Here is a 57671-nt window from a genome sequence, read left to right as displayed (position 1 = left end):
TGTCCGGACGGCCGGCGCTCGCCGCATTCCTCACCGCGGGTTATCCGGGCCGGGAGTCCTTCCGCCGGCACCTCGACGAGGTCGCCGGCGTCGCGGACGTCGTCGAGATCGGCGTGCCGTTCACCGATCCGATGGCCGACGGCGTGACGATCCAGCGCGCGAGCCGCGCGGCGCTCGAGGCAGGGGTCACGATCGCCTCGATCCTGGAGGCGGTGCGCGGTGCGACGGTGCCGATCCTGCTCATGAGCTATCTGAACCCGCTGCTCGCGCACGGCGTCGACCGCCTCGACGGGATCGACGGGGTGATCGTCCCCGATCTTCCGCGCGAGGAGCGGGACCTCCTCGCCGGGCCCCTCGCCGAGCGAGGGATCGCCCTGATCTCGTTCGTGTCTCCGGCCACCGACCCCGAGCGCGCGGCGGCGATCGCCGCCGAAGCCGAGGGGTTCGTATACGCGGTCGCGATCAACGGCACGACGGGGCGCGGCGATGCCGATCTCTCCGGCGCGCGGGGCTATCTGGCCCGCGTCCGCGCGGCGGCGCGGTGCCCGGTCCTCGCCGGGTTCGGCGTCCGCACGCGCGAGGACGTCCACGCGGTCGCTCCGCCGGCCGACGGCGTCGTCGTCGGCTCGGCGCTCATCGAGGCGATCGAGCGCGGCGACGAGCCGGCGGCGTTCCTCCGGGGGGTCCTCGCATGATCGCGATCCTCGCGCGCGGCGTGTCGCTCAAGGAGAAGGCCGACATCGTCCGCTTCCTCGAGTCCGAAGGGCACCGCGTGAGCGTCGGCACGCTCGACGGCGAGACGATCGTCGGCGTGCTCGGCCCGTGCGACGACGATCTCGCGTCGCGCCTGGCGTCGTGGCCCGGCGTGCGCGAGACGCGGCGCGACGTCCCGCCGTACGCGCTCGTCTCCCGCGAGCACCACCCGGAGACCTCGACCGTGAAAGTGGCGGGGGTCACGATCGGCGGCGACGAGGTCGTCGTCATCGCGGGCCCTTGCTCGGTCGAGTCCGAGGAGCAGATCGTCGCCGCGGCCCGCGGCGTCCGCGCGGCGGGTGCGCGCCTGCTCCGCGGCGGCGCCTTCAAGCCGCGCACCTCGCCCTACGGCTTTCAGGGGCTCGGCGAGACGGCACTCCGCCTGCTCGCCGTCGCGCGCGAGGAGACCGGCCTGCCCGTGGTCAGCGAAGTCGTCGCCACCGAGGATGTCGAGCTCGTCGCGCGCTGGGCCGACATGCTCCAGATCGGCGCGCGCAACATGCAGAACTTCCGCCTGCTCGCGGCATGCGGCCGCCAGCCGCGGCCGGTCCTCCTCAAGCGCTCCCACATGGGCACGCTCGACGAGCTGCTCCTCGCGGCGGAGTACGTGGTCGCGAACGGCAACCCGCGCGTCGTGCTCTGCGAGCGCGGCATCCGGACCTTCGAGACCGCGACGCGCAACACGCTCGACGTCAGCGCGGTGCCGGTGCTCCGCGCGCGCTCGCACCTTCCCGTGATCGTCGACCCGTCTCACGCCGCCGGGCGGCGCGAGCTGGTCGATGCGCTCGCTCGCGCCGCGATCGCGGCGGGAAGCGACGGGCTCCTCGTCGAGGTCCACCCCGATCCGGACCGGGCGCTTTCGGACGGCCGTCAGAGCCTCACGCTCCCGTGTTTCGCCGGCGCTGTCCCGACCTGGCGGCGCATCGCCGAGGCGGTGGGACGGCGACTGGGGACGGAATCGACCGCGTTCCTGTCCGCAAGGACTTGACGGAGCGATCCGGCCGCCGTACGACAAGGGGTCGGTGCCGGTGGGGGTGGATCCATGCATGTCGCGCGCGTGTGCCTCGCTGCGGCCCTGGCCGTCTTTCCGGCCGCGGCGCTCGCCCAGACCTGCGACCAGCTTCCGAAGGGTGCGGTGGGCTGGTGGCCGGGCGAGGGGGACGGCAACGACCTGACGTCGAACGCCAACAACGGCGCCCTCATGAACGGGATCGCGTTCGGGCCGGGGGTCGACGGGCAGGCGTTCGTCCTCGACGGGGTCAACGACCGCGTCGACATCGCGGACGCTCCCAGCCTGCGCCCTCAACACTTCACCTTGGCGGCGTGGATCCAGATGGACACGCTCCCCTCAGAAGACGCCGTCATTTGCAAGCAGGACGGGACCGGGACCGTGGATTCCTACTGCCTGTGGCTCTCCGGAGGGGTGTTGCACGGCGGCAGCTTCGGCATCGCCGAGGCGGTCGCGCCGACGGCGCTGCCCACCGGACGCTTCTTTCATACGGCGGTCACGTGGGACGGCAACCTCATCCGCCTCTACGTCGACGGCGCGATCGTCGCGACCGCGAACGGGCCGGTGAACCCGATCCCTTACGACTCGAACCCCCTCATCATCGGCGCCGACGACAACGGCATCAATGCGTTCCAGGGGTACTTCGACGGCACGATCGACGAGCCGATCGTCTTCGGGCGGGCGCTCACGAGCTGCGAGATCCGCCAGCTCGTCAGCGCGCGGGGTCATAGATTGTGCAAGGGAGACTCCGACGGCGACGGCCGCAAGGATTTCGAAGACAACTGCCCGTTCGTCGCCAACGGCTCGCAGTTAGACACAGATGCCGACGGGATCGGAGACGCGTGCGATTGCGCCCCCGCCGACGCGCAGACGTTCGCGAAGCCCGGGGACTATCCCGGGCTCGTGTTCGATTCGAAGCATCGGATGGACTGGTGCGCGGAGGAGGGGATCGACGGGCCGGCGACAACCTACGACATCATCCGAGGGAACTTGAACGAGCTTCCCGTTCCATCGGGCATCCAGCAATGCTTCGCGCGCTGCACGCCGCCTCCCTCCGGCCTGATCGACTGGTGGCCCGGTGACGGCAACGCGAACGCGCTCGTCGGCGGCGTCAACGGGGTGCTCGAGAACGGTGCCACCGTGGGTCCCGGCGCCGTCCTTCAGGGGTTCCACCTCGACGGCGTCGCCGCCCGCGTGCGGACCCCGTCGGGCGTCGCGGTGCCGACCACCTTCAGCGTCGCGGCGTGGGTGGTGTCGGACGTCGTCATTCAAGGCGCTTACCGCCGCATCGTCGAGAACAACTTCGGCTCGTCGTTCGAGCTCGGGGCGGACAGCACCGGCACCGAATACAAGTTCATCGTTCACAACGCCGTCGCGCCGTACGGGGCCGCGCAGGGGGGAACGATCGTCCCCGACCGCTGGCAATTCGTCGTCGGCACGTATGACGGCACGACCGGCACCCTGTACGTCGACGGCAGCCCGGTCGCCTCCGACGCGTTCACGGCGCCGGGGGCGGTGAGCCTCCCGGTCTACATCGGCCAGTACGTCGGGGGCGGGTCCAACTGGAGAGGGCAGATCGACGAGGTCCAGATCTGGAACCGTGCCCTCACCGCGGCGGAGGTACGGGATCTCTACGGCGCGGGGAGCGCGGGGCAGTGCAAGGCCGCGCTCGGCGGCACCGACTCGCTCGCGGAGCTGCCCTGGGGGCCGGATGCGAACGTCCCCGCAGCGGGGCACGGGTTTTACTATCTCTTCCACGGGAACAACTCGTGCGGCGCGGGAAGCTACGGCTTCCAAACCGGGGGAACCGAGAGAACGAGCAGCGCCTGTCCGTGACATGATCGTCGGCATGCGCAGCGGGATGCGGATCGCCCTCGTCCTCGCCCTGACGCTCGCGGTCCGAGCCGCGGCCCCGGGCGAGCTGCGGACGCGCAATTTCACCTTCCACTACTTCGCGATCGACGCGGAGTCGATCTACGACACGGCACGCAATCTCGAGCGAGGGCGCCTCACGGTCCTCGACTCCCTTGACGTTCACGACATGCCGCGCGTCGACGTCACCTTCTATCTCGATCACGCTTCGATGGAAGACGCGGCGCGCCCGATCATCGGCTTCGTCCCGGCGTGGGCGTACGGCCTCGTGACCTCGGAGAGGGCGATCCACTGCATGTCACCGAACCTCGCCGAGTGGGGGCCTTACAACCGCCGGATGAAGGACGTCGTCCACGAGTTCGTCCACACGGTCACCCTGCACATGAATCCCGACTTCGCGAATCACCCGCGTTGGCTCTGGGAGGCGGTCTCCGTCTACGAAGCGGGGCAGAACGCCGACCTCTCGAGCATCCCCTATCTCATGGACCGGAAGCCGCCGTCGCTCGCCGAGCTGAACCGCTTGAACGACACGCGGATCTACGAGGTCGGCTACACGATCGGCGACTACATCGTGAAGCATTGGGGCATCCGCGCCCTGCGCGACCTCATCCGGAAAAATGGCGACACGAGCGCCGTTCTTCACGTGACTCCCGAAGAGTTCGAGCGTGGATGGCAGGCGTTCCTTCTGAAGTCGGCCGGCGCATAGCTTCTGCTAGTCTCACGAGCGCATGAGCCGCGCGCGATGGATGTTCGAGAGCGTCCGCCACACGCGCGCGAGGCAGCTCGTCAGGCGGCTCGGTCTCACGGCGAAGCGCCGCGTCGCCGAGCGCCTTCCGCTCGGCGGCCGGCTCGCCGAGGCTCCTGCGCTGGCACCCGACCTTCCAACGCCCGTCTTCCCGGCGCGCACGGAGCTGGCGACCCGCGAGAACGGCCGCTGGCAGGCGCGCTTCCTGAGCCATGCGCACGCGTTGACGCCGCCGATCGTCTGGCGCGACTTCGATTGGCCTCACGGCACGCCTCTCGCCCGGCTCACGCTGCACTACATGGAGTTCCTCGAAGCGGTCGACGACGCGGCGTTCGCGGCGATCGTCGACGACTGGATCGAGCGCAACCCGCCGTACGGCCCGCGCTACTGGACGTCGGACTGGAACTCGTTCGCGGTCTCGATCCGGTCGGTCGTCTGGATGCAGCAGTGGGCCGCACGACGCCCCGATGCCGCATCGCCGTTCGGGAGGCGCCTCATCGGGTCGCTCGCACGGCAGCTCGCGTTCCTCGAGCGGAACCTCGAGACCGACATCGGCGGCAACCATCTCCTGAAGAACGTGAAAGCGCTCCTCTGGGCGGGACGGTTCTTCACGGGCGAGGCCGCGGTGCGCTGGAGTGCCTTGGGCATGAAGGTGCTCGCGCGTGAGCTTCCCGAGCAGTTGCTGCCGGACGGGCTCCACTTCGAGCGAAGCCCCGCCTACCACGCGCAGGTCACGGCCGACCTCGTCGAGTGCTGGACCGTGCATCCGGAAGGGCTCGGGAAGGACTCGCTCGCCGCGGCGCTCGGGCGCGCGGGGCAGGCGCTCGCCGACACGACGCATCCCGACGGCCTGTCGAGCCTCTTCAACGACGGCGGCCTGCACATGGCCTACGCGCCGTCCACCGTTCTGGATGCGATCGCGCGGCAGCTCGGCACGGCGATCGTGGCGAGGCCGCTCTTCGATCTTCCGGCGGCGGGATACTTTGGCCTCCGCGGCGCGGGCGAGCTTGCGCTCGTCGATTGCGGTCCGATCGGTCCCGACCATCTGCCCGCGCACGCGCACGGCGACGTGCTCTCGTTCGAATGGTCGGTGGGTGGACGGCGCGTCGTCGTGGATACGGGCGTCTTGGAATATGCGGTGGGGCCCGATCGGGCGAGATCGAGGAGCACCGCCGCGCACAACACGGTGACGCTCGACGGCGGCGACCAGGCCGAGTTCTGGAGCGCGTTCCGCGTGGCGCGGCGGCCGCGCGTCACCGTCGGGCTCTACGAGCGTCGAGCCCTGGGGTTCGTGCTCGAAGGATCGCATGATGGCTACGCCGAGCTCGCCGGCGGCCCCCGCCATGTCCGCCGTTTCGACGTGCGGTCGCACGTGATCGCGGTCGAGGACCGCGTGGCGGGCGGAGCGGGGCAGGCTGCGGTCGCGCGCCTGCTCCTCGCCCCGGGGCTCGACCTCGCTCGAGCCGGCGGCGACCATCTCATCGTGGGAGACGGAGTGCGCGTGCGCCTCAGGACCGCCGCGGCCGTGACGGTCGTCGATGCGCCGTACTGGCCCGACTTCGGGGTCGAGCAGCGGGCGCGGCAGATCGTGCTCGACTACGGGGCGGCCCCGTGCAGCGGCGGGTTCGTCCTCGAGGCCGAATGATCCCGCGCTCGCGCGCGTCGAGCGGTTGAAATAAGGGGACAGGCACCGATTTCAGAGGGGACAGCTTCCGAAACTCTGAAGTGCGAGTTTCGGAAGCTGTCCCCTCTGAAAATCAGCCGCCGGCGATGGCGCCGACGACGAGGTAGGGCTCGTCGCCGCGCGCGACGGCGTCGGGGAGCGGCGCGTCGATCGCTTCGTTCGAGAGGTCCTCGCCGCACGCGAAGAAGCGGATGAACGCGCGGCGCTTCTTCGTGACATGGTCGCGCGTCGTGCCCTTGAGCGAGGGGTAGCGCGCCTCGAGCGCGTCGAGCACGGTGCATTGGGTCACCGGGCCCGCCACCTCGAGCACGATCTCGCCTTCGATGCGCGCGAGCCGGCGCAGCGGCGCCGGCACCACGACGTGAATCATGAGAGGGTCTGCACCTCGACCGACAGGACGGCGGGAAGGTCGCGCACGATCGGGGCCCAGCTGTCGCCGGCGTCGGCGGAGACGTAGACCTGTCCGCCGGTCGTGCCGAAGTAGACGCCGCACGGGTCGAGGCCGTCGATCGCCATCGCGTCGCGCAGGACGTTCACGTAGCAGTTCTTCTGCGGCAGGCCCTTGGTCAACGCTTGCCACTCGTTCCCGCCGGTCTTGCTGCGGTAGACCTGGAGCTTCCCGTCGAGCGGGAAGTGCTCCCCGTCGCTCTTGATCGGGACGACGTAGATCGTCTCGGGCTCGTGCGCGTGGACGTCGACGACGAAGCCGAAGTCGGTCGGCAGGTTGCCGCTGACCTCGTGCCACTGGTTGCCGCCGTCGTCGCTGCGCATCACGTCCCAGTGCTTCTGCATGTAGAGCGTGTCGGGCCGCTTCGGGTGGAGCGCGATCCGGTGGACGCAGTGGCCGACCTCGGCGGTCGGGTTCGGCATGAAGTTCGACACGAGCCCCTTGTTGATCGGACGCCAGGAGCTTCCGGCGTCGTCGCTGCGGAACGCTCCCGCCGCGGAGATCGCGATGAAGATGCGGTTCGGATTCCCCGGATCGAGCAGGATCGTATGAAGGCCCATGCCGCCGGCGCCGGGCATCCACTGCGAGCCGGTGCCGTGACCTCTCAAGCCCGGCAGCTCCTTCCACGTCTTCCCCGCGTCGGTCGACTTGAAGATCGCGGCGTCCTCGACGCCGGCGAGGACGGTGTCCGGGTCCGTGAGCGAAGGCTCGAGGTGCCAGACGCGCTTGAACTCCCACGGGTGCGGCGTGCCGTCGTACCACTGGTGCGTGCCCGTCGTGCCCTCGTAGGTGAACTGGTTCCCGACCGGCTCCCAGTTCTTCCCGCCGTCGTCCGACCGCTGCACTTGCTGTCCGAACCAGCCGCTCGTCTGCGACGCGTAGATGCGGTTCGGATCGGCGGGCGAGCCCTTCAGGTGGTACATCTCCCATCCCGCGAAGAAAGGGCCCTGCACGTCCCACTTGTCGCGCTTGCCGTCGCCCGTGATGATGAACGCACCCTTCCGTGTGCCGACCAACACGCGAATACCGCTCATGTGATCTGTCCTCCCGTGGACCGCTGAGTATAAGCGGTGAAGGCTTCGAGCGCGGCGCTTGCTGTTTGGATCTAACTATTGTCGGAGCCGTCGAACCGCATCCGAACGGATGGCGAGGCCTCGCCGATTCACGATGGAACCGGCATCCCGAAAAGCGTAGAACTCGCCCGTCGGTCCGCACGGACCCGAGCCAACAACGACTGTGGGGGGTCGCTGGCAGCGTCATTGCCGGCGTACCGCGGCGAGAGGCTGCTTGCGCTCCCGAGGGAGGCATCCATGCAGCGAAGACTCGTCCGCGTCTCGATCCTTCTCGTGTTCACTGTCCTCACAGGGGCTGCCCTCGCCGCGGAAGGGAGGATCCCGGTCTGGGCCCCCGGGACCGTTCTCGCGGCCGACGGAAAGTACATCGTGACCCGGAACATCGCGGGTGGTGGCGGAGCCGTCATCGTCATAGGCGCGCCGAACGTCGATCTCGATCTCAACGGCTTCACGATCACCGGCGCCGCGGGGTCGCCGGTCATCAGCGTCGCCGGGGGCAGCGATCACACCTCGATCCGGAACGGCGTGCTCATGGGCGGAGCCGTCGGCATCGACGTCCCGGGCCCGACGCGCAAGGTCGACATCGAAGGCGTCAAGATCCACGATCCGGCCGGGGCGGGCATTCACCTCGGCGATGTCGAGGGCGCGGCGCTCCGCTGGAACGAGATCACCGACACCGCGGCCGAGGGCATCTCGTGGGACGGGCCGGCGTTCACCAAGCACGGATCGATCGAGAGCAACCTCTTGCGCAAGACCTCGGCGGCGATCGTCGTCACGACCAATTGCTCGAGCGTCGCGATCACGAACAATCGCATCGAAGAGCCCGGCACGGGGGCGGGCGGCGCGTTTCCCGGAACGGGGATCGCGCTCGCCTCCTGCGGCGGCTCGCTGCTCTCCGAGAACACGATCGAGAAGTCGAAGTCCGATGGGATCAACCTCATCGCCTCCAAGGGGAACAAGCTCCTCGACAACGTGATCCGGACGGCGGGAGGGAACGGGATCCACCTGGATCCGGGGAGCAGCGACAACTTCCTGCTCCACAACGTCGCGACGGGGTCGGGCACCGGCGCGCTCCCCAGCGGCGGCAGCGGGATCATGATCGAGAGCCCGGAGAACGTCGCCGAGACGAACGTGACGAACGCGAACTCCGGGATCGGGATCCACTACTGCGGCCCCGCGGCGTGCTCGAACACCTTCGGGCGCAACACGGCGCGCGGGAACACAGGGGCCGTCTTCCCGGCGTTCTGCGGCGCCTGCGCCGTCTTCGGTGCAGGCGCCTCCGGCCCGAACTCGTGCAACACCGCGGCCGCCTGCGGCACGCCGAACACCAGTTCGAGCGGCAACCTGATTCCCGGACCTCCGATCTTCTGAGCGGAGGCGCCATGCTCAAACACCTTGCGGTTTCAGCGGCCGTCGTCGCGGCGTTCTCCGCGGCCGCGGCCGCCGTCCCCATCGGGTTCGTGCCCGATGTGCCGACGAACAATCCTGGAGGAGGGCCCGCGGTGTTCACCGCCGCGGACGTCATTCACTACGGGGCCGGGCTCTACACGCCGGCACCGGTCTTCACGATCCCGGGGAATCCGATGGTCGACGCCCTCGAGAAGATGGACAAGCCGGGGAACTGGCTCTTCTCGGTCGAGGCACACAATAACCTCGGGGGCGCCCTTGCCACGCCCGCGGACCCGCGGGACGTCATCCGCCGCGACAGCGCGGCGACGTACTCGTTCTTCTTCTGCGGCGCGTCGGTGGGGATCCCCGACGGATCGAACGTCGACGCGATCTATCTCGAGGGGGGCGACACCGGCAACCTCGTCGTCAGCTTCGACGTCCCGACGACGATCGGCGCCACCACGTTTGGCCCGGGCGATCTCGTCCGCTTCAAACCGACCGGCGTGCCCGGCTGCGCCGCGTGGGCGCTCGGCGCTCCGGTCCTGGCGTTCGACGCCTCGGCGGCGGGACTTCCTGCATCCACGAACGTCGTGGGTGCCGACCGGATCGGCGGGAAGATCGTCCTCGCCTTCGACGTCCCGACGACGATCGGCGCGGCGACGTACCTCCGCGGGACCCTCGTGTCCTGGGATGGCGTCTCCTTCGCCCCGTTCGACACGCTCGTCTCGTGGCCCGCATCGAGCGTCGTCGACGACTTCGCCGCGGCGGCGAACCCCGGCCGCATCCCGCCGACGCTCCACGTCGACAAGTCGACGATCACGCCCGGCGACCTCACGCTCACTTGGACGGGAAGCTGCTCCGACGGCGCGACGGATTACGGGATCTACGAGGGCACGATCGGCTCGTTCTTCAGCCACACCGCGAAGAAGTGCCATGACAGCCCGCCGGCGCTCACCGAGGAGGTGACGCCCGCGGCGGGGAGCGACTACTACCTCGTCGTTCCGATGAACGACGCCGAGGAGGGGAGCTACGGCTTCGCGACGAGCGGCGAGCGTCCGCCGGGCGCGACCGTCTGCCAGCCTGTGCAGACGATCACCCCTTGTCCGCCGTAATGGGGACATCCTGCTTTTTCTTCTAAAAGCAAAGGGGCCGCTTGCCGCGGCCCCTTTGCTTTTAGAAGAAAAAGCAGAATGTCCCCACGCGACTACTGGGTCCCGGTTCCCTTCATCTCGGGAACGTCGGTCTTGATGTTGGGGTTCTCGCGCTCGAACGCCTTGCGGCTCCGGTCGCGGATCGGGTCGAACTTGGGTTTGACCGGCGGATGCGCGTCGCGGAGCTTCATGACCTCCGCGATCGCCCGGTCGAGCTGCGTGTCGATTCCCTTCGCGAGGTCTTGCGGCAGGTTCTGCACCTCGATGTCGGGGATCACGCCGCGATTCTCGAGCCCCCACCCCTGCTTCGGATCCCACCACGCGAACTCGGGCTGGGTGAGCATGCCGCCGTCCACGGTCGGCTTGTCGCCGCGGATGCCGACGACGCCGCCCCACGACCGCATCCCGATGACCGGGGCGAGGTGCTCGAGCTGGACCGCCGCCGGGAAGATGTCGCCGTCGGAGCCGGCGTGCTCGTTCGTGAGGACGACGAACGGCCCGTTGAGAACGCGCTGCGGGTAGGTCTCGACACCGCCGCCGCGCGAGCGGTCGAAGCTGATGAGGTCGCGGCGCATGCGCTCGACGACGAGCTGGCTCACGAAGCCTCCGCCGTTCCAGCGGACGTCGACGACCATCCCCTCCTTCTTGAGCTGCGGGTAGAACCAGGTCTCGAAGGCGACGAGGCCGTCCCGTCCCATGTCGGGAAGGTGGATGTAGCCGATCTTGCCGTCGGTCTTCTTCGCGACGTACTCGCGGTTCATGCGCACCCAGTCGCAGTAGCGGAGGCGCTTGTCGCTGTCCATGGCCTTCACGACGACGTCGCGCGAGCCTTCCTTCGAAGCGGAGGAGCCGACGGTGAGGACGACTTCCTTGCCCGCGCGCCCTTCGAGCGCGGCGTAGAACGACTTGCCCTTCTCGAACGGGCGGTGGTCGATGGCCAGGATGTAGTCGCCCTCCTTGACGCCGACTCCGGGCTCTTCGAGCGAGGAGCGCACGTTGTCCGCGGGGTCGGCCCGGTAGATGCGGTTGATCTTGTAGACGTCGCCCTCACGCGTGAAATCCCCGCCGAGGAGCCCCGTCCCGACCTGCTTCGCCTGCGAGCCGGGATCGCCGCCGGAGACGTAGGTGTGCGACGTCCCGAGCTCTCCGATCAGCTCGCCGATGAGATCGCGGAGGTCGGAGCGCGTCGCCACGCGGGGGAGCAGGGTCTGGTACTTGTCCCGCATCGCCTTCCAGTCGAGACCGCCCATCCCGTTGTCCCAGTAGAAGTCGCGCTCGAACCGGTAGGCTTCCTGATAGATCTGCTTCCATTCCTCGCGCGGATCGAGGTTGATGACGCAGTCGGACAGGTCGACCTTGCCCTTGCCCAGCTCGCCTCCGGGGGGCGAGCCCGCATCGACGACGAAGATCTCGCCGCGCTTCTTCTGGATCGCGAGCTTTCCGTCCTTCGCGAGGACGTAGCCGCCGATACCCTCGACGAACGTCTTGCTGTCCTTCTTGTCGAGGTCGAACGCCATGAGCGTTCCGTCCGGGCTGTCGTCGCCACCGTCCTCGACCATTCCCTGCACGGGGTGCGAGACGTAGAACAGCGTCTTGTCGGTGGCCGCGAGGTTCGAGTAGTTCCCGACCGGCACCTTCAGCTCGACGACGCGCGAGAAGACGCCCGCCACGTCGATATCCACCGGCTCGGCCTTCTTCTCGTCCTTCTTGTCGGCGTCCTTCTTGTCGCCGCCCTTCTTCTCGTCGGCCTTCGCTTCGTCCTTCTTGTCGTCTTTCTTCGCCTCGTCCGGCGGCATCCCCTCGAGGTTCGCCATCGGGTCGTTGCCGTCCTTCTTCAGGATGGCGAGGTAGAGCTTGCTGTTCTTCGCCTCGATGACGTCGAAGTCGCGCTGCCCGAGGAGCGGATTCGTCGTCCGCTCGCTGACGAAGTAGAGCCAGCGGCCTTTCGGGTCCCATGCCGGCGAGTTGTCGTTCGTCGTTCCGTTCCCGAGCGTCGTCGCGACGCCCGAGACCGTGTCGTACACGTTGATCGCCGTGTAGCCGTTGTCCATCACCTTCGTGTAGGCGAGCCAGCGGCCGTCGGCGCTCCAGGTGTAATCGTTGATCTCGGCGAGCGGGCTCTTGTCGACGACCTTGCGCTCGCCGCCTTCCGCCGGCATGACGTAGAGCGATTGGGTCTGGTCGCCGTAGGCGAGCCACTTGCCGTCGGGGGACGCCTTCGGCCCGAAGTGCCAGCCGGTGGCGCGCGCCGGCTCGACCGTCTTCGCCGGCTCGCGGTCCCACGCGTCGATGCTGCGGATCTCTTCTTCGCCCGTGGCGTCGGTGACGTAGATGATCTTCTTGCCGTCGCCGGAGAACCGCCCGTAGCTCTCTCGCGCTCCGCTGCCGCGCGTGATCGGGATCGTGACGCCCGGCTTCGCCGGCACCGAGAAGATCTCGCCGCGCGCCGTGATCGCGAGGCGGCTCCCGTCAGGGGAAAGATCGAACGACGTCACGTACTGGCCGGCGTCGGGATAGCGCTGACGGGTGAGCACGCGGTCGCTGGGGACGTCGACGTCGACCTTCTTCACGGTGCCCGACTTCGGATCGAAGATGTGGAGATCGGCCTGGAGCGTGAACACGATCCGGCCGTCGGGAGCGATCGCCGGCTGCCGCGCGTCCCAGTCCTTGAAATCGGTCTCACGCTTCCGGTCGGAGCCGTCGGCCTTGATCGACCAGAGGTTCATCGTGCCGCCGGGATCGGAGAGGAAGTAGATCCGGCCGCCGTGCCACATCGGGTACGCGTTCACACCGTCGAAGCTCGTCACCTTCTTGAAGTCGGCCTTCGCCGGGTCGCCGACCCAGATGTCGGGCGCGGTCCCGCCGCGATACCGCTTCCACGTCGCGTTCTCCCAGCTCTTGCGCGAGAATGCGTACTTCCCGGTCGCCGGATCGATCGCGATCCGCTCGGCGTAGCCGAGCGGCAGCATCGTGGGGTCGCCGCCGTCGCGCGAGATCGCGTAGATCGCGGACGACCGGTAGGGAGTCTCGCCGGTGCTCCGGTAGAGGATCTTGCTGCCGTCCGGGGTCCACCCCAGCACGATCTCGGCTCCGGGGTGCCACGTGAGGCGGCGCGGCTCGCCGCCTTCGGCCGGGATCAGGTAGACGTCGGAGTTGCCGTCGTACTCGCCGGTGAAGGCGATCCACTTCCCGTCCGGCGACCAGTGCGGGTAGAACTCGTTCCCCACGTGGTTCGTCAAGCGTCTGGCGACACCGCCGCTGTCCGAGACCGACCAGAGGTCGCCCTCGGCGCAGAAGACGACGCGGTTGCCGTTGAGATCCGGGAACCGGATGTACGCCGCCTCCGCATGGGCGACGGTCACACCCAAAACGGCGACGAGCGTGAGCAGGATGATCGAACGCAATGCGAAAGTCCTCACGAGAACCTCCTCGGTCGATGGGCCGCGCGCAGTTGCCCCTGCGGCCCAGGGATACTCTTACGCATAACGGTGCTCGAAGGTTGGAGTCACCGAAGAGGAATGGTGAGCCCGAGCCTTCACACGGTCCTGTCGATCGTCGTCGCGTCGGCGGCCATCATCGTCGTCGCGAGCCAGTGCCGGCGGCCGTGGTCGCCGCTCGGCCGGATGATCGCGAACAGCATGAACGTCCGCCACGCGGGCGTGACACGCTGGGGCCTGAGCCACGTCACGATCGGCCCCGCGTTCACGATCCTCGACGTCGGATGCGGCGGAGGCCGGACCGTCCGGACGCTCGCGGGGATGGCGCCGCAGGGTCACGTCGATGGGATCGACTACTCCGCCGCGAGCGTCGCGACGGCGAGAACCGAGAACGCCGAGCTGATCGGCAATGGGCGAGTCGAGATCCAATCGGGCACCGTGTCGAAGCTGCCGTTTCCAGACGCGACGTTCGACCTCGTGACCGCGGTCGAGACCCACTACTATTGGCCCGACCTCGTCCGGGATCTTGGCGAGATCCGGCGGGTTCTGAAGCCCGGGGGCACCCTCGTCGTGATCGCGGAGACATTCCGGGGGCAGACGCTCAGCTTTCTCGTCGCGATTCCGATGAAGCTACTGGGAGCCAAGTACATGACCCTCGAGAGGCACCGCGAGCTGCTGAGCCAGGCGGGGTTCGAGAAGATCGAGATCGATCACCACAAACTGAAGGGATGGATGTGCGCGGTGGGGCGCGCGCCCGCGCGATGAGCCGGTTCCGCGACATCGCCGCCGACGCGTTGCGGTACTGGGAGCCTCGCCGGCTCGTTTACAACGCGGTTCTGCTCGCCGTCGTCGCGGTGCACTTCGTGATCGGCCTGCCCGCGTCCAAGAGCCTCCTGGCCACCGACAACCTGCTCGGCGCGTTCATCCTCGCCGTTCTGGCCAACGTCGCCTATTGCGCGGCGTATGCCGTCGACCTGTTCGTCCAGTTCTCGGGTCTCCAGACCTCGTGGCCGCGGCGCCGCTGGATCGTCCTCGTCGTCGGCACCGCGTTCGCTGCGGCACTGACCCATTTCTTCGCGCAAGGGCTGACGGGAAGCTCTTTGGACCCCCGGGACCTGCACGCGTTTGCCACCCGTTACACCGCTGCATGGTGCAGTCAGGACCCGGCGCAGGTGGCCTCGTTTTTCGCGAACGACGGATCGCTCACGATCAACGGCGGCAAGCCTGCCGTCGGCCGGGCGGCGATCACGGAGGCCGCGCGGGGCTTCATGACCGCGTTTCCCGACATGGCCGTCCGGATGGATCGCCTCGAGCGTCACGGCCCCACGGCCGAGTACCGCTGGACCTTGACCGGGACGAACACCGGACCGGGGGGAACGGGCCGGAGCGTGAAGATCAGCGGCTACGAGGAGTGGACGATCGGTCCGGACGGTCTCATCGCCGACTCGCAAGGGCACTTCGACGCGGCCGATTACGACCGCCAGCTCCACGGACGTTGAGCCTCGACCTCGCCGTCCTCCCTGGCCTCTACGCGGTCTGCCGCCTGGATCCGGACGCGCCGGTGCCGCCGTCTCTTCTCTCCACGGCGTTCGTCGCGATCGTGCGGACCGCCGACGAGCTGTCGATCGTCTGCCCCGGCTCCGTCGCGCCGGAGACCGGTCGATGCGAGCGCGGATGGTGCTGCATCAAGGTGAACGGCAATCTTCCGTTCGACGCGACCGGAATCCTCGCGTCGTTGGCGTCGCCGCTCGCGGAGGCGAACATCCCGATCTTCGCGATCTCGACGTTCGACACCGACTACCTCCTTGTCAGGGGCGTCCGGTTGGAGCACGCTCTTCGCGTGCTCGAGGGTGCAGGGCACACCATCCATCGCGGAGGACGCGCGTGATCTCGAGAGACCGAGGGCGGAGGATCCTGACCGCGCTCCAGGCCGCCCTCGGCGACGTGCTCGCCGGATCGCCGGCGTCGACGAAGGCCGCGGTGCTCGAGCGTCTCGAAGCGGTCGTCGAAGCGGAGGTCGCGCGGGAGCGGCGGCGATGCGTCGGGCTCTGCGAGCAGCGGGCCACGCTCTGGCAGAAGACCTCGGCGACGTCGTCGAACGTCGCTGCGGCGCGCGACGAGGCGCGTTCGCGAAGCAACGAAGCGGAGTATCTGGCCGACGTCCTCGCCGTACGCCCGGAGCCCGACGCCGTCGACGCATGATCACGCTCGCGCTCGTCGTCGCCTTCCTCGCCGCCGTGCTCTACGGGGCTCACCGCCTCCTCGAGCGATCGGAGGGGCGCGGCGAGCGGCATCGCGGCGGGTCGGGCGCCCTCGGCACCGCGTTCCTGGAGATCCAGGCGATGGTCGAGCCGTCGAAGAGGGTCGTCCTCGAGGAGCGGCGGAAGGAGCCGAGCGAAGGGCTGGAGAACGGCGATCCGCCGGAGCCGGCGGCCCGCCGCTGATTTGACGCGGTGACGGTGCGCCTTTAAGCTCGAAGAGCCGCACGACCCTGGGGAGGATCTCCGATGCCGATGCCGTCCATTCGCCTGATCTCCGTCACTCTGCTGGCCGTCGCCGCGCTCGTCCCTGTGGCCCCGGCCGGCGCGCAGGATTCCAGCGATCCCGCCGCACGGGACATCTTGAGCCGAGTCCAGAAGACGTACGCCGACGCCCGCTCGTACGAGGATGACGGCACCATCGCCATCACGTACACCCTCCACGAGCGCACGGTCCTGACCACGTCCAAAACTTTCTCGACGGCGTACGAGCGCCCCGGGCGGTTCCGCTTCATCTGCCAGGGTGATCCGCGGCAGCAGGACGAGCGCTACCTCATCTGGCGCGACGGCGAGAAGATGGGGCACTGGTCGAGCCGTCAGCCGATCTTCGTGACCGACCAATCGTTCAACTACGCGGTGACGCTCGCGGCCCGGCCCGCGATCTCCGACCGCGCGTCGCACACCGTGGCGTCGCTGCTCATGCCGACGGAGGTGTTCGGCTACGGGCTCGACACCATGACGGAGCTGAAGCGGCTCGACGACGGGACGCTGGACGGGGACGTCTGCTACCGGATCGAAGGCGAGGCGCCCGGCATCGACCGGATCATCTGGGTCGCGCAGTCGACGCAGCTCATCCGGCGCATCGAGGAGCGGTCGCACAATAGCCAGACCGAGACCGAGCGGATCACGACGTACCATCCGGTTCTCGGCGGCGACGTCGAGGAGACGCGCCTCGCGCTTCCGGAGTTCGCGGCCCGGTGATCGCCTCCATCCTGATGCTGGTCGCCGCGGCCACGGCGGAGCCGAAGACCGCCCAAGACGTTCTCGAGGCGACCGCCCACGCTTACGCGGGGTGCGCCACCTACCACGACTCGGGGAAGATCACGGTCGCGTTCGAGGGCGAATCGGGCTCGATCGCCACCACGACGTCGTTCACGACCGAGTTCGTCCGGCCGGACAGGTTTCGTTTCGAGTGCGCCGGGTCCAGCCTCAAGGGTAGCCCGTTCCATTTCATCGTCTGGCGCGACGGGCATGGGACGCATCACTGGTCGAGCCGCGTCCCCGGCGTCCGATCCGACGTGACCTTCGAAGCCGGGGTCGAATCGGCCGCCACGCCGTCGGTGTCGAACGGTGCCTCGGCGATGATCCCGTCGCTCCTCCTCTCCGGCGAGGTCGAGAGCTGGGGGCTCGCGAAGATGGAATCGATGTCGCTCGGCGCCGAAGCGGCCTTTGGCCACGAGTGCTTCAAGGTGTCCGGCAAGTTCGCGACGAACGAGCGTACGTTGTGGATCGACAAGAAATCGCTCCTCATCCGTCGTGTCGAGGAGCTGATCGTGAGCGAAACCACGCGCACGCGCAGGACGGTCGACTTCGAGCCGGCGTTCAACGAGAAGATCGACGACGCCAAGCTCGCGCCGGGAGTTCCGGAAGCGAAGTAGCTCCTTCGATGTCATCCCTCACCCGCGACGAGTTCCTCCGCTACAGCCGGCATCTGGTGATGCCGGAGGTGACGCTCGAAGGACAGCTCAAGCTGAAGGACGCGAAGGTGCTCTGCGTCGGCGCGGGCGGGCTCGGGTCGCCGCTGACGCTCTACCTCGCGGCCGCGGGGGTCGGGACGATCGGCCTCGTCGAGTTCGATGCCGTCGATCTCACGAACATCCAGCGGCAGATCCTCTATGCGACCGCGGACGTCGGCCGGCCGAAGCTCGAGGCGGCGACGGAGCGCCTCCGCGGCCTGAACCCGTCGATCACGATCGTGCCGCACCCGGTGCGCCTCTCGAGCGCGAACGTCATGGAGATCGTGCGTCCGTACGACGTCGTCGCGGACGGCACCGACAACTTCCCGACGCGGTACCTCGTCAACGACGCGTGCGTCTTCGCGGGGAAGCCGAACGTCTACGCGAGCATCTTCCGCTTCGAGGGGCAGGTCAGCATTTTCGACGCGAAGCGCGGGCCCTGCTACCGCTGCCTCTTCCCCGAGCCCCCGCCGCCGGGGATGGTGCCTTCGTGCGCCGAAGGCGGCGTGCTCGGCGTGCTCCCCGGGATCGTCGGATCGTTCCAGGCGCTCGAGGTCATCAAGCTCATCCTCGGGAACGGCGACCCGCTCGTCGGCCGGCTCGTGCTCTTCGACGCGCTCGCGTTCGAATTCCGCGAGCTTTCGGTGAAGAAGGACCCTGCCTGCGTCGTCTGCGGCGCGTCGCCCTCCATCACGTCGCCGATCGACTACGAGGAATTCTGCGGGATCCGCGGCGAGGAGATCGAGCCGGAGCTGACGGGGCTGCCGACCCTCTCGGTCGACGAGCTGCGCGCGCGCCGCGAGGCGGGGGAGAGGTTCCAGCTCCTGGACGTGCGCGAGCCCCACGAGTGGCAGATCGCTCGGATTCCCGGCGCGACGCTCTTTCCCCTGAGCGAGCTGCCGGCGCGGATGCACGAGCTGGACATGACGGAGACCTACACGCTCTCCTGCCACCACGGCATCCGGAGCGTGCAGGCGTACCAGATCCTCCGGCAGGCCGGGTTCAAGCGCCTCCAGGTGCTCTCGGGCGGACAGGACGCGTGGGCGGCGCGGATCGATCCGACGATGCCGCGCTACTGAGCTACGGGCACGCCGCCGTGCCCAAGGTTCGCGTCGGTGTTCCTCCCGGGCTCGACTGCACGGCGCCGTTCATCGCCGTGACCAAGTAGGCAAAGTAGCCGCCCGGGGCCGGCGTCATCGTGTCGCCCCCGGCGGGCCACGTCGTCCCCGTCGTCTGGAAGACGCATTCGAACACCTCGCCCGCGTGGAAGACACCGTCGGAGACGTTCGCGCGGTAGACGTGGTACGACGTCGTCGGCTGGCGATTCGCGTAGGTGACGTTCTCCCAGCTCCACGCCCCCGTCTTGTCGAGCAAGAACGGAGCCCCCGCGCCGTCTCCCGAGACCTCCGTGTCGGTGAGCGGCGGCAGGAGCATGTAGACGGTGCCCGCACGGTCGCAGAAGTACAGCTCCCCTTGACCGTCGGTGCCGAAGCTCGTGATCGCCCCGCCGCCCACCTGCGACGACCAGTCCTGGAACGTGTTCGGCACCCCGCCGTTCGGCACGAAGCTCAGGATCGTGCCGGCGCAGTAGTCGCCATAGAAGTACTTCCCCTCAAAGTTCGTCATCCGGCATCCGCGGTAGACGTAGCCGCCGGTGATCGCGCACTGCGGGTTGACGCTCGAGGAATAGTCGTAGATCGGAAGCGTCGTGCCGTTCGGAATCGGATGCCCGCCCGGCGCAGGATCGCTGCAAGTCGGTGCACACGCATCCGCGGAGCTCGTCGCGTTGCACCCCGCCGCCGAGTCGTAACAGTGGAGTCCCTCGAAGTTCCGCCAGCCGAAGTTCTGGCCGTTCGTCCCCGCGGGGATCCAGTCGACCTCTTCCCAGCAGTTCTGACCGACGTCGCCGACGAAGAGGTCGCCGTTCGCCGGGTCGAACGAATCGCGCCATGGGTTTCTCAAACCGTACGCGAAGATCTCGTCGCAGTTGCCGCCGGAGCCGTCGGCGAAGGGATTGCCGGGAGGGATGGTGTACGGCCCCGGGTCGAGACCGCAGTCCGGGGGAGTGCCGACCCTGCCCGTCGGGTCGATGCGCAGGAGCTTGCCCTTGATCGTCGTCTTGCTCTGAGCGTTGCCGCAGGCGCCGTGCTGGTCGCCGCCGCCGCCCCCATCACCGACCGAGATGTAGAGGAAGCCGTCCGGACCGAAGCTCAGCCAGCCGCCGTTGTGATTGTCCTCGGTGTCGTCGATGCGCAAGAGGACGGTCTCGCTCGCCGGATCGCCGGCGGTGTTCGGCGTGCCGTCGAGCGTGCGGAATCGAGACAGGATCTCGTGGCCGTCGACGGCGCGCGTGTAGTAGACGTAGAAGAAGGCGTTGGCCGCGAAGTTCGGATCGAACGCGAGCCCGAGAAGCCCCTGTTCGTCACCAACGTGCGTGAGGCGCGCGCCGATGTCGAGGAAGAGGGTGGAAGCGGTGGGCGCCGCCCCGCGTGCGAGCTGACGGATCGTGCCGCCCTGCAGCACGATGAAGATCCGGCCGGTGTCGTCCGGTGGCGCCGTAACGAAGAGCGGCCCGCTCGTACCGGATCCGAGCCCTGTCGCGACTGCGACGCGGCTCAAATTTGTGTTGGCGACTTTCGCCACACCCGAGCAGTTTTGCGCATCGGCGCTGCGAACAAGAATGAAGGCGAACGAAACCGCGAGCACCAAACGGGTGGGATGATTCATCGCCTCACCTCTTGTCTCGCGGTCAGAGCAAGAAGCGGACCGACGAGGCTTCCGCGATTCAAAGAACGGGAACGGACCCCATCACGGGCACGAGGCGGCGCCGAGCGTGCGCACGGGTGTTCCGCCGGGGCTCGATTGTGTGGCGCCGTTCAATGCCGTCACGACGTAGGCGAAGAAGCTGTTGGGGGCGGGCGACGCCGGATCGCCTCCCGCGGGCCACGTCGTGCCCGTCGTCTGGAAGACGCAGTCGAACACCTCGCCCGCGTTGAAGACGTCGTCCGCAACGTTCGCGCGATAGACGTGGTAGGAGGTGGTCAGTTGGCGGCTCGTGAAGTTGATGTCCTCCCAGGTCCAGGCGCCGCTCTTGTCGAGCCGGAGCTGGTCGGCCGCCCCTTCTCCGGAAACCTCCACGTCGGTGAGCGGCGGCAGGATCATGTAGACGGTCCCTTTGCGGTCGCAGAAGTAGATCTCGCCCTGAGCGTCGGTGCCGAAGCTCGTCAAGCTGTTCGACATTCCCGAGCTGATCCCGGCCCACGTCTCGAACGTGTTCGGGACGCCGCTCCCCGGGATGAAGCTCTGGACGATTCCGGCGCAGTAGTCGCCGTAGAAGTACTTGCCCTGGAAGTTCGTCATGCGGCAGCCGCGGTAGACGTAGCCGCCGGTGATCGCGCACTGCGGGTTCACGCTCGACGAGTAGTTGTAGATGGGAAGGTGCGTGCCGTTCGGGATCGGATCTCCGGAGGGAGCGGGATCGTTGCAGGCGGGGGCGCAGCCGTCGGCGGCCGAGCTGGTGGCCGAGCACCCCTGCGACGGGTTGTAGCAGTGCGACCCTTCGAAGTTCCTCCATCCGAAGTTCTGTCCGCTGGTTCCCACGGGGATCCAGTCGACTTCTTCCCAGCACCCCTGCCCGACGTCGGCGACGTAGATGTCGCCGTTCGATGCGTCGAACGAGTTGCGCCACGGGTTCCTGAGGCCGTACGCGAAGATCTCGTCGCAGTTGCCGCCGTGGCCGTCCGCGAGCGGATTGCTCGCCGGAATCGTGTAGGGCCCCGCGTCGAGCCCGCAGTCGGGTGGGTTCCCGGCGATTCCGTTCGGATCGATGCGAAGGATCTTGCCGAGCATCGTGGAGGTGTTCTGGCCGTTCCCGCAGGTGCCGTGCTGGTCGCCGCCGCCGCCGCCGTCCCCCTCACCGATGTACAGGAAGCCGTCGGGACCGAAGCTGAGCCAGCCGCCGTTGTGATTGTCCTCGGTGTCGACGATGCGGTAGAGGACCGTCTCGCTCGCCGGGTCGCCGACGGTGTTTGGCGTGCCGTCGAGCGTCCGGAAGCGCGAGAGCATGTCGTTTCCGTCGGAGAGGCGCGTGTAATAAACGTAGAAAAAACCGTTCGTCGCGAAGTTCGGATCGAACGCGAGACCGAGGAGACCCTGCTCATCGCCGGCGTGCGTGAGGCGCGCGCTGATGTCGAGGAAGACGGTCCAGGCGGTGGGCGCCGCGCCGCGCGCGAGCTGCCGGATGAGGCCGCCCTGACCGACGATGAAGATCCGGCTCTTGTCTCCCGGAGGGGCGGTCACGAAGAGGGGGCCGCCGGTCCCGCCGCCCAGCCCGGTTGCCACCGTCGCGCGGGCGAGGGCCGTATTGGAGACTTTCGCCACACCCACGCAATTCTGCGCATCGGCGTGGCGAGCGAGAATGAAAACGAACGAAAGCGTAATCAAGGTGCGGACGGGACGGCTCATCGGTCGGCCCTCGAGAAGCAGACCCATAAAGTTGCCGCGCTTTCACCGCCGCGGCAACCAAGTCTTTCCCGTCACCGCACGTTGAGGGGCGTCGTCCCTCTCGTCACCACATCGCCGTTGGCGTGGGTGACCGTCACGTCGAGCCGGTAGTCGCCCGTCTTGAGCGTGCCTCCGGTTACGTTTTCGAGCATGTCCTGGCACGCCACGCCTTTGCCGCGGCTCTCGAGCTCGAGCGGCAGCGGGTCGAGGGCTCTCACGACCTCGCCGGTGGCGTCGAAGAAGGTGCGGCTCACGCGCAGGTCGCCGGGAACGGTCTCGCCCTTGTAGACGCAGGCGCTCCAGTAGAAGAGCAGCTTGTCGCCCGGATCGATCTCCTGCACGAAGAGCGGCTCGAATCCGTTGCCGGCGCCGAGCGTCTTGCCCAGTCGTGTCTTTTCCGGATCGTCCTTCGGATCCGCGCGGAGGAATTGTCCACCGGGAACGACCTTCCCCATGACCGGTCCGCGCAGGATCAGCGCGTCGGGAACGACCATAGGCACGACGAAGTCGGTCGTCGCCGCGACGATCTCGCCGCCGGACGCGTCGGTGAGCACGACGTCGAGGTCGTACGAGCCGCTCGCGAGCTTCGTATCGCCGAGGATCGTGACCGGCCGCGTCGCCGCTCCGCCCGCCGGTGCCTCGACGTGGATGCGCCGTGCGTACTCGCCGACCGTCTTGTTGTCGCGGCGCACCGCGGCCTTGACGTCGACGTCCGCGCCCGGGCCCTTGAAGGACGACGGCCAGCTCACGGCGAGGATCGTGTCCCAGCTATCACGCCCTGCCGGCGTCGCCGAGAAGCCGAAGGCGCGCACCACCGGGCGCTCGAACGGAGCGGGATCGACGTAGGCGGCGCCGATGCGGGCGGCCTGCTTCGCGTCCTCCGAGAAGATCTGCATCTGCTCGGGAGCCCGGATCGAGAGCCCGGGCTTGTTCAGGAGACTCACCGTGAGCGTCTGCGGATCGCGTGTCTCCGAAGGATCGACGTACGCGCCGATCGTGTAGCGGCAGAGGAGGTCGCGCTGGGCGCGGCGGTACGGGACGGAGAGGTCGTTCCCGAAGAACTGCATCCGGCCTCCGGTCGTGTTGGCGAGACGGACGAGCGCATCGGACTGCCCTCCGGCATCGAGGAGGTTGGGCTTCGCCGGATAGATGACGCCGCGCGCCGCGGCGGCGTGCGCGCCGACCTCGTTGTAGTACAGATCCTGCATCGCCGACCCGACGATCCCCGCCTGCGAGAAGAAGACGACGCCTTTCGACCCGTCGTACGAGCCGAGGACGTCCATCAAGGTCGTGATGTTCTCGAAGTACGTTCGCCCGGAGACGCCGAGCGGGTAATCGCGGAACGCGAGGGTCGCATCGTGCTTCATCCGCGCGAGCGCGCCGACGAGGAGGCGAACGTCGGTCGTGAACTTCTGCTCGACGCGGACCTCGTCGGTGAGCGCGACGATCATGACCTCCTCCTCGGGAGGCTTGACGGCGCGAAGCACTGCGGCCGCCGCGTCGAGGATCTGGCCCCGCATCGTCGTCTCGAGGAAGGTGTAGTCGAAGGCGAGCACGATGCGCCGCTTGATTCCCGCCCCGAGCGGCGCGGGGAGCGGCTCGCCCCGCTTCAGGGGTGCCGGGTCGGCGGCGCCGCCGATCGGGCAGACGAGGTCGACGGTATCGACCTTCACGTCACGGCCGCCGATCTTCATCGCGAAATCGGCCTTCGTCAGGCCGGGGACCGTCTTGCCGGCGGCATCGACGACGAGCGCGTCGACCTGGACCAAGGTCACCTGCACCTTCTCTTCGAGCCCCGGCGGTTTGGGAGGAGGCGCTGCGTGCGGAGCGCCGGCGGGCGACGACAAGACGACGAGAACACCGGCAACGGCCGCAACGCGTCTCATGCGCGACCCCCCGAAATGGCCGGGGAGCTTACACTGGTTCCCATTCCACTACCGAGGAGTCCCGATGAGCACCGCAAGGCTCCGCGACGAGAACACCGCAACCCCTTTGAGAGACGACGAGGTCAAATCGATCGACGCCTACTGGCGCGCGTGCAACTACCTGGCCGCCGGGATGATCTACCTGAGATCGAACCCGCTCCTGCGCGAGCCGCTCACGGCCCTGCACGTCAAGCGGCGCCTGCTCGGACACTGGGGCTCGAGCCCGGGCTTGAGCTTCATGGTCATCCACCTCAACCGGCTGATCGTGAAGTACGACCTGAACGCGATCTTCCTCGCGGGGCCGGGGCACGGCGCGCCCGGCGTTCTCGGACCCGCGTATCTCGAGGGGACGTACTCCGAGGTCTACCCCGAGAAGAGCCGGGACGTGGCGGGGCTCGAACGATTCTTCAAGGAGTTCTCCTTCCCCGGAGGCATCGGTAGCCACTGCACGCCGGAGACGCCGGGATCGATCCACGAGGGCGGTGAGCTGGGCTACAGCCTCTCGCACGCGTTCGGCGCCGCCTTCGACAACCCCGACCTCCTCGTCGCGGTGGCGGTCGGTGACGGCGAGGCGGAGACCGGTCCGCTCGCGACGTCGTGGCACTCGAGCAAGTTCCTGAGCCCCGTGCGCGACGGCGCCGTCCTTCCGATCCTCCACCTGAACGGCTACAAGATCGACAATCCGACCATCCTTGCGCGGATTCCGCGCGCGGAGCTCGCGCAGCTTCTCGAAGGCTACGGCTGGTCGCCCCGCTTCGTCGAGGGGAGCGAGCCCGAGCCGATGCACCGCGCGATGGCCGACGCGATGGAGGCCGCCGTTCTCGACATCCGGTCGATTCAAGAGTCCGCGCGTGCGGGGCGCCGCGCCGCGCGCGCGACGTGGCCGATGATCGTCCTCCGAAGCCCGAAGGGGTGGACGGGCCCTAAGGAAGTCGACGGCAACAGGGTCGAGGGACGCTGGCGCGCGCATCAGGTCCCGCTCCAGGGCGTGCGGGACAACCCCGAGCACCTGGCTCAGCTCGAGGCGTGGCTCCGGAGCTACCGGCCGGAGGAGCTGTTCGACCAGAAGGGGCGGCTGGTTCCCGAGCTGCAGGCGCTCGCCCCGAAAGGCACGCGCCGGATGAGCGCGAACCCGCACGCGAACGGCGGCGTTCTACGGAAGCCGCTCACGATGCCCGACTTCCGCGATCACGCCGTGGACGTCCCCGAGGCCGGGAAGAAGCTCGTGAGCAACACGCAGCCGCTCGGGACGTTTCTCGCCGACGTGATGAAGCGGAACATGACCACGTTCCGCGTCTTCGGCCCCGACGAAACGACCTCGAACAAGCTGAGCGCTCTCTACGACGTGACGAAGAAGCTCTGGCTCGAAGAGTACGTTCCCGAGGACACCGTCGACGGCGAGCTGGCTCCCGACGGGCGCGTCCTCGAGATGCTCTCCGAGCACACGCTCGAAGGGTGGCTCGAGGGCTACCTCCTCACCGGCCGCCACGGCTTCCTGTCGACGTACGAGGCGTTCGTCCACGTCATCGACTCGATGTTCAACCAGCACGCGAAGTGGCTGCACACCTGCCGCCAGCTCGCGTGGCGCGCGCCGGTGTCGTCGCTCAACCTCCTCATCACTTCGACGGTGTGGCGCCAGGACCACAACGGCTTCACCCACCAGGATCCCGGCTTCCTCGACGTCGTCGTCAACAAGAGCCCGGAAGTCTGCCGCATCTATCTCCCGCCCGATGCGAACTGCTTGCTCTCGGTCGCGGACCACTGCCTGCGCAGCACGAACTACGTCAACGTCATCGTGTGCGACAAGCAGAAGCATCTTCAGTTCCTGTCGATCGACGAGGCGGCCCTGCACTGCCGGAACGGCATCGGCATCTGGAAGGCGGCCTCGACCGGCGGCGACCGGGAGCCCGACGTCGTGCTCGCCTCGTGCGGCGACGTGCCGACGCAGGAAGCGCTCGCCGCGGTCGTGATGCTTCGCGGGTACTTCCCCGACCTGGCCATTCGGTTCGTCAACGTGGTCGATCTCTATCGCCTCGTCCCGGAGAGCGAGCACCCGCACGGCCTCAGCGACGAGGCGTTCGACGCGATCTTCACGAAGGACAAGCCGGTGATCTTCAACTTCCACGGCTACCCCTATCTGATTCACCGGCTCGCCTACCGCCGCACGAACCACGACAACTTCCACGTGCGCGGCTACAAGGAGCGGGGGAGCATCAACACCCCGCTCGACCTCGCGATCCAGAACAACATCGATCGCTTCAGCCTCGCGATGGACGTCATCAAGCGCACACCGAAACTCCGCGAGATCGGAATGAAGGCGCTCGATGAGCTCGCCGCGCTGCAGAAGGACTGCCAGTCCTACGCGTACGAGAACGGGATCGACAAGCCCGAGCTCGAGAACTGGACCTGGCCGGGGTAAGGGACAGTAGCCAGGTTACTGTCCCCTCTTGAGATCCGCGGCCAGCAGCTTGTGGAACTCGTACGCCGCGATCTCGATCTTCGGCGCGTAGATGCCGCGATCGTAGGCGGGCGAGCCCAGGCCGCGCTGCACCGACTCGCAGATCGAGACGTCCTCTTCCTGGACGCGGTGGCTCGCGGCGATGCTTCGGGCGATGAAGTCGTCATCCTTCGGGTCGAGGAAGAAGTAGTCGAAGATCACGCGGCAGGTACCGGCGCCCGTCGGGACGACCCAGTTCGTGTCGAGGATCGGGCCGTATCGGTTCAACATGACGTTCGGGTAGATGAAGGCGTAGAGCGCCTCCGAACCGATTCGCTCGGCGAAGTCGCCTCCGCCCTCGCCCGGCGCGGTTTCCGGCGAGCGGACGGACTGGATCGACACGCGGTCCATGATCTCCGTGAGGTAGGTGTCGAGGTCGAGCTGCCCCGCGAGCGCCTGGTGAAGGACCGCGACGTGGTAGCCGCCGTCGAGGTAGTTGTCGACGTAGACCTTCCAGTTGCAGCGGAGGTCGTAGGTGCGCCGCGCGACGAACGAGAGCCCGCTCGTTCCCATCGCGTCGAGACGGCGTTTCAGCTCGGCGAGCGGCGGTTCGAACGGCGGCGGGTCGTCGCCGAGATGGAGGAAGACGAGCGGTCCCCACGACACGACGCCGGCGGGCTTCAGCGAGAAGCGATCGCGATCGAAGACGTCGTTCCGTCCGAGGCGAGGCGCGCGCGCGAGCCGGCCATCCAGGCGGTAGGTCCAGCCGTGATACGGGCACGACAGCTCGCCGAGCCGGCCTTCGCCGCTGCACACCTCGGCCGCGTGATGGCGGCAGACGTTATGGAACCCTCGCAGGATGCCCTGGTCGTCACGAAGGACGACGTAAGGAAGATCGAGGAGGCAACCGGTGAAGTAGTCGCCGCGTTTCGCGACCTGGTCCACCCGCCCGACCGCCTGCCAGCTCTGCTGGAAGACCGCCGTGCGCTCGAGCGCGAGCATCGCGGGGTCGGAATACCACGACGCCGGCGGGGTCCACGCCGATTCGATCGGGATCGCCGGGTCGAATCTCGCGAGCTCGTCCCGCAGGGCGTTGTCCCTCAAGCCGGTCTCCGATTCTCCTCGAGCATGCGCCCTGCCGCGAGCCAACCCGCGCCGCCGAGGATGCCGGGGCCCGGGTGCGTTCCGCAGCCGCCGAGGAAGAGTCCGTCGATCGGCGTCGCGTGCCGGCCCCAGCCCGGAACCGGGCGCATGAACAGAATTTGGTCGAGTGCCAGCTCGCCCTGCGACGCGGACCCTTCGTGGAGACCGAGCTGCTCGTCGAGGTCCTTCGGTGTCAGGGCCGTGTGACGGACGATCCGCGACGCGAAGCCCGGGTAGATGCGGTCGATCGCTCCGATCACCGTGCGCGCGAGCGCCTCGCGGCGCTCGGGGTCCCAATCGCCGCTCCGGAGCGCGTGAGGCGCGTACTGGAGGCGCGCGACGAGGACGTGACGTCCGGCCGGAGCGAGATCGGGCCAGTGCACCGTCGGCACGTGCAGCTCGACGTGAGGCTTCGGAGAGACTTCTCCGTACTTCGCCGCGTCGGCCGCACGCTCGAGCGCCGCGGCGTCGCCGGTGAGCGACACGGTGCCGCCGAGGGCGCCCCGCGAGACGAGCCCCGGGAACTCGGGCAGCGCCTCGAGCGCGAAGAGGACGTAGGCGGTGCAGCCCCGGTGCCGGATGTTCCCGATCGTGCGCACGAACTCGGGGTCGAGCCACACCGGGTCGACCCACTCGAGGAAGGTGCGCGCCGGGTCGGCCGTCGAGAGGACCTGCTTCGCCGCGATCTCCTCACCGCCTTCGAGGACCACGCTCGCGACCGCGTCGTCACGGACGTCGATCCGCGCGACTCGCGCACCGGTGCGAATCGTCACGCCGAAGCGCGCCGCCGAGGCGCCCGCGCTCGCGGTGAACGCGCCGGGGCCGGCACGGAACGGCACGCGTCCGCGCACCGAGCCTTCTGGCGCTCCGACGAGATGATGGAGCAGGACGAAGCCGGTGCCGCCGGAACGCGGCCCCTGGCGGAGATCCTGGATTCCGGCGGTGGCGATCGCCGCCTTGAGCGGCCCGCACTCGAACCAATCGTCGGCCAGCTCTTGCACCGAGAGGGGAAGCGTGCGGAGGAACTCGATCATCCCGACGCGTCCCAGCGCGCGGAACTTGCGCCCCAAGCCCAGGAGCGGCAGCACCTCGCCGAGCGACGCGACTCCGACGTCGGGCGCCGGCGACTGATAGAGGACCGAGAGAAACCCGGCGAGCTGATGAAGGCGCGACGTGAACGCGGGCCACTTCTCGGCGTCGGCCTTGGAATGCGAGGCGATCGCCGCCGCTGCCGTGCCCGCATCGCGTGAGAGCGTGAGGAACGCCCCGGCGCCCGTCGGCACGGTGAGGGGCGTGTCGTGCTCGAGAGGCTCGAGGCCGGTGAGCCCGAGCGCGGTCACGATGCCGGGAGGAGCCCAGCCGGGATCGATGCCGAGCGGCGCCGCCCGGTAACCGGGCGCGAAATCGAGGAGACGGCTCTGGCCGCCGGCGGCCGGGGCCGCGTCGAGGACGACGACCCGGCGTCCGGCCTTCGCGAGGCGGCTCGCCGCGACGAGGCCGTTGGCGCCGGCACCGATGACGATGGCGTCGAGAGCGGAGGTCCTCATCGAGCCGCCCCCAGCATCTCGAGCGCGGCCAAGCGTCCGGACGCGCCCATGATCCCGCCGCCCGGGTGCGTGCCCGCGCCGCACTGCCAGTAGCCGTCGATCGGCGTTCGATACTTCGCCCACTGCGGCACCGGGCGGAGGAAGAAGAGCTGCTGAAGCGCGAGCTCGCCCTGGAAGATGTTTCCCTCGGTGAGGCCGGTCATCCGCTCGATGTCGTCGGGCGTGAGGACCTGCCGGTGGAGGATCTTCGACGGGAGGTCCGGCGCGTACCGGGAGAGCGTGGCGACGACCGCGTCGCCGAACGCCTCGCGCTTCTCGGCGTTCCATCCGCCATTCAAGTTGAACGGCGCGTACTGGACGAAGATGCTCATGACGTGGCGCCCCGGCGGCGCCATGCCCGGGTCGATCATCGACGGGAAGATGCAATCCATGTACGGGTGGCGTGAGAACTCGCCGTACTTCGCGTCGTCGTAGGCGCGCTCGAGATAGTCGAGGCTCGGGCTGATCGAGATCGCGCCGCGAAGGTGCGGGCCCATCCCGGGCATGCAGGTGAAGCTCGGGAGACCGGAGAGCGCGAGGTTGACCTTCCCCGACGAGCCGCGGAACTTGTAGCGCCGGATCCCGTCGACGAGATCTTCGGGGAGGCCGCGCGGATCGACGAGCTTCGTGAAGGTGAGGCGCGGATCGAGCCCCGAGACGACGAGCTTCGCGGGGATCTCCTCGCCGGACTCGAGGGCGACGCCCGTCGCGCGGCCGCTGACGACGATGACCTCCTTCACGGCGGCATCGGTGCGAATCGTCGCGCCGAACGACTTCGCCGCCGATGCGATCGACTCGCTGATCGCCCCGGTGCCGCCCTTCTGGAACCCCCACGCGCGGAAGGCGCCGTCGATCTCGCCCATGTAGTGGTGGAGGAGAACGTACGCGGAGCCCGGCGACCTCGGCCCGAGGAACGTGCCGATGATGCCGCTGGCCGACTTCGTCGCCTTCAGCGCGTCGAACTCGAACCACTCGTCGAGGTAGTCGGCGCTCGACATCGTCATGAGCTTGTGGAGCGCGTGGAACTTCTCGCGGCCGAGATCGTTGAAGTGGCGCCCGAGCTTCAGGAGGCCCATGAGGTCGCGCGGCGACAGCGACGTGGGGTCCGGCGGGATCATGCCGAGGATCGGCTTCACCGCCATCGCCATGTGGTGCATGAGATGGCCGAAGATCGCGGCCGCGTCGGCGTCCTTCGGCGAGTGACGCCGGAGCTCCTCCCGCGTCTCGTCGGGGTCGGCCCATCCGGCGAGGTAGTCGCCGTTGTCGAGCGGCGTGACCGTGCTCTCGAGCGGCAGGATCTGGAGGCCGTGGCTCGGAAGGTCCAGCTCGCGGATGATCTCGGGCCGCAGCAGGCTGACGACGTACGAGAAGACGGAGAACTTGAACCCGGGGAAGACCTCTTCCGTGACCGCCGCGCCGCCGACGAGCGGCCGCTTCTCGAGGACGAGCGTCTTCCGCCCCGCGCGCGCGAGATAGGCCGCGGTGACGAGCCCGTTGTGCCCGCCTCCGATGACGACGGCATCCCAGCGCTCGCCGCTCACGCCTTCTTCCTTTCAGGGTCGAAGAACGGGAGCGCGCGGACGGTCGCCTGCGCGCGCTTCCTCACGTGTTCGACCGTCACCTCGATCTCGACCCTGGTGCCCGGAGCGAAATGCGGCTTCTCGAGGTGGGCGAGCGCGAGCGGCTTCTTGAGGATCGGCGACCAGCAGCCGCTCGTCGCGTACCCCGCCTGGGTCCCGCCGGCATAGACGGGAACGGAAACGCGCCACGCGACGTTCGAGATCTGCGGCGGCAGGTGTTGCGCGTGAAAGAGCTTCTCGAACGACGGCCAATCGATCTCGAGCCCGACGAACCCCCACGCGGCGCCGCGCGCGCGCTCGGCCGCGAGCGCCCGGCGGCCGTTGTACGGCCCCTTCGCGGCGGAGACCGCCCACCCGAGGTTGATCTCGAACGGCGACGATTTCCGCGACTCGATGAGCGCGTGGTGGGACGAGAAGTAATCGACGTCGAGCATGATGAGCCCGGCCTCGATCCGCGCGATGTCGAGCGCCCAGATGCCGGCGGGCACGATCCCGTACGGCGTCCCGGCTTCAATGAGGGCGTCCCAGAGCGGGATCGCGCTCTTCGCATCGACCCAGATCTCGTAGCCGAGGTCGCCGGTGTACCCGGTGCGCGAGATCGTGACCGGGGTCCCCGCGACCGTCGTCGACACGAGGCGGAAGTACTTGAGGCTGGCGACGTCGGGGGAGAGCTGGGACAGGATCGCCCGGGAGAGAGGTCCCTGGAGCGCCAGGGTCGCCGTCGTCTCCGTGGTGTCCTCGAGGCTGACGTCCATCCCGACCGCATTCATGGTCAGCCAGCGCACCGAAGAGTCGGCGCTCGTGAGCCGGTAGGTCGACGCCGTGAGCCGCGACAGCGTCCCGTCGTCGACGACCTTGCCGGCCGCGTCGCACCACGGCGTGTAGTAGACCTGGCCGGTCTTCAGCTTGGTGACGTCGCGCGTGATCAGGCGGTCCAAGAGGCGCGCCGCGTCCTTGCCGCCGATCACGTACTTGTGGAGCGGCGACACGTCGAAGAGCGCCGCCGCGTTGCGGACGGCCGCGTACTCGCGATCCGGGTGCGGATCGTACGCACTCGCCATCTGATAGCCGGCCCAGCGGCGCCACGTCTGGGCGCGAACGAGGGGCGCGGTCCGCTCGTGGAACGGCGACTTCTTCAGCATGGGGCCGCGAAGTATACGGGAAGAGTGAACCTGTTAGGAGTTCGCAGCCCCCGGGCTCGCCTGATGGACGCCCGCCTTGAGCTTGTCGTCCTTGGTCAAGCCCTCGAGCACCTCGATCGTGACGCCGTCGCTGAGGCCGGTCTTCAGCTTGCGGCGCTCGAACTTCTGCGGGCCGGTCTCGACCTCGACGTAGGGCTGGTCCTTGTCGAACTGGAGAAGGCTCTCCTTGACCGCGAGCACCTTGTCGCGGCGGTCGAGAACGATGTCGGCGTTCGCGGAGTAGTTGGCGCGGATCACGGCGTCCGCGGTCTGCCTGACCGCCGCGCGAATCTTGAACTGGATTGCGCCGTTCTCGTCGACCCCCTTCGGGGCGATGTACTCGAGCGTCGCGTCGAACTTGCGGGGCTCGAGGGCGCCGATCGTGAGCACGATCGCCATGCCGGGCCGGAGTTTGCCGACCTCGCTCTCGTCGACCTTCCCCTCGAAGATGAGCTCCGACATGTCGGCGAGGGTCGCGATCGTCGTCCCGTCGTTGAAGGTGTTCGTCTCGATGACCGAGCCGCCCTCCTTGACCGGGACGTCGAGGACGGTACCGTCGATCGTCGCGACGACGTTCGTGTTCGAGACGTTGCCGGCGCGTGCGGCGACCCCGCGCTTCACGACCTCGAGGCTGTCCTTCGCAGCGGCCAGCTCCTCGACGGCGGTGTCGCGCGCGAGCGTGGCTGCGCGATAGTCCTTGTCCGAGACGATGCCGTCCTTCGCGAGCTTGTCGAGGCGGGCGTACTCGCGCGCCGCGTCGTCGGACCTGAGTTCGGCCTGGTGGACGCGGCTCTCGGCCGCGGCGAGGGCGGCGGTGTTCGGGACGACGCGGATCGTCGCCAAGAGATCGCCGCGCTTGACCTGCTGCCCCGGCTCGACGCGGATCGTCTCGATGATGCCGGAGACCTGCGGCTTGACCGCGACCTCCTTGCGCGGGATCACGGAGCCGGTCGCGACCGTCTTCTTGACGATGTCGGCCACTTGCGGCGACTCGGTGTCGTAGACGACCTCGACCTTCCGTGCCTTGTGCCAGAGGTAATACAGCGTGCCGCCGAAGAGCGTGACGATGACGACGGCGAGGAATGCGGTCAGGATCTTCTTCATACCCCTCTCAAGGCCTCCACGGTGCTGATCTTCATCGCGCGGCGCGCGGGGATGAGGCCGGCGAGGACCCCCGAGACGACGAGGACACCCAGTGTGAAGACGGCGCTCTCGAACGGAACGTCGGGGTTGCGGAAGAACTGGCCCGGATTCGCCGCGATGAGCGAGCCGATCCCCTCGACGACCGCGACACCGGCGACGAGCCCGAGGTAGCCCGCGAAGCCGGTGAGGATGAGCGACTCCATGACGATCTGGAGGCTGATCGTCCACGGGGTCGCGCCGACCGCGCGCCGGATTCCGATCTCGTTCGTCCGCTCGCGCACGATGACGAGCATGATGTTGCTGACGCCGATGACGCCGGCCGAGAGCGTGCCGATCCCGACGATCCACACGAGGGTCCGGATCCCGACGAAGAGCCCCGAGACCTTGTTGAACTCGACCTCGGAGTTGTAGTGGCCGAGAGCCCTCGGATCGTCGGGTGCGATGCGGTGCCGGTCCTTCAAGAGCGCGAGCGTCTTCGTCTCGACGACGCTCGCCGGAACGCCCGGCGCCGACACGAGCGCGAACCAACCGACCCGGTCGCCGAAGTTGAACGCCGACTGGAAGACGGAGAAGGGGACGAAGATCGTCTGCGACTGCTCGTCGCGATCGCCGTTGTCGGCGCGCGTCGGCTTGAACGTGCCGATGACGCGGAAGGTCACGCCGTTGATCTTGAGCATCTCGCCGAGCGGGTCTTCGTTCTTGCCGAAGAGGACCTCCTTGACCCGCGTGCCGATGACGGCGACCTTGCGGCGCTCGTCGAGATCGAGCTGATTCAGGAAGCGCCCGCCGGTGATGTGGATCGCCTGGACGCGCGCGATCTCGGGGACGTCTCCCATCACGGAGAAGGCGCCGGCCTTCGTGCCGCGCGTGACGTTGTTCCCGCCGCGGAAGCCGCCGAGCTGGTTTCTGGGACAGACCGCCTCGGCCTCGCGGATCTGCCCCTTGACCGCCGCGTAATCGCCGAGGTCGAACTGGATCGGCCGGCCGCTCGCCATCCCGCGGTACGGCTTCGTCGTCCGCTGCGTCCAGAGGAAGACGCTGTTCGTCGCCTCCTCCGAGAACCCCGCGGAGACGCCGTTCCACAGGCCGTTCCCCGAGGCGAGCATGACCATGAGCATGAAGATGCCCCAGAAGACGCCGAACGCCGTGAGGAACGTGCGCATCTTGTTCCCGCGGAGCGCCTCGTAGATCTCGCGCCAGTGGTCGCCGTCGAAGAAGCTCATTCGTTCCTCAACGCGTCGACGGGGCGGACCATCGCCGCCCGCCGCGCCGGGACGAAGCCGGCGGCGAGGCCGGCGACGATGAGGAGAAGCGTCGCCTCGATCGCCACCGTGAGATCGACCTCGGGGTTCCGGAAGTAGTCGCTGCCCGGGAGCTTCGTCCCCGCCAGCTCGAGGGCCGCGATCCCGAGGACGAGCCCGAAGTAACCGGCGGTCGCGGTGATGAGGATCGACTCCTGGAGCACGAGGCTGACAACCGAGAACGGCGTCGCGCCGAGCGCCTTCCTCACCCCGATCTCGCGCGTCCGCTCGCGTACGGTGATCATCATGATGTTGCTGACGCCGACGACGCCGGCGAGGATCGTCCCGATCCCGATGATCCACACGAACAGGCGGATCCCCGCCATGAGGTTGGTGTAGCGCTGGAACTCCTCGTTGTTGTTGTTGACGAAGAGGGCGCGCGGGTCGTCGACCGAGAAGCTGTGCCGGCCGGCGATCCGCCGCTTGACGTCTTTCGCGGCGGTCTCCGTATCGGCAAGCGGCGCGTCGCCCGTGGTCATCATGATCATCGCGACGCGGTTCGCGCCGCCGAAGGCACGCTGCGCCGTCGTGATCGGCAGGTAGATCTTCTCCTGCTCGTTCTCGCCCCCGACGTCGTCGAAGAGGCCGACGACGCGGAAGGCGATCCCGTTGATCTCGACGTTCTTGTCGAGCGGCGGCTCCTTCTTGAAGAGGGCGTCCCGCACGCGGACGCCGATGACGCACACCTTGCGGTGCTCGGCCAGGTCCAGCTCGTTGATGAAGCGCCCCTCGACCATGATCGTGTTCTCGAGGTAGAGGTGGTCGGGATGGACGCAGCGACAGTCGAAGGTCGTCGTCTCGTCTTTGTAGCGGACACGGACGCTGCCGTTGATGTAGAAGCGCGACGTGATGTGGTCGACGACCCCCTCCGTCGACTTCAGCTCGTTCCGGTCCTCGTTGGTGAGCTGGACGCGGCGCCCGGGCGCCAATCCCTTGAAGGGGACGCTCGTCTGCCCCGGGAAGACCCAGATGCTGTTGATCGCGTCGTCCCGGAACTGGTACTCGATCCCGTGCGCGAGCCCCTGGCCCGAGCCCAGGAGCACGATGAGCATGAAGATCCCCCAGGCGACCGAGAATGCGGTCAGGAACGACCGCAGCTTGTTCGCCTTGATCGTGCCCCAGATCTCCTGCCAGGTATCGAGATCAAGCATGCGCGGCCAGCTCGGACTTCGTGTCCTCGACGCGACCGTCCTTGAGGCGGATGACGCGCTGCGTCATCGCCGCGACGTCGTGCTCGTGCGTGACCACGATCGTCGTCACGCCTCCCGCGTTGACCTCCTGGAGGAGGCGCATGATGTCGAGCGACGTCGCCGAGTCCAAGGCGCCGGTCGGCTCGTCGGCCAGCAGGATCTTCGGCTTCGCGACGAGCGCACGCGAGATCGCCACCCGCTGCTGCTCGCCCCCCGACATCTCGCTGGGCCGGTGCTCGGCGCGCGCGCCGAGGCCGACGCGCTCGAGGTACTGCGTCGCGATCGCGAGGCGCTTCTTCCTCCCGACGCCCTGGTAGTAAAGCGGCAGGGCGACGTTCTCGGCGGCGGTCTTGAACGGGATCAAGTTGAACGACTGGAAGACGAAGCCGATGAGCTTCCGCCGGTAGACCGCGGCGCGCGTCTCCGAGAGGTCCTTCATGAGCTGGCCGTCGAGGTGATAGGTGCCTGAATCATAAGAATCGAGGAGGCCGATGACGTTCATGAGGGTCGACTTCCCCGAGCCCGACGACCCCATGACGGCGACCATCTCGTTCGCTTCGATGGAGAGATCGACCGATTTCAGGACGTGGAGACGGTTCCTCCCCGACCCGTAGGACTTGTTCAGCCCTGCGATACGAAGCATGTCCCTAATACGCTCCAAGGCCGGATAGGTTCTTGCCGCAGTCCGACCCTCGAGAGTAGCAGGGATCGCCTAGGGCGTCGTCGCCCGCACCGACTTCATACCGAGGAGCCTAGTTCCGCAGGCGCGCTGGCGCGAATGGCGTCACAGCGTTTTACTGGAACGTCTCAGGCGTTACAGCCGATCAGGGAAAAACCCGAGGGTTGTTACGTGGACACGATCGTCATCGGCGCCGGGCTCGCGGGACTGACATGAAGATCGCGCAGATCGCCCCGCTCTACGAGAGCGTGCCTCCTCACGGTTACGGCGGCACCGAGCGGGTCGTCTCCTACCTGACCGAAGAGCTCGTGGCGCAGGGCCACGACGTCACGCTATTCGCGAGCGGCGACTCCAAGACCGCAGCACGGCTCGTGCCGGGCGCGCACGAGGCGCTCCGGCGCGCGAGCTACCGCGGGGATCCGCTGCTCCCGCACATGCTCATGCTCGAGGAGGTCTTCGGGCACGACCGGGACTTCGACGTCATCCACTCGCACATCGACGCGGTGGCTCTCCCGTTCGCGCGGCGGTCGCCGGTTCCCGTCGTCAGCACGCTCCACGGCCGTCTCGACCTCGAAGACCTCGTTCCCCTCTACGACGAGTACGGGGAGCAGTGGGTCGTCTCGATCTCCGACAGCCAGCGCGAGCCGCTGCAGGGCGCCCGCTGGGCGGCGACGGTGCACCACGGGCTGCCGTCCGATCTCTACCGCCATCACTCCCGGCACCTGGGATATCTCGCGTTCGTCGGCCGCGTCTCGCCGGAGAAGCGCGTCGATCGCGCGATCGAGATCGCGATCCGGAGCCAGAGGCCGCTGCGCATCGCGGCCAAGGTCGACCCTGCCGACAAGCAGTACTTTCACGAGACGATCGAGCCGCTGCTCTCGCACCCGCTCGTGACCTGGCTCGGCGAGATCAACGACTCCGCCAAGGACGAGTTCCTCGGGAACGCCCTCGCCATGCTGTTCCCGATAGACTGGCCCGAGCCGTTCGGCCTCACGATGATCGAGGCGCTCGCCTGTGGCACGCCGGTGATCGCGTGGCAGCACGGGTCGGTGTCGGAGGTCCTCGAGCACGGCGTGACCGGCTTCCTCGTCGACGACATCGGTGCCGCCGCGCGGGCGGTGGCGCGCCTCGACCGGATCTCGCGCGACGCGTGCCGCGAGAGCTTCGAGCGGCGATTCACCGCCCCGCGCATGGCGAAGGACTACGTCGCCGTGTTCGAGTCGGTGATGGCGCAAAAGGCGGTGTCGTGATCGACGTGCCGGAGGGGTACGAAATCCAGGTCGAGGGCGGCACGATGGACGAGCGCACGCTCGTCACCGTCCGCGGCGACACCTTCGCGTTGTTCGACCGGCTCGGCGACATCCTGCCGCCGCATTACGGACGGCATGGCCTGTTCCACGCGGGCACGCGTTTCCTCTCGCGCCTCCAGATCATGATGTGGCAGCACCGTCCGGCGCTCCTGTCCGCGAGCGTTCACGAAGAGGACGGGACGCTCATCGTCCACCTGACGAACCCGGACATCCGCGACCAGGGAGCCTGGTCGATGCCGCGGCATTCCGTGCACCTCGTGCGGCGCGTGCGCCTCGAGGAGGGCCGCTGCCACGTCGACTGCACCTTCCGGAACTACGGCGCCGAGACGATCGTCGTGCCGTTCGAGCTGCGCTTCGCGTCGGACTTCGTCGACCTCTTCGAGGTGAGAGGCGCAGTACGAGAAAAGCGCGGCACGCTCCTCCCGGTTGACGTCGGGACGGACGAGGTCCGCCTGCGCTACTACGGGCTCGACGGCATCCTGCGGGTCACACGCATCGTCTGCCACACGGAGCCGAAGCGCGCCGACGAGACCTCGATCGCCTACGACCTCACGCTACCGCGCGACGTCGAACTTTCGCTCTCGTTCACGATCGACTGCGAGATCGAGGAGCACGAGCACAGGCACTTCCGCAAGCCGTCCTCCGCCCCCTCCGGCCGCTGGCGCACCGAGATTGCCGCATCGCAGGCGGCCTTCGACGCGTGGATCCGGAGGTCGCGCTCCGATCTCGCCATGCTCACCGCCGTCACGCAGTACGGGCCATTCCCGTACGCCGGCGTCCCGTGGTTTTGCACGCCGTTCGGGCGCGACGCGCTCATCACCGCTTACGAAGTCCTGTGGCTGGCACCCGAGATGGCGCGCGGCGTCCTCCGCTTCCTCGCCGCGCATCAGGCGCTGCACGACGATCCTGATCGCGACGCCGAGCCGGGGAAGATCCTGCACGAGATGCGCGCCGGCGAGATGCCGAACCTCGGCGAGGTCCCGTTCGGCCGCTACTACGGAAGCGTCGACTCGACGCCGCTCTTCGTTCTACTCGCTGCCGCCTACCACGAGCGCACGAACGACCTCGACCTCATGCGCGATCTGTGGCCGGCCCTCGAGCTCGCCATCGAGTGGATGGAGGGCCCCGGCGATCTCGACGGCGACGGGTTCATCGAGTACCGGAAGCGGGGGCCGCACGGCCTCGACAACCAAGGATGGAAGGACTCGCGAGACTCGATCATGCACGAGGACGGCACGCTCGCGGAAGGGCCGATCGCCCTCTGCGAGGTCCAGGCGTACGCCTACGCCGCCCGCGCGTGGATCGCTCCGATCGCGAGGCGGCTCGGTCATACGAACGTCGCGGAGAAGCTCGCCCGCGACGCGGAGAAGCTCAAGCGAGCCTTCCAGGAGACGTACTGGCTGGAGGACCTCGGAACGTACGCCTTGGCGCTCGACGGCGACAAGCGACCTTGCCGCGTCCGCAGCTCGAACGCCGGCCACACGCTCTTCACCGGGATCGCCGCCCCCGAGCACGCCTCGATTCTCAGCCAGACGCTCCTCTCGGCCGATCACTTCTCCGGCTGGGGCGTGTCGACGCTCGCGCGTTCGGCGCCGCGCTACAACCCGATGGCCTACCACAACGGCTCCGTGTGGCCTCACGACAACGCCCTCATCGGGATCGGACTCGCGCGGTACGGCGAGACGCTCGGCTGTGAGCGCATCCTGACCGCGCTCTTCGAGGCGAGCCGCGCTATCGACGTCTCCCGCCTTCCCGAGCTGATGTGCGGCTTCCCGCGCCAGCCGGGGGAGGCGCCGACCCTCTACCCCGTCGCGTGCTCGCCGCAGGCTTGGGCCGCCGGGAGTGTCTTCCTCCTCCTCCACGGCATGCTCGGATTGAGCATCAACGCCGAATCTCGCCAGATCCGTCTCGCGAAGCCGCGCATGCCGAGCTTCTTGCACGCGCTGACGATTCGAAACCTCCGCGTCGGCGAAGGCGAGCTCGACCTCTTCCTCGACCACCACGACGGCGAGGTTGTCGTGCGCGTGCTGCGGAGGACGGCGTCCGTCGACCTGATCCTGAGCTGAAATCGCGCGAGTTCGGGATTGTCGTTCGCAGTATCCGAGCGTACGCTTCGGTCAAACCGGGCCGGATTTTGGGGGGGCCAGTGCCGTGAAACCCCGCTGCATTCTCCGCGGCGTGATGCTCGCGATGTTCGTCGGGACGTGCGCACGCGCACAAGTCCTCTCGCAGCTCAAGGATCTCCCCGATGAGTGGCTCTTCCACTCGGCGGTCGACGGAAAGGGCAGCGCCGTGTACGTGGTCACCACGTCCAATCAGCTTGGAACGAACCCGGCGTACCTGCCGCAGATCTTCCGCTTCGACCCCGTTACGGGTGCCGGGACGCAGGTCACGAGCTTCGCAGCCGGGGTGCGAACGGTGTCGGTCACCGACGACGGTCAGTGGATCGCCTTCGTCTCGCAGGGCAACCTCACCGGCGTCAACAACGACAGGAGCGCCGAGCTCTTCGTCATGCACCCCGACGGGACCGGCCTTTCTCAGGTCACGAGCGACGCCTCGTTCGTGGGCAAGGGTGTGACCAGCGCGAGGATCTCAGGGTCCGGAAACCGCATCCTCTTCTCGGCCGATACCGATCCTCTGGGGACGAATCCGCAGCGCGTCGAAATGATCTTCGTCGTGAACCGCGACGGGACCGGGCTCGTGCAGCTCGGGAGGGCGTACAGGAACGCGGGGCAAGTCGTTCCCGATCCCATGATGGCGATCAGCGACGACGGCCAGAGGATCGCGTTCGTCGAGCCCGTGAGCGGGGTACCGTGGGCGATCACGATCGAAGCCGACGGATCGAACCGGCAACAGCGGCTGGCAGGGGTGTCCTTCATCTCTCTTTCGGGGAACGGAGCGAAGCTCGCGATGAACGCGAGCGTCATGAACTGGGATGGCACCGGCGTGGTGACCTTACCGGCGGCCCAGCTCGACGGCATGACCGACGACGGCTCGACGGTCTTCTATGGCTACACCGACATCCACAAGATCAATACCGACGGAACGAGCGATACGCAGGTCCTCACCCCCAACGCGTCGAAATACTTCCTCATGACGGCGCTGTCCGGCGATGGGAGCCGTCTCGTGACGATCTCGTTCGACGTTCAAGGCGGGGGCAAGGGGAATCTCGTCACGTTCAACGGCGCAGGCGGGGACGAGCGGGATCTGACGAGCCTGTCCGTCTACGGCGGCGCCGACCAGGTCACGATGCTCGCGAACGCGACGCGGATGTTCTTCGGGTGCTCCGGCAATTTGACGGGCGCCAATCCGCAAAACGCCCTTCAAATCTTCACGATTCAGGCGAACGGCACCGGATTGACGCAGGTGACCGCGTTGTCCTCGTGGTACGACAGCTACTCGGTGTCGGACGCCGGTTCGCTGGCCTTCGTGACCCAGGACGATCTCGTGGGCACCAACACGTGCCACACGCCGTCGCTCTACCGCATGAACCCCAGCGGCTCGCCCGTCCAGCTCACGTTCGACTGCACGAGCGGGACTCGGTCGTTCGACCCGCAATTCCGGTTCGACGGACAGTGGATCGTCTTCGAGAGCAGCAGCACTGAGGAGCTCCTGAAGATCAAGCCGGACGCCACGGGTCTGGCCGCGGTCACGGCCGAACATTCCGGGATCTACCACAGGGCGAGGCTCAGCGCGACGACGTCGCCGACGTGGATCGTCTACCAGAGCTCCAGCAACGACGACGGGCTCAATCCTTCCCTCCGCAGCCAGATCGTCCGGATCACGCTCGACGGCACGAGCCGGCAGCGGCTCACGAGCGACTCCAGCTACGACGCGCTCTGGCCCGATGTCAACGGCGACGGCTCCAAGATCGTGTGGGAGTCGAACGCCGACATCGTGGGGGAGAATCCCGGGCACGTCTTTCAAGTCTTCCTGCGCGACACGAACACCGCGACGACACGGCAGTTGACGCATGAGGCGTGCGATGCATCGATGCCGCGGATCACGCGGAACGGCGCGTGGGTCTACACCGTGACCTGCTCGGGCTTGATCCGCGTCGCCGTCAGCGGCGGCGCGATCGAGCGCGTGCAAGGGCCCGGAAGTGCTCTCGCGCCGACGGCGGACTGGGTCGATTTCGGTGATTCTGGCGTCGAGTCCTTCGGTTTCGACAGCACCGGGACGAAGACCGCGATCACCGGTTGGGACCTTATCGGGCTGAGCCCTCACAGCGCGTCGCTCTACGTCGCCGACCAATCCGCGAAGCCGAAGTTCACCGTGAGGAAGGCGTCGCCGACGCTCCTGTCGTGGGATCCCGACCCCCAATCGATCAAGTACGACGTGATCCGTGGCAACGTGGCGAATCTCGGCTTCAATGGCACGACCGTCGATCTCGGAACGGTCACGTGTCTCGAGAACGACTCGGGGGACACCGATACGGCGGGGTACGAGGACGGCGTCGACCCCGCTCCAGGGCAGGCGTTCTTCTACGTGTACCGCGGCACCGTGGGCAATCCCCCCGTTGCCGGGTCCTACGGGCTCGGCAGCGGCAACCGGGAGCGCGTGGCGGGTTCCGGCGGCTGCAATCCCTGAGGCACGAAAGGCTTCACGACCGGAGTCGTGGAGCGCGCGAACGCCGCTCCCTCCCCCTGATCGAGTAGCGGGCGCGTGTCTCGTGCGCGTCGCGCTCGAGGAACGGATTTCTCACGGCGATTCCCGGGAACCGATGGAAGTCTCTGTCGGCAGTCCAGAATTCCCGCATCGCCGTGTTCTACCGGTAGCGAGCGCTTCTTGACGTACCCTTGCGGCAGGATGTCCCAGGAGCTGGCCGAGAACGCGCGCCTCGTGGAGCGGATCGACGTCGCACCAGCGCTCGCGATCTTCCGCATCGCGCCCGATGCCGCGCCGCCGGACGGACGCTGGTTCGTGCCGGGTCAATACGTGACGCTCGGGATCGGCGACCTCCAGCGCGCCTACTCGATCGCGTCGTCGCCGGACGAGCGTCGCTGGCTCGAGTTCTACATCCGCTACGCGCGGAACCCCGAGACGGAGACCCCGCTCACGCACCGGCTCTTCGAGCTCCCCGTGGGCGAGCGCCTGCACGCGGGCGAGAAGATCGTCGGCCGCTTCACGCTCGCGCGCACGCTTCCGGCCGGCGATGTGCGCCGGCGGATCCTGATCGCCGCCGGCACGGGGCTCGCGCCGTTCCTCAGCATGGTGCGTGCCGCGGTGCGCGAAGGCGACGCGGCCGCGCTCGCGCGGACGACGGTGCTCCACGGCGTCAGCCATCCCGAGGAGCTGGCGTACCGTGACGAGCTGGAAAGCGCCGCGCGGGAGCACGGCCTGCGCTACGTCCCGACGGTGAGCCGTCCGCACGCGCATCCCGAGTGGACCGGCCGCAACGGCCGCGTGGAAACGCTCCTCGACGGCGACCTCGGCCTCGGTCCGCTCGCGCCCGACACCGCGGTCGCGTACGTCTGCGGCTTCCGCGGGACGATCGCCGGCAGCGTGCGCTCGCTCCTCCGCCGCGGCTTCGTCCCGGAGGATCGCAAGCTGCGCCGGATGCTCGGCCTACCCGAGGGCCTCGCCGCCAGCCTCTTCTTCGAGCAATACGATCTCGAGCCCGTCTTCGACCCGGCGGACACGGCGACGATCGCGTCGCTCCGCGCCGAATATCAGCCGCGAAACATGAAGTAGGCGGCGCCGCAGAGACAAAGCCCCGCCCACAGATAGTCCAGCTTGATCGGCTCCCGCAGGTAGACGAGCGAGAACGGCACGAAGACCGAGAGCGTGATGACCTCTTGAAGGATCTTGAGCTGCGGCACCGTCATCGTCGCGTGGCCGATCCGGTTCGCCGGGACCTGGAAGAGATACTCGAAGAGCGCGACGCCCCAGCTCACGAGCGCGGCGACGTACCAGGGCCTCGAGCTGAGCGACTTCAGGTGCGCGTACCACGCGAAGGTCATGAAGACGTTCGAGACGATGAGCAGGAGCGTGGTCTGAAGCGCGACGGGCATCGTGTTCCTCACTTCCTCGACGCGGCGCGGGCGGCGTCCAGGCTCTGGCGGATCTCCGGATCGAACGGGCTCAGGCGCTGAGCGATGACGAGCTCGGCGATCGCTTCGTCGTAGCGTCCTTCACGGGCGAGCAGGATGCCGACATTGTAGTGGGCGTCGGAGGAGTCGGGGGCGATGCGGAGCGCCGTCTGAAACTCCGTGCGCGCGCCGTCGAGATCGCCGGTCTCGGCGAGCACGGTCCCGAGGTTCCCGTGGAGCACCGCGTCGCTCGGGCGGTGCGCGAGGGCGGTACGGTAGGCGGCGATCGCTTCCTGCGGCCGGCCGAGGCGCGTGAGCGCGGTCGCGAGGGTGTTCGCGGGCTCGGGGTGCCCGGGGTCGAGGCGGATCGCCTCGCGGCTCTCGCGGATCGCTCCCTCGAGGTCGTTCTGCTGGAGGAGGGCGAGGCCGAGATCGTTGTGCGCCACCACGTTGTCCTGCGTCACCGCGAGCGCCCGCCGATAAAGCGTCACGCTGTCGTGCCAGTATCCGGCTTCGACGTAGGCTGCCGCCGTCAGGGCGAGGCCGGCGGCGGCCGCAGCGGCGCGTTGCAAGCCGAGCCGGCCCTCCGCCAGCTCCGCGAACGCCCACGTCGCGGCAAGAAAGATTCCGATCAGCGGCAGGTAGGTGTACCGGTCGGCGCGCGCCTGGATGCCGACCTGCACGATGCCGATGACCGGGACGAGCATGATCGCGTACCAGGCCCAGCCGATCGCGAGATACGGCCGCGTGCGGATCGACCGGAAGGCGACGATCGTGATCGCGGCGAGGAGCGCGGCGCTCCCGAGGACCTCCCAGGCCGGCAGTCGGCCGCCCGGGTGCGGGTAGAAGAAGGCGAGGCCGGTGGGAACGACGGCCTTCACGAGATAGGCCGCATAGGAAACGACGGCGTTTCCGGCGCGCTCGGAGAGCGGGATCGCTTCGAGCCCCGACACCGTGCCCCCGCCGCTCTGCGCGGCGACGGTGAGGGCGCCCGAGATCGCCGCGAGCCCGAAGAGCGGGAGCTTTTCGAGGAGCAGCCGCTTCGGAGCGAGCGGACGGGCCAGCGGCCAGAGGTCGAGGAGGAGGAGCACGAGCGGAAAAGTGACGAGCATCGGCTTCGCCATCAGGCCGAGGGCCAGGGCGAGCGCGGCGAGCGCGTAGCGGCCGGCGCGCGGCCGCCGCACGTACGCCGACCACGCGACGAGGCCGAGCATGAAGAAGAGCCCGGAGAGCGTGTCCTTGCGTTCGGCGACCCAGGCGACCGACTCGACGTGGAGCGGGTGCACCGCGAAGAGCAGCGCCACGCACCACGAGCGCCCGGTGCGTCCGGTCATCCTCGTGAGGGCCAGGAAGAGGAGCAGTGTACTCGCCAGGTGGAGCAGGACGTTCGTCAGGTGGAAGAGGCGCGGGCCGGTCCCACCGAGGGTCGCGTCGAGCATGAGCGAGAGCCAGGTGAGCGGGATCCAGTTGGCGTCGCGGAAGCCGAACGCCCACTTCAGCCCCGGGCCGGTCAGTCCCGCCTGCACGGTCGGGTTCGCCGTGACGTAGACGCCGTCGTCCGCGGTGATGAACGACGCCCCGGCGGTCTGCGCGTAAACCGCGAGCGTCGCGACGACGAGGAGCGCCGTCAGGAGCGCCACGTTGGACTGCGTCTTCTTCGTCATACGAACGGCAGCATCGCGAAGGCGAGGGCAGGATGCAGCAAGAGGCGGTCGAGCGTCCACGTGACGACCCACGGCGCGTCCTGGGGCATCGCGGCGCCGAGAACGATCGCCATCGCGACGAGCGCGGCCCCTGCGAGCGCCACCCGCACCCTCAGCGACGAACCGATCCTCATGGCCGCGAGCGCAGCGCCGGCGGCGAGCCCGACGAGGCCGATGCGGAGGAGGAGCTGCGTCTCGTGCTGTTGACCCTGCGCTCCTCGCGCGAGGACGGAAGCGATGCCGGCCGCGACCACCGGGAGCTTCGACGGGATCGCGGAGGGGTCGATCCTCGCCTGGAACTCCGTGACGCCGTTCATCCGGAGCCACACGGCGTGGAGGAGAGGCAAGAGCGCCGGAACGAAGAGGATCGGTTTCGGTCTTCTCACCGTCATCGCGAGAACGACGGCCGCCGCGGCGCCTTCGACCTTGACGAGGGAGACGGCCGCCGCGGCGAGGATGCCGACGGGCACGAGTGCGTCGTCGGCGAAAGCGAGGATCGTCACCGCGAGGAGGACCGCGACGATCCCGTCCATGTAGAGATCGGTCGTCAGTCCCGCCAGGGCGAAGAACGCGGTCAGCGTGACGAGCGCGCCGGTCCAGCGGCCCATCGCGCCCCGCGCCAGGACCCAGAGCGCGGCGAGGGCGCCGCTCCAGATCAAAGCGACCGCGAGCGCGGCGTCGCGCTCGTCGAAGACGCGGCTCGCCCCGGCGAAGAGCGCCATGACCGCGGGGACGAGGGCGGGGTAGACCGGGTGCGACCACTCGGAGTCGCCGAGGCGCAGGTCGGCGAGCGCCAGCTTGCCGTGGAAGAAGATCTGCTTCGCGTGGAAGAGCCAGATCGATCGCCCGTCCCAACCGGTGACCGGCAACACCGCCATCTGGACGAGCAGCAGCGCGACGAGCGCCGCCGGCACCAGCGCCTCGGGGCTCGGCCGCGAGGCCGCGGGCAACCGGCGCCGGAGCGCGACGATCGTCAAAGCGGCCCATCCTGCGAATCGCCAGGCCCACCATGGGACGCCGATCTGGGTCCAGGTCGCGACGTGGACGAGCGCGCCGACGGCGGCGCATCCCGCGAGCCAGGCGACCGGCCACGCGAGCGCCGGGCGTTCCGGGCGCATGAGCGCCGGGACGAGCGACGTCAAGAGGAGCCCGAAGCCGAAGACCGCCCCCGCCGCGACGAGAAGCCCCGGGAGGCCGAGCGCGAACGAATAGGCATCACGCACCGGCAGCGGCTTGCCCTTCGGGCGCGGGCTCACGACCTCGCCGTTCGGCCCGAGCGCCAGCACGTCGGCCGCCGTTCGATCGATGCGCCGGGGATAGAGCCCTTCCGTCAGGCGCTGGACCAGGGCACCGTTCTTCTCGAGGGAGGGAGCGAGCGCGACCGGCGTCTCCTCCGGCAGCGCGGCGTCGAGGCTCCGCTCGATGTCGAGAATCGGAACCCGGTCGAACGCGAGGAGGGTGCGGAGCGAGGCGTAGTCCGAGTCCCGCCGCTCCCAGGCGTCATCCGCCTCCCGCCAGAGTCGCGAGCCCCACGCCGCATAGGCGCAGAGGAGGGCCGCGAGGGCGACGCGCGCGCGGGACGTCATGGCGCAGGATCCTCGCACGGAATAAGCTCATGGCCCCCGCGGGAGGCGACGATGTCCATCCGGCCGGTCAGGCGCATCGTGAAGTCGAAACCGACGATGGAGGGTGCCGGCGTCCACCTCAACCGGGCCTTCGGCTTCGGGACGACGTCGGACTACGACCCGTTCCTTCTCCTCGACGACTTCCGCAACGACGACCCGAGCGCCTACATGGCCGGATTTCCCTGGCATCCGCACCGTGGGATCGAGACGATCACCTACGTCCTCGCGGGAGAGGTCGATCACGCCGACAGCCTCGGCAACAGCGGGGCGATCGCCTCGGGCGACGTGCAGTGGATGACCGCAGGCAGCGGGATCATCCACCAGGAGATGCCGCGAGGGGACGAGCACGGACGCATGCACGGGTTCCAACTCTGGGCGAACCTCCCGTCGCAGCTCAAGATGACCTCGCCGCGCTACCAGGAGGTGAAGTCGGCCGACATCGTCGATGTCACGGACGACGACGGGACGAAAGCGCGGATCATCTGCGGGACGCTGTGGGGGACGAAAGGGCCGGTCGACGGGATCGCGGCGGAGCCCAACTACTTCGACATCACGGTTCCGCCGGGGAAACGGAAGACCCTCCCGGTCGCGACCACGCGCCACGCGTTCGCCTACGTCTTCGCCGGTTCCGGGCGCTTCTGCAACGCCTCGTCGCCGCTCGCGGTGCCGACCGAGCCGGTGGGCTGGGCCGATACGACGCCGCCGGTCGACGCCGACAACCGCTCGCTCGTGCTCTTCGACTCGGGGGACGAGGTCACCGTCCAGGCCGGCGAGAAGGGCATCCGGTTCCTGCTCGTGTCGGGCAAGCCGCTCGGCGAGCCGGTCGCCTGGTACGGCCCGATCGTCATGAACACGAGGGACGAGTTGCGCCAGGCGTTCGACGAGTTCCAGAACGGGACGTTCTTGAAGCACACGGCACCGCCGAAACGGTCGTAGATTCCGCCGCGCGTGCTGACGATCGAGGCGATCCTCGCCGGAGTTCTCCTTCTGCCCTCGGGCGACGACCCGGCGCTCGTCCGTGCGGCGAACGACCGGTCGAGCGAGAGCGCGCAGGTCGAGGCGATCGGCCGCCTCCAGGATCCCGCGATCCTCGAAGCGCTGGCCCACGACGAGAACTGGGTCGTGAGGCGCGCCGCGATCGCACGCCTCTCCGACCGCCGTGTTCTCGTCGAGGCGGCCCTCGACGATCCGGACGCGTTCGTCCGCGAGGAGGCGGTCGGGAAGCTCGACGACCAGGACCTGCTGACCCGGATCGCGCTCAGGGACCCGTCCCGCGCGGTGCGCTTCCGCGCGCTCTCGGCGGTCCGCGGCGAGGAGCGGCTGATCGACGTGGCGCTCCACGATCCGCGCGGCGACATGCGTGCGGTCGCGATCCCGCTCATCCGCGACCCGAACGCGCTGCTCAAGGTCGCGAGGGCGATCGACGATCCCGACGTGCGGACGCTGGCGCTCTCGAAGATCAAGGACGGCGCTCTTCTGATGTCGGTCGCCGCGAGCGACCCCGATCGGGAGCTCCGCCTCGCGGCGATCGAGCGCCTCGACGACGCGAGCGCGCTCCTGCGCGATCCCGATGAAAGGATCCGTGTCGCCGCGATCGCGCACGTCGCCGACCAGGCAGCGCTCGCGGGGATCGCGGCGGGCGGGGACACGAGCGCCGTGCGCGCGGCGGCGGTGCGAAGACTCTCCGATGCGGCCACGTTCGCGAACGATCCCGACGCCAAGGTGCGCTGGGCGGCCGCCGACGTCCTCTCCGACCCGGCGATCCTCGCCCGCCTCGCATCGTCGGATCCCGATGCCGCGGTGCGGGCACGCGCGGCCGCTCGCCTGAACGATCAAGGCGCGCTCGCCGGCATCGCCGCCAAGGACGCCGACCCGTCGGTGCGCCGCGAAGCGGCGGCCCGCCTGACCGATCAGGCCGTCCTGCGCCGGATCGCGGCCTCCGACACGTCGGCGGAGGTGCGTGCCGTCGCCCTTGGAAACGTGTCGGGCGATCCCGAGCTGGTCCGGGCGCTCGCCCTCCGCGATCCCGATGCGAAAGTACGCGTCGTCGCGGCCGCGCGTCTCGACGACTCCTCCCTCCTCGAATCGATCTGCCGGAAGGACCCATCGCCCGCCGTCCGGCGGGTCGCGCTCGACCGCCTCTCCGACCCCGCGCGTCTCGCGTCGATCGCGAAGTCGCACCCCGACTGGGTCGTTCGGCGGGACGCGACGTCGCGTCTGACCGATCCGACCGCGCTCGCGTCGGTCGCCGCGTCCGACAAGGACCCCGACGTGCGCCGGTCCGCGCTCTTGCTCCTCGACGAAAAGTCGATCATCGCGATCGCGCGGACGGCGGCGTCGCCGGCGGCGCGACTCGACGCGATCCGGTCGATCCGGGACCAAGCGGTCCTGACCGATCTCGCGCGACGCTCCCGGGACCGCACGATCGCGGAGGCGGCGGTCGAGGCGCTGACCGATCCCATCCGCCTCGAGGCGCTGCGCGACGTTCCGGCGCTCGTTACGGCGGTCTCGCGACGGGAGCGGGTGCTGCTCGGCCGGCCCGCCGACGACCGGCGGGAGGCGATCCAGGCGATCCTCGACGAGCCCGCGGTGCGCGCTCACGGCGGCCTGCGGCTCGAATTCGAGCCGGCCGCCGACGAAAAGCGCTACGTCCAGGGTGGAGAGGGCTCCGAGGCAGGGACGAAGGGGAAAGTCGTCGTCGAGAGCATCCGGGTCGAGATCACACGGGGGAACGATCTCGTATTTCGCCGGACTTTCCGCGGCAACAAAGCCAAGAAATTCGAAATCTTCTCTCCCGGCGACCCGATCGACGGCGGATACCGGGTCCGCATTCACCCCGCCGAGATCGACTTTCTTGCCGTCGCCGAAGCGGTCTTGACCGGCTTCAATCAGGCCGAGCTTCACCGTGCGAGGACGGCGAACAACAAGTACATTTCCACCGTCGCGGAGGAGCTTCTGGAGGGCGCGGGGACCCGAGGAAGCTCACCCATCGAGTCCGACGAAGGGGAAGACGACGGTGACTAGAGGCGCCCTTGCTCTCGGTGTGGCCTTGTGTGCGTTCGGCAGTGCTCATGCCGAGACGGTGAAGAAGATCGACACGGCGAACGGCCCGATCTGGGTCGGCGACCCTGTCGTGCCGATCGTGACTCCGGCGGTTCGCGACCTGCCCGACTACACCCCCGATCCGAACGCCTTCGGCCTCGAGATGAAGCGGCGCGAAGACTACGGCTTCCTCCCGATCCCCTACCCGATCAAGCCGACGGTCGACCCGCTGTTCTACCAACAGCAGCGGGAGTCGCTGACCGGCCCCGGCCGTCAGGTCGACGCCTTCAGCTCCCCGCTGCTCAACTTCGCGGGACAGACTTCGTCGGCATCGCCGCCCGATACCGTGGGAGACGTCGGCCCGAACCACTACGTCCAGGCCGTGAACCAGTCGGTCTCGACGGTCCAGGTGCTGAGCAAGGTCAACGGGGCCAACCTCAAGACCTTCACGATGCAATCGCTCACGACCGCGACTCCGTGCCGTACCGGCTTCTGCGACCCGGTCGTCCTCTACGACCGCGCCGCCGACCGCTGGCTCATCAGCGAGCTGCCGTCGTCGGGCGGCAACGTCTGCGTCTACGTCTCCCAGACGCCGGATCCGACCGGCGCTTGGTACGCCTACACCTTCGCCGTCGAGACGAGCACGACCGACTACCCGAAGTACGGCGTCTGGCCGCAGAACGGGAACGGCGGCTCGTACCTCCTCGGCGTGAACGCCGGCTCAGGCGGGCGCGACGTGATCGCGCTCGACCGCGCGAAGATGCTCGCCGGGCTGCCCGCGACGTTCCAGAAGAAGACCGTTCCCAGCCTTCCGAACTCCGGCTTCCAGCTCGTCCTCCCGGGGACGATGCAGGGGCCCACGCCGCCGCCGAACGGAGCGCCGGCGATCTTCATGCGTCCGCGCGACGACGAGGCACAGGACGGCGCGACGACGCCGTACGACCTGCTCGAGATGTGGGCGCTCGCCGTCGATTGGGCGACTCCCGGGAACACCACGCTGACGAAGCTCACGTCGATCCAGATCGGCGACTACGACATGTCGCTGTGCGGCCTCGGCAACACGTGGAACTGCATGCCGCAGGCGGGAACGACCCAGAGGATCGATCCGATCCGCGAGCCGCTGCACTTCCCGCTCCAGTACCGGAACTTCGGCGATCATGAGACGCTCGTCGGCACCTTCCCCGAGGACGTCGACGGCACCGATCACGCCGCGCTCCGCTGGTTCGAGCTGCGCAAGAGCGGCGCCGGCGCCTGGAGCCTCTACCAGGAGGGCCTCGTCGGGGGCGAAGCCGGCGTCCACCGCTCGGTCGGATCGATCGCGATGGATCAATCCGGCAACATCGCCATGGGGTACACGCGCACCGGAGACAGCCTGTTTCCGTCGATCTACTACACCGGGCGCCTGGCGGGCGATCCGCTCGGGACGATGCCGCAGGGCGAGAACGCGATCCAGGTCGCGTCCACCTCGAAGACGAACAACGAGCGCTGGGGCGACTACTCGGGGATCGGCATCGACCCGGCCGACGATTGCACGTTCTGGTACACCTCCGAGTACGGCGGCAGCGGGGCGACGCGGGTCGCCGCGTTCAAGTTCGACGCCTGCGGCTGCCTCGCGGTGCCGCCTTCGCCGTCGGCCTCGGCCGTGGCACCGCAGGACAACCGCATCGACGTGAGCTGGAACGACTCGGCGGCGGCCTCCATCGTCCAGTATCAGGTCTTCCGCGCGACGACCTCCGGCGGTCCCTACACGCAGATCGCGAGCGTGCCCGACAGCTCGCCGGGAACGGCGAACGGAGCACCGTACACCTACCACGACGACACGGTGAGCGGCGGGACCCGCTACTACTACGTCGTCAAGTCGAACGACGGCGGCGCCTGCTTCTCGCAGGCTTCCGCAGAAGTCAACGCGCTCGCGACCGGCGCCTGCATCCTGGCGCCGAGCTTCGCCGGCGTCACCTCGGCCGGGAACCCCGGGACCGCGACCTGCACCGTCAACCTCACCTGGGCCGCGGCGACGACGACGTGTGGCGGCGGCGTCTCCTACAACGTCTACCGGAGCACGACGAGCGGGTTCACCCCTTCGCCCTCGAACCGTATCGCGACCGGACTCTCGACGCTGGCGTTCAGCGACGGTGTCGGCCTCACGGGAGGGACGGCGTACTTCTACGTCGTCCGCGCCGTCGACGGCGTCAACGCCCTCGAGGAGACCAACACGGTCCAGAGGGCCGCGGCACCGACGGGCCCTCCCACGCTCACGAGCTGGACCGACACGTTCGAGGGCGCGCAGTCGGGTGGCGGCTTCGACCAAGCGGGCTGGACGCATGCTCCGGTCAACGGGACCTTCAACTGGCTGTGGTCGATGGCGCGGTTCCATGACGGGACTCATAGCTGGTTCGCCCAGGACAACAGCTCCTCGAACGACAAGGTGCTCGTGAGCCCGACGTTCACCGTCGTCGCCGGGACGACGCTCAGCTTCTGGCACACCTACGCCTTCGAGTACTCGGCGAGCACCTGCTGGGACGGCGGCACGCTCGAGTACACGTTGAACGGCACGACGTGGACGGTGATGCCGGACGCCGACTTCACCGCCGGCGGCTTCACCGGGACGACGAGCACGAACAACATCATGGGCGCCAAGCGCGCGTGGTGTCAGGGAACGATCGGGGCCCTGACGCAGGTCAGCCTGAACCTGGGCGGCGACGCCAACCTCCTCAACAAGACGATCCAGGTGCGCTGGCACGAAGGCGACGACACGAGCACCGGCGGCTCCGGCTGGTACGTCGACACCGTGTCGCTGGGCAACATCCAGACGGGCGGCGCCTGCACGACCGGGTCGGGTACGCTCACGCTCGGCAACGACGGGCCGATCTGCGAGCACGGCACGCTGCACCTGACCTCGAGCTATTCGCAGGCCGGCACCACCTACTCGTGGACAGGGCCGAACGGGTTCACCTCCAGCCAGCAGAATCCGACGATCGTGAACGCTTCCGCCGCGGCGAACGGCACCTACACCGTGACGGTGTTCTCCGGGGCGTCCGCCGTCGCATCGAGCCAGACCCCGGCCACCGTGACCGCCGACGGCGGCGCCTGCAACGACGGCAACGCCTGCACGACCGGCGACGCCTGCGGCGCCGGCACGTGCCAGCCCGGAACGCCGATCAGCTGCGACGACCTGAACCCGTGCACGGACGACAACTGCGACACGCTCACCGGCTGCGCGCACGCCAACAACACCGCCGCCTGCGACGACGGCAACGCCTGCACCGCCGGCGACATCTGCGGTGGCGGGGCGTGCCTGCCGGGAGCCCCGGTTCCGCCGCCCGCCGCAGTGAGCGGCGTCGCCTTCTCGTCAGGGTCGGGTCTGGCCTGGGCGCCGATCCCGGGCGCCTCCACCTACGACGTCGTCCGCGGGACCTTGTCGTCCCTGCGCGTCTCGGGCGACTTCTCCTCGGCGCTCGATGCCTGCGTGGCGAACGACCTCGCGGCGACGACGCTCGACGATCCGCACGTCCCCGCCCAGGACGACGGCGACTGGTATCTGGTCCGCGCGTCCGCCTGCGGGACCGGCACGTACGACGACGGCTCCGCCCAGCAGGCGGCGCCGCGTGACGCGGCGATCGCCGCCTCGGCGAACACCTGCCCGTGACCGAGCCGGACGACGAGTTCGCGCGCCTGCTCGCGGAATCGCTCCAGGCGAAGCCGTTCGAGCAGGGACAGACGGTGTCGGGCCGGATCATCGCGATCTGGCCCGACGTCGCCTTCGTCGACGTCGGCGGCAAGGGCGAGGCCACGATCGACCTCGACGACCTCAAGGACGCCGAGGGCGACCTCGAAGTCGAGGTGGGCGACCGCATCGACGCGGTCGTCGTGGCAACCGCCGGGGGCCTGAAGCTCTCCCGCAAGCTCGCGCGCGGCGCCGCTTCGGCACGGCAGGTCGAAGACGCGTATCGGGCGGGGATCCCGGTCGAGGGGAAGGTCGAGCGGGCGATCAAGGGCGGCTTCGAGGTCCGCATCGCCGGTCAGCGCGCCTTCTGCCCGATCTCGCAGATCGGCCTCCGGGGAGCCGACGCGACCGGCCACGAGGGGCGCGTCTACTCGTTCCGGATCGTCGAATGGAAGGAAGGCGGCAAGAACCTCGTCGTCTCGCGACGGGCTCTCCTCGAAGAAGAAGAGCGCGAGAAGGCGGCCGAGGTCAGGAAGGAGATCGTGCCGGGGGCGGTGCTCCCGGGCCGCGTCGCCTCGGTCCGGGAGTACGGGGCCTTCATCGAACTCGGCGCGGGGATTCAGGGCCTCCTTCACGTCTCCGAGATGGGCTGGTCGCGTGTGACCGACCCAGGCTCGATCCTGAAGCCGGGGGACGAGATCGCCGTCAAGGTCCTGCGCGTCGAGGCGGAGGGCGGCAAGATCGCGCTCGGCCTGAAGCAGCTCCAGGACGATCCGTGGGCCGCGGCCGCCGTCACTTACGCACCCGGACAGGTCCACGCGGGACGCGTGACGCGCCTGGCCGAGTTCGGCGCGTTCGTCGAGCTGGCGCCGGGGATCGAGGGGCTCGCGCACGTCTCGACGTTCCCGCCGACCGGCACCGCGGAAGGCTGGAAGACCGAGGTGCCCGTCGGCCTCGTCGGCGACTTCGAGATCCTGACCGTCGAGCCCGACAAGAAGCGCATCGGCGTGGCGCTCGTCCGCTCCGCCGCCCAGGCGTTACCCAAGAGCGAGATCGCGCCCGGCGCTCGCGTCCGCGGCAAGGTCGACCGGATCGAGCGCTACGGCGTCTTCGTCTATCTCGCACCCGGGAAAACCGGACTGATCCCGATCGCCGAGACCGGCGTCGCCAAGGAGGCGGACCTCCCGAAGGCGTTCCCCGCCGGCGCCGACGTCGAGGTCGAGATCCTCGAGGTCGACCCGGGCGGGCGGCGCATCCGCCTCAGCCGCAAGGCGGTCATCGACCGCGAGGAGCGCGACGAAGTGCGCGGCTACGCGGCGCGCGAGGACCACGCGCCGAAGGAAGCGTTCGGCTCGCTCGCCGACAAGCTGCGCGGCGCTCTCAAGACTCCCAAGAACTCGTAAGCGTTCGACGCGTACATCGTTCCTGTGCTCTTCTGAGGGCCCGGAGGACTCCCATGACGCGTCGAATGCTCGGACTCTCGCTCGTACTGGCGCTCACCGCCCCCGTGGCATTCGCCGCCGACGAGGCCGGGAGGCCGGTCGATCCCAAGTACACGTGGAACCTGACCGACCTGTACCCGAACCAGGAGGCGTGGGCCGCGGCGAAGAACGCCACCGTCGCCGATCTGCCGAAGATCGAGATGTGCAAGGGCCACCTCGGCGACTCCGCGAAAGCGTTGGCCGATTGTCTCGACCTGATCTCCGACGTCGGCAAGCGCCTTTCCAAGGTCGGCGTCTACGCGAGCATGTCGTTCGACCTCGACACTCGGGTCTCGAGCATGCAGCAGATGAACGACCAGGCGCGCCTCGCCGGTACGGCGTTCGCCGCGGCGACCTCCTGGGTCAATCCGGAGCTTCAGGCCGTGGGCGCCGACAAGATCCGCGGCTTCGTCGCCTCCGAGTCCCGCCTCGCCGTCTACAAGCAGCCGCTCGAAGACGTGTTGCGGCGGGCGGCGCACACGCTCGACCCCGAGTCCGAGCGCATCCTCGCCGAATCGAGGATCGTCCAGGGAACAGGCCAGTCGATCCGCGATGTCTTCGTCAACGCCGACTTCCCGTACCCCACCGTCACGCTCTCGACCGGTGAGAAGGTCCGCCTCGACGCCCAGGGTTACACGAAGTACCGCGCCGTCGCGAACCGTGCCGACCGACTCGCGGTCTTCCAGGCATTCTGGAGCACCTATGGCGACTACACGCGCACGCTCGGCACCGCGCTGGGCGCCGGCGTCCAGGCCCACGAGTTCTCGCGCAAGATGCACAAGTACGACTCGTCGCTCGAAGAGGCCCTGTTCAACGACAACGTCCCGACGGCCGTCTACAACGAGCTGATCAAGGACCTCCACGCCAACCTCGGCACGCTCCACCGCTACCTGAAGCTCCGCCAGCGGATGATGGGTCTAGACAAGCTCGGCTACGAGGACCTCTACGCGCCGATCGTCGGCAAGGTCGACCGCCGCTTCACCCCAGAAGAGGCGATGGCCGCCACGCTCGACGCCGTCGCGATGCTCGGCCCCGACTATCAGAACGCGCTGCGCCAGGGCTTCGCGAGCCGCTGGATCGACTGGTTCCCGCGCCCCGGCAAGCGCTCGGGCGCGTACAGCACCGGCACCTACGGCACGCATCCGTTCCAGCTCCAGAACTTCACCGGCCTCTACGACGAGGTCTCGACCCTTGCCCACGAATCCGGCCACTCGATGCACACCTACCTGGCTGACAAGGCGCAGCCCTACGCGACGCACGACTACCCGATCTTCATCGCGGAAGTCGCCTCGACGCTGAACGAGAACCTCCTCGTCCACTCGATGATCGCGAAGGCGAAGACCGACGACGAGCGCCTCTCGTTGCTGGGCAGCTACCTCGATAGCCTCCGCACGACCCTCTTCCGCCAGGGCCTCCTCGCCGAGTTCGAGCTGCGCGTCCACGAGATGGTCGCCAAGGGCGAGCCCCTGACCGGCGACAACGTGTCGGAGCTGTACCTCAAGCTCCTGCGCGAGTACTACGGCCACGACCAGGGCGTGTGCGAGGTGAAGGACACCTACAAGGCCGAGTGGGCCTACATCCCGCACATGTACTACGACTTCTACGTCTACCAGTACGCGACCAGCATGATCGCCTCGGCCAAGCTCGCCGATGGCATCCGCGCCGAGGCCGCCGCCAAGCCGGCCTCGACCGCCAAGCGCGACGCCTACCTCGGCATGCTCTCCTCCGGCTCGTCCAAGTACGCCTACGACATGCTCAAGGACGCCGGCGTCGACATGGCGACACCCGAGCCGTTCGCGGCCGCGATGCGCGAGATGAACAAGACGATCGACGCGATGGAAGAGATCCTGAACAAGAAGGGGACGGCGGGGAAGAAGTAGGCACGCTAGCGGCGAACCATCGGCGCAAGCTTGATTTGCAAGACGAGTTTCAACTCCGGCGCAATCGCCTGAAGCAACTGCTCCAACTTCTCGACCGTCGGTTTGAAACAGCCGTATTCGTACGGGGCGTAGGCGTTCTTCCTCCCTAGTCGCTCATCCACATCCGCGACCTTTAGGCCATGGCGCTCGCGTTGCCTTCGAAGAAGTAACCGGATCATCACGCCGGTCTTGTTGCCTTCAATTTCGAATGAGTCCGGCCCGGTCGCGTATGCCGTCGCTTTGAATCCTTCCGCATCGACCATCGTCTCGAGGAGATCTTCCGTCATCGACAGCGCCTCGCGCTTCGTCCGGCCCTGAGTCTTCGCATCGAAAGCCGGGATCCCCAGGATCCAGAACTTGCCGCGTCTCGTGAGTGTGCCGGGGAATCGCATGGCCCGAACGTACAGCGCGACGTCGCTGGTCAGTCTCGATCTCTCATCCGAAGGGGTTGTCTACAGACAACAAAAGGCCCGCGGCGCTCTCGCGCCGCGGGCCCTTGGTACTTACTGTCGACTGCTAACTGTCGACTGTCGACTTCTCTACGGACAGGTCGTGCTCACCCGAAGCGCGCCCGGCGAGCCGTTCACGCCCTGGTTGCCGTAGGTGCCTCCGCCCTGGCACGAGTTGTGGCCACGGATGAGGTACCAGAAGCCGGTTCCTGGAGCGGGGACG

The 57671-nt window shown here is 68.4% G+C and carries 44 protein-coding genes (2 of these 44 cut by a window edge); 25 read left to right on the top strand and 19 right to left on the bottom strand.

Features of this window, described 5'->3' with window-relative positions; translation table 11 throughout:
• The 5 genes in view from trpA to VFV19_17510 are tightly spaced (at most 54 nt apart) and all read left to right on the top strand, a layout consistent with a single transcriptional unit that may run on beyond the window.
• Positions 1-695: the 3' portion of a tryptophan synthase subunit alpha gene (gene trpA / locus VFV19_17530; protein HEX4826104.1), read on the top strand. The gene continues 43 nt to the left of window position 1, outside the view; only the last 695 of its 738 coding nucleotides appear in the window; the start codon falls outside the window, past its left edge; the stop codon is at positions 693-695.
• Positions 692-1741: a 3-deoxy-7-phosphoheptulonate synthase gene (aroF, locus tag VFV19_17525; protein HEX4826103.1), complete on the top strand. Its 1050-nt coding sequence runs from the start codon at positions 692-694 to the stop codon at positions 1739-1741. The genes trpA and aroF overlap by 4 nt, the downstream gene beginning before the upstream one ends.
• 54 nt (positions 1742-1795) lie before the next feature.
• Positions 1796-3598, top strand: coding sequence for a LamG-like jellyroll fold domain-containing protein (locus VFV19_17520; GenBank protein HEX4826102.1), 1803 nt, complete (start codon positions 1796-1798; stop codon positions 3596-3598).
• Position 3599: 1 nt separating this feature from the next.
• Complete coding sequence (locus tag VFV19_17515; GenBank protein ID HEX4826101.1) at positions 3600-4340, top strand: hypothetical protein; 741 nt, start codon at positions 3600-3602, stop codon at positions 4338-4340.
• Between the two features lie 22 nt (positions 4341-4362).
• Positions 4363-6024, top strand: a complete 1662-nt coding sequence (locus VFV19_17510) for an alginate lyase family protein (protein ID HEX4826100.1) — start codon at positions 4363-4365, stop codon at positions 6022-6024.
• Between the two features lie 112 nt (positions 6025-6136).
• Here the strand turns inward: VFV19_17510 and VFV19_17505 are convergent, their stop codons facing one another.
• Positions 6137-6433 carry a MoaD/ThiS family protein gene (locus tag VFV19_17505; protein ID HEX4826099.1) on the bottom strand — a complete coding sequence of 99 codons (297 nt, stop codon included), beginning with the start codon at positions 6431-6433 and terminating at the stop codon, positions 6137-6139.
• Positions 6430-7545: a hypothetical protein gene (locus VFV19_17500; GenBank protein HEX4826098.1), complete on the bottom strand. Its 1116-nt coding sequence runs from the start codon at positions 7543-7545 to the stop codon at positions 6430-6432. The genes VFV19_17505 and VFV19_17500 overlap by 4 nt, the downstream gene beginning before the upstream one ends.
• A gap of 276 nt (positions 7546-7821) precedes the next feature.
• Between VFV19_17500 and VFV19_17495 the strand changes: the two genes are divergently transcribed.
• Both VFV19_17495 and VFV19_17490 read left to right on the top strand, forming a co-directional pair.
• Positions 7822-8955, top strand: coding sequence for a right-handed parallel beta-helix repeat-containing protein (locus VFV19_17495; protein ID HEX4826097.1), 1134 nt, complete (start codon positions 7822-7824; stop codon positions 8953-8955).
• A gap of 11 nt (positions 8956-8966) precedes the next feature.
• Positions 8967-10085, top strand: a complete 1119-nt coding sequence (locus VFV19_17490; GenBank protein HEX4826096.1) for a hypothetical protein — start codon at positions 8967-8969, stop codon at positions 10083-10085.
• A gap of 92 nt (positions 10086-10177) precedes the next feature.
• Here the strand turns inward: VFV19_17490 and VFV19_17485 are convergent, their stop codons facing one another.
• Positions 10178-13543, bottom strand: coding sequence for a S41 family peptidase (locus VFV19_17485; GenBank protein HEX4826095.1), 3366 nt, complete (start codon positions 13541-13543; stop codon positions 10178-10180).
• A gap of 102 nt (positions 13544-13645) precedes the next feature.
• Here VFV19_17485 and VFV19_17480 point away from each other — a divergent pair, with 102 nt between their 5' ends.
• The 8 genes from VFV19_17480 to moeB all read left to right on the top strand — a co-directional run bounded on the left by VFV19_17480 (position 13646) and on the right by moeB (position 18634).
• Positions 13646-14326: a class I SAM-dependent methyltransferase gene (locus VFV19_17480; protein ID HEX4826094.1), complete on the top strand. Its 681-nt coding sequence runs from the start codon at positions 13646-13648 to the stop codon at positions 14324-14326.
• The gene (locus VFV19_17475) at positions 14290-15060 is read left to right on the top strand and encodes a nuclear transport factor 2 family protein (protein HEX4826093.1); all 771 of its coding nucleotides are present in this window, start codon (positions 14290-14292) and stop codon (positions 15058-15060) included. Before VFV19_17480 ends, VFV19_17475 begins: the two co-directional genes overlap by 37 nt.
• Positions 15057-15449: an ACT domain-containing protein gene (locus VFV19_17470; GenBank protein HEX4826092.1), complete on the top strand. Its 393-nt coding sequence runs from the start codon at positions 15057-15059 to the stop codon at positions 15447-15449. The genes VFV19_17475 and VFV19_17470 overlap by 4 nt, the downstream gene beginning before the upstream one ends.
• Positions 15446-15763: a hypothetical protein gene (locus VFV19_17465; GenBank protein HEX4826091.1), complete on the top strand. Its 318-nt coding sequence runs from the start codon at positions 15446-15448 to the stop codon at positions 15761-15763. Before VFV19_17470 ends, VFV19_17465 begins: the two co-directional genes overlap by 4 nt.
• Entirely contained in the window at positions 15760-16005 is a 246-nt protein-coding gene (locus tag VFV19_17460; protein ID HEX4826090.1) for a hypothetical protein, read from the top strand. Before VFV19_17465 ends, VFV19_17460 begins: the two co-directional genes overlap by 4 nt.
• Positions 16006-16068: 63 nt before the next feature.
• Positions 16069-16800, top strand: coding sequence for a DUF2092 domain-containing protein (locus tag VFV19_17455; GenBank protein HEX4826089.1), 732 nt, complete (start codon positions 16069-16071; stop codon positions 16798-16800).
• A complete protein-coding gene (locus VFV19_17450) occupies positions 16797-17477 on the top strand; it encodes a hypothetical protein (GenBank protein ID HEX4826088.1) in 681 nt (226 codons plus the stop codon). Before VFV19_17455 ends, VFV19_17450 begins: the two co-directional genes overlap by 4 nt.
• An 8-nt stretch (positions 17478-17485) precedes the next feature.
• On the top strand, positions 17486-18634 hold the full coding sequence (gene moeB / locus VFV19_17445; protein ID HEX4826087.1) for a molybdopterin-synthase adenylyltransferase MoeB: 1149 nt from the start codon (positions 17486-17488) through the stop codon (positions 18632-18634).
• A 1-nt stretch (position 18635) separates the two neighbouring features.
• On the opposite strand, the gene VFV19_17440 is transcribed toward moeB, so the two are convergent.
• From VFV19_17440 to VFV19_17430, 3 genes are all read right to left on the bottom strand, one after another.
• Positions 18636-20174: a PQQ-dependent sugar dehydrogenase gene (locus VFV19_17440; protein HEX4826086.1), complete on the bottom strand. Its 1539-nt coding sequence runs from the start codon at positions 20172-20174 to the stop codon at positions 18636-18638.
• A gap of 189 nt (positions 20175-20363) precedes the next feature.
• Positions 20364-21935, bottom strand: a complete 1572-nt coding sequence (locus VFV19_17435; GenBank protein ID HEX4826085.1) for a PQQ-dependent sugar dehydrogenase — start codon at positions 21933-21935, stop codon at positions 20364-20366.
• 155 nt (positions 21936-22090) lie between these two features.
• Positions 22091-23944 (bottom strand): VWA domain-containing protein, encoded by a 1854-nt coding sequence (locus tag VFV19_17430; protein HEX4826084.1) that lies wholly within the window; start codon positions 23942-23944, stop codon positions 22091-22093.
• A gap of 64 nt (positions 23945-24008) precedes the next feature.
• Here VFV19_17430 and VFV19_17425 point away from each other — a divergent pair, with 64 nt between their 5' ends.
• Positions 24009-26402, top strand: a complete 2394-nt coding sequence (locus VFV19_17425; GenBank protein ID HEX4826083.1) for a phosphoketolase family protein — start codon at positions 24009-24011, stop codon at positions 26400-26402.
• Between the two features lie 15 nt (positions 26403-26417).
• On the opposite strand, the gene VFV19_17420 is transcribed toward VFV19_17425, so the two are convergent.
• Genes VFV19_17420 through VFV19_17385 form a run of 8 tightly spaced genes read right to left on the bottom strand, consistent with a single transcriptional unit; the run spans position 26418 to position 36187 of the window.
• Positions 26418-27524, bottom strand: coding sequence for an aromatic ring-hydroxylating dioxygenase subunit alpha (locus VFV19_17420; protein ID HEX4826082.1), 1107 nt, complete (start codon positions 27522-27524; stop codon positions 26418-26420).
• Positions 27521-29110 carry an NAD(P)/FAD-dependent oxidoreductase gene (locus VFV19_17415; GenBank protein HEX4826081.1) on the bottom strand — a complete coding sequence of 530 codons (1590 nt, stop codon included), beginning with the start codon at positions 29108-29110 and terminating at the stop codon, positions 27521-27523. Before VFV19_17415 ends, VFV19_17420 begins: the two co-directional genes overlap by 4 nt.
• Positions 29107-30690, bottom strand: a complete 1584-nt coding sequence (locus VFV19_17410) for an NAD(P)/FAD-dependent oxidoreductase (GenBank protein HEX4826080.1) — start codon at positions 30688-30690, stop codon at positions 29107-29109. Before VFV19_17410 ends, VFV19_17415 begins: the two co-directional genes overlap by 4 nt.
• Positions 30687-31871: an aminomethyltransferase family protein gene (locus VFV19_17405; protein HEX4826079.1), complete on the bottom strand. Its 1185-nt coding sequence runs from the start codon at positions 31869-31871 to the stop codon at positions 30687-30689. Before VFV19_17405 ends, VFV19_17410 begins: the two co-directional genes overlap by 4 nt.
• A gap of 33 nt (positions 31872-31904) precedes the next feature.
• Positions 31905-33014, bottom strand: coding sequence for an efflux RND transporter periplasmic adaptor subunit (locus tag VFV19_17400; protein ID HEX4826078.1), 1110 nt, complete (start codon positions 33012-33014; stop codon positions 31905-31907).
• A complete protein-coding gene (locus VFV19_17395) occupies positions 33011-34276 on the bottom strand; it encodes an ABC transporter permease (protein ID HEX4826077.1) in 1266 nt (421 codons plus the stop codon). Before VFV19_17395 ends, VFV19_17400 begins: the two co-directional genes overlap by 4 nt.
• Positions 34273-35505 carry an ABC transporter permease gene (locus tag VFV19_17390; GenBank protein HEX4826076.1) on the bottom strand — a complete coding sequence of 411 codons (1233 nt, stop codon included), beginning with the start codon at positions 35503-35505 and terminating at the stop codon, positions 34273-34275. The genes VFV19_17395 and VFV19_17390 overlap by 4 nt, the downstream gene beginning before the upstream one ends.
• Positions 35498-36187: an ABC transporter ATP-binding protein gene (locus VFV19_17385; protein ID HEX4826075.1), complete on the bottom strand. Its 690-nt coding sequence runs from the start codon at positions 36185-36187 to the stop codon at positions 35498-35500. Before VFV19_17385 ends, VFV19_17390 begins: the two co-directional genes overlap by 8 nt.
• 248 nt (positions 36188-36435) lie before the next feature.
• On the opposite strand from VFV19_17385, the gene VFV19_17380 reads away from it, so the two are divergent.
• The 4 genes from VFV19_17380 to VFV19_17365 all read left to right on the top strand — a co-directional run bounded on the left by VFV19_17380 (position 36436) and on the right by VFV19_17365 (position 43227).
• Positions 36436-37473 (top strand): glycosyltransferase family 4 protein, encoded by a 1038-nt coding sequence (locus tag VFV19_17380; GenBank protein ID HEX4826074.1) that lies wholly within the window; start codon positions 36436-36438, stop codon positions 37471-37473.
• On the top strand, positions 37470-39599 hold the full coding sequence (locus VFV19_17375; GenBank protein ID HEX4826073.1) for a glycogen debranching N-terminal domain-containing protein: 2130 nt from the start codon (positions 37470-37472) through the stop codon (positions 39597-39599). The genes VFV19_17380 and VFV19_17375 overlap by 4 nt, the downstream gene beginning before the upstream one ends.
• Positions 39600-39684: 85 nt before the next feature.
• Positions 39685-42123 (top strand): hypothetical protein, encoded by a 2439-nt coding sequence (locus VFV19_17370; GenBank protein HEX4826072.1) that lies wholly within the window; start codon positions 39685-39687, stop codon positions 42121-42123.
• Positions 42124-42342: 219 nt separating this feature from the next.
• Positions 42343-43227, top strand: a complete 885-nt coding sequence (locus VFV19_17365) for a hypothetical protein (protein ID HEX4826071.1) — start codon at positions 42343-42345, stop codon at positions 43225-43227.
• On the opposite strand, the gene VFV19_17360 is transcribed toward VFV19_17365, so the two are convergent.
• From VFV19_17360 to VFV19_17350, 3 genes are read right to left on the bottom strand one after another with little or no spacing between them, the layout of a single operon-like run.
• Positions 43206-43547 carry a DMT family protein gene (locus VFV19_17360; GenBank protein ID HEX4826070.1) on the bottom strand — a complete coding sequence of 114 codons (342 nt, stop codon included), beginning with the start codon at positions 43545-43547 and terminating at the stop codon, positions 43206-43208. The genes VFV19_17365 and VFV19_17360 overlap by 22 nt on opposite strands.
• Before the next feature lie 8 nt (positions 43548-43555).
• Positions 43556-45229 (bottom strand): tetratricopeptide repeat protein, encoded by a 1674-nt coding sequence (locus tag VFV19_17355; protein ID HEX4826069.1) that lies wholly within the window; start codon positions 45227-45229, stop codon positions 43556-43558.
• Entirely contained in the window at positions 45226-46854 is a 1629-nt protein-coding gene (locus VFV19_17350; protein HEX4826068.1) for a hypothetical protein, read from the bottom strand. Before VFV19_17350 ends, VFV19_17355 begins: the two co-directional genes overlap by 4 nt.
• A gap of 51 nt (positions 46855-46905) precedes the next feature.
• Here VFV19_17350 and VFV19_17345 point away from each other — a divergent pair, with 51 nt between their 5' ends.
• Genes VFV19_17345 through pepF form a run of 5 tightly spaced genes read left to right on the top strand, consistent with a single transcriptional unit; the run spans position 46906 to position 56960 of the window.
• Positions 46906-47829: a pirin family protein gene (locus VFV19_17345; GenBank protein HEX4826067.1), complete on the top strand. Its 924-nt coding sequence runs from the start codon at positions 46906-46908 to the stop codon at positions 47827-47829.
• Between the two features lie 12 nt (positions 47830-47841).
• Positions 47842-49917 (top strand): hypothetical protein, encoded by a 2076-nt coding sequence (locus tag VFV19_17340; protein ID HEX4826066.1) that lies wholly within the window; start codon positions 47842-47844, stop codon positions 49915-49917.
• A gap of 58 nt (positions 49918-49975) precedes the next feature.
• Positions 49976-53581 (top strand): hypothetical protein, encoded by a 3606-nt coding sequence (locus tag VFV19_17335; GenBank protein HEX4826065.1) that lies wholly within the window; start codon positions 49976-49978, stop codon positions 53579-53581.
• Positions 53578-55002: a S1 RNA-binding domain-containing protein gene (locus VFV19_17330; protein HEX4826064.1), complete on the top strand. Its 1425-nt coding sequence runs from the start codon at positions 53578-53580 to the stop codon at positions 55000-55002. The genes VFV19_17335 and VFV19_17330 overlap by 4 nt, the downstream gene beginning before the upstream one ends.
• 53 nt (positions 55003-55055) lie before the next feature.
• Positions 55056-56960, top strand: a complete 1905-nt coding sequence (pepF, locus tag VFV19_17325) for an oligoendopeptidase F (GenBank protein HEX4826063.1) — start codon at positions 55056-55058, stop codon at positions 56958-56960.
• 5 nt (positions 56961-56965) lie between these two features.
• On the opposite strand, the gene VFV19_17320 is transcribed toward pepF, so the two are convergent.
• Both VFV19_17320 and VFV19_17315 read right to left on the bottom strand, forming a co-directional pair.
• Positions 56966-57391: a hypothetical protein gene (locus tag VFV19_17320; protein HEX4826062.1), complete on the bottom strand. Its 426-nt coding sequence runs from the start codon at positions 57389-57391 to the stop codon at positions 56966-56968.
• A 147-nt stretch (positions 57392-57538) separates the two neighbouring features.
• Positions 57539-57671 carry the 3' end of a hypothetical protein gene (locus VFV19_17315; GenBank protein HEX4826061.1) on the bottom strand. Its footprint extends 5687 nt past the window's final position, so the window shows 133 of its 5820 coding nt (coding positions 5688-5820); the start codon falls outside the window, past its right edge — the gene reads right to left on this strand; it ends in the stop codon at positions 57539-57541.

It is taken from the genome of Candidatus Polarisedimenticolaceae bacterium (assembly GCA_036275915.1).
Taxonomy (GTDB): Bacteria; Acidobacteriota; Polarisedimenticolia; order Polarisedimenticolales; family DASRJG01; genus DASRJG01.
Note: the sequence above shows the minus strand (reverse complement) of the source record. Positions and strands in the feature narration are given on the sequence as shown.

What these genes read in the sequence shown, in the direction of transcription:
- aroF (HEX4826103.1), top strand. Translation starts at nt 692, where the DNA reads ATGATCGCGATCCTCGCGCGCGGCGTGTCGCTCAAGGAGAAGGCCGAC.
- VFV19_17520 (HEX4826102.1), top strand. Translation starts at nt 1,796, where the DNA reads ATGCATGTCGCGCGCGTGTGCCTCGCTGCGGCCCTGGCCGTCTTTCCG.
- VFV19_17515 (HEX4826101.1), top strand. Translation starts at nt 3,600, where the DNA reads ATGATCGTCGGCATGCGCAGCGGGATGCGGATCGCCCTCGTCCTCGCC.
- VFV19_17510 (HEX4826100.1), top strand. Translation starts at nt 4,363, where the DNA reads ATGAGCCGCGCGCGATGGATGTTCGAGAGCGTCCGCCACACGCGCGCG.
- VFV19_17505 (HEX4826099.1), bottom strand. Translation starts at nt 6,433, where the DNA reads ATGATTCACGTCGTGGTGCCGGCGCCGCTGCGCCGGCTCGCGCGCATC.
- VFV19_17500 (HEX4826098.1), bottom strand. Translation starts at nt 7,545, where the DNA reads ATGAGCGGTATTCGCGTGTTGGTCGGCACACGGAAGGGTGCGTTCATC.
- VFV19_17495 (HEX4826097.1), top strand. Translation starts at nt 7,822, where the DNA reads ATGCAGCGAAGACTCGTCCGCGTCTCGATCCTTCTCGTGTTCACTGTC.
- VFV19_17490 (HEX4826096.1), top strand. Translation starts at nt 8,967, where the DNA reads ATGCTCAAACACCTTGCGGTTTCAGCGGCCGTCGTCGCGGCGTTCTCC.
- VFV19_17475 (HEX4826093.1), top strand. Translation starts at nt 14,290, where the DNA reads ATGGATGTGCGCGGTGGGGCGCGCGCCCGCGCGATGAGCCGGTTCCGC.
- VFV19_17460 (HEX4826090.1), top strand. Translation starts at nt 15,760, where the DNA reads ATGATCACGCTCGCGCTCGTCGTCGCCTTCCTCGCCGCCGTGCTCTAC.
- VFV19_17455 (HEX4826089.1), top strand. Translation starts at nt 16,069, where the DNA reads ATGCCGATGCCGTCCATTCGCCTGATCTCCGTCACTCTGCTGGCCGTC.
- moeB (HEX4826087.1), top strand. Translation starts at nt 17,486, where the DNA reads ATGTCATCCCTCACCCGCGACGAGTTCCTCCGCTACAGCCGGCATCTG.
- VFV19_17430 (HEX4826084.1), bottom strand. Translation starts at nt 23,944, where the DNA reads ATGAGACGCGTTGCGGCCGTTGCCGGTGTTCTCGTCGTCTTGTCGTCG.
- VFV19_17425 (HEX4826083.1), top strand. Translation starts at nt 24,009, where the DNA reads ATGAGCACCGCAAGGCTCCGCGACGAGAACACCGCAACCCCTTTGAGA.
- VFV19_17415 (HEX4826081.1), bottom strand. Translation starts at nt 29,110, where the DNA reads ATGAGGACCTCCGCTCTCGACGCCATCGTCATCGGTGCCGGCGCCAAC.
- VFV19_17405 (HEX4826079.1), bottom strand. Translation starts at nt 31,871, where the DNA reads ATGCTGAAGAAGTCGCCGTTCCACGAGCGGACCGCGCCCCTCGTTCGC.
- VFV19_17400 (HEX4826078.1), bottom strand. Translation starts at nt 33,014, where the DNA reads ATGAAGAAGATCCTGACCGCATTCCTCGCCGTCGTCATCGTCACGCTC.
- VFV19_17395 (HEX4826077.1), bottom strand. Translation starts at nt 34,276, where the DNA reads ATGAGCTTCTTCGACGGCGACCACTGGCGCGAGATCTACGAGGCGCTC.
- VFV19_17390 (HEX4826076.1), bottom strand. Translation starts at nt 35,505, where the DNA reads ATGCTTGATCTCGATACCTGGCAGGAGATCTGGGGCACGATCAAGGCG.
- VFV19_17385 (HEX4826075.1), bottom strand. Translation starts at nt 36,187, where the DNA reads ATGCTTCGTATCGCAGGGCTGAACAAGTCCTACGGGTCGGGGAGGAAC.
- VFV19_17380 (HEX4826074.1), top strand. Translation starts at nt 36,436, where the DNA reads ATGAAGATCGCGCAGATCGCCCCGCTCTACGAGAGCGTGCCTCCTCAC.
- VFV19_17365 (HEX4826071.1), top strand. Translation starts at nt 42,343, where the DNA reads ATGTCCCAGGAGCTGGCCGAGAACGCGCGCCTCGTGGAGCGGATCGAC.
- VFV19_17360 (HEX4826070.1), bottom strand. Translation starts at nt 43,547, where the DNA reads ATGCCCGTCGCGCTTCAGACCACGCTCCTGCTCATCGTCTCGAACGTC.
- VFV19_17355 (HEX4826069.1), bottom strand. Translation starts at nt 45,229, where the DNA reads ATGACGAAGAAGACGCAGTCCAACGTGGCGCTCCTGACGGCGCTCCTC.
- VFV19_17350 (HEX4826068.1), bottom strand. Translation starts at nt 46,854, where the DNA reads ATGACGTCCCGCGCGCGCGTCGCCCTCGCGGCCCTCCTCTGCGCCTAT.
- VFV19_17345 (HEX4826067.1), top strand. Translation starts at nt 46,906, where the DNA reads ATGTCCATCCGGCCGGTCAGGCGCATCGTGAAGTCGAAACCGACGATG.
- pepF (HEX4826063.1), top strand. Translation starts at nt 55,056, where the DNA reads ATGACGCGTCGAATGCTCGGACTCTCGCTCGTACTGGCGCTCACCGCC.
- VFV19_17320 (HEX4826062.1), bottom strand. Translation starts at nt 57,391, where the DNA reads ATGCGATTCCCCGGCACACTCACGAGACGCGGCAAGTTCTGGATCCTG.